The organism is Mycolicibacter sinensis, assembly GCF_001667375.1.
GTDB classification, from domain to species: Bacteria; Actinomycetota; Actinomycetes; order Mycobacteriales; family Mycobacteriaceae; genus Mycobacterium; species Mycobacterium sinense_A.
Genome location: NZ_LZIN01000038.1, coordinates 170,700 through 227,569 on the forward strand (window position 1 = coordinate 170,700; position 56,870 = coordinate 227,569).

The 56,870-nt window shown below is 67.7% G+C and carries 56 protein-coding genes and 1 tRNA gene (2 of these 57 cut by a window edge); 47 read left to right on the forward strand and 10 right to left on the reverse strand.

The annotated features are described in order from the left end of the window. The 23 genes from A5771_RS08460 to A5771_RS08570 all read left to right on the forward strand — a co-directional run. Positions 1–319 carry the 3' end of an alpha/beta hydrolase family protein gene (locus A5771_RS08460; RefSeq protein WP_064854751.1) on the forward strand. 866 nt of this gene lie to the left of the window's left edge, so 319 of the gene's 1,185 nt are visible here — the last part of the coding sequence; the start codon falls outside the window, past its left edge; it ends in the stop codon at positions 317–319. Next, on the forward strand, positions 316–1,524 hold the full coding sequence (locus A5771_RS08465; protein ID WP_064854752.1) for a CaiB/BaiF CoA transferase family protein: 1,209 nt from the start codon (positions 316–318) through the stop codon (positions 1,522–1,524). The genes A5771_RS08460 and A5771_RS08465 overlap by 4 nt, the downstream gene beginning before the upstream one ends. After that, positions 1,521–2,420, forward strand: a complete 900-nt coding sequence (locus tag A5771_RS08470) for a hydroxymethylglutaryl-CoA lyase (protein ID WP_064854753.1) — start codon at positions 1,521–1,523, stop codon at positions 2,418–2,420. Before A5771_RS08465 ends, A5771_RS08470 begins: the two co-directional genes overlap by 4 nt. 8 nt (positions 2,421–2,428) lie before the next feature. Then, on the forward strand, positions 2,429–3,043 hold the full coding sequence (locus A5771_RS08475; protein WP_064854754.1) for a TetR/AcrR family transcriptional regulator: 615 nt from the start codon (positions 2,429–2,431) through the stop codon (positions 3,041–3,043). Positions 3,044–3,063: 20 nt separating this feature from the next. Continuing rightward, complete coding sequence (locus tag A5771_RS08480) at positions 3,064–4,305, forward strand: acyl-CoA dehydrogenase family protein (RefSeq protein WP_064854755.1); 1,242 nt, start codon at positions 3,064–3,066, stop codon at positions 4,303–4,305. A 97-nt stretch (positions 4,306–4,402) separates the two neighbouring features. Then, on the forward strand, positions 4,403–5,374 hold the full coding sequence (locus A5771_RS08485) for a phosphotransferase family protein (RefSeq protein ID WP_428844393.1): 972 nt from the start codon (positions 4,403–4,405) through the stop codon (positions 5,372–5,374). Beyond that, positions 5,335–5,715, forward strand: a complete 381-nt coding sequence (locus tag A5771_RS08490; RefSeq protein WP_064854756.1) for a DUF6285 domain-containing protein — start codon at positions 5,335–5,337, stop codon at positions 5,713–5,715. The genes A5771_RS08485 and A5771_RS08490 overlap by 40 nt, the downstream gene beginning before the upstream one ends. A 99-nt stretch (positions 5,716–5,814) precedes the next feature. Continuing rightward, positions 5,815–6,228 (forward strand): response regulator transcription factor, encoded by a 414-nt coding sequence (locus A5771_RS08495; RefSeq protein ID WP_064854757.1) that lies wholly within the window; start codon positions 5,815–5,817, stop codon positions 6,226–6,228. Between the two features lie 163 nt (positions 6,229–6,391). Further along, positions 6,392–6,769, forward strand: a complete 378-nt coding sequence (locus tag A5771_RS08500) for an NADH-quinone oxidoreductase subunit A (RefSeq protein ID WP_064854758.1) — start codon at positions 6,392–6,394, stop codon at positions 6,767–6,769. Positions 6,770–6,792: 23 nt separating this feature from the next. Next, on the forward strand, positions 6,793–7,347 hold the full coding sequence (locus tag A5771_RS08505) for a NuoB/complex I 20 kDa subunit family protein (protein WP_013829789.1): 555 nt from the start codon (positions 6,793–6,795) through the stop codon (positions 7,345–7,347). Then, on the forward strand, positions 7,344–8,045 hold the full coding sequence (locus A5771_RS08510; protein WP_064854759.1) for an NADH-quinone oxidoreductase subunit C: 702 nt from the start codon (positions 7,344–7,346) through the stop codon (positions 8,043–8,045). The genes A5771_RS08505 and A5771_RS08510 overlap by 4 nt, the downstream gene beginning before the upstream one ends. Next, positions 8,045–9,349 (forward strand): NADH dehydrogenase (quinone) subunit D, encoded by a 1,305-nt coding sequence (gene nuoD, locus A5771_RS08515; RefSeq protein WP_064854760.1) that lies wholly within the window; start codon positions 8,045–8,047, stop codon positions 9,347–9,349. Before A5771_RS08510 ends, nuoD begins: the two co-directional genes overlap by 1 nt. 44 nt (positions 9,350–9,393) lie before the next feature. Then, positions 9,394–10,167: an NADH-quinone oxidoreductase subunit NuoE gene (gene nuoE / locus A5771_RS08520; RefSeq protein ID WP_064854824.1), complete on the forward strand. Its 774-nt coding sequence runs from the start codon at positions 9,394–9,396 to the stop codon at positions 10,165–10,167. After that, the gene (gene nuoF, locus A5771_RS08525; RefSeq protein WP_064854761.1) at positions 10,164–11,510 is read left to right on the forward strand and encodes an NADH-quinone oxidoreductase subunit NuoF; all 1,347 of its coding nucleotides are present in this window, start codon (positions 10,164–10,166) and stop codon (positions 11,508–11,510) included. The genes nuoE and nuoF overlap by 4 nt, the downstream gene beginning before the upstream one ends. Continuing rightward, on the forward strand, positions 11,507–13,921 hold the full coding sequence (locus A5771_RS08530) for an NADH-quinone oxidoreductase subunit G (protein WP_064854762.1): 2,415 nt from the start codon (positions 11,507–11,509) through the stop codon (positions 13,919–13,921). Before nuoF ends, A5771_RS08530 begins: the two co-directional genes overlap by 4 nt. Beyond that, positions 13,918–15,144: an NADH-quinone oxidoreductase subunit NuoH gene (gene nuoH, locus A5771_RS08535; protein ID WP_064854763.1), complete on the forward strand. Its 1,227-nt coding sequence runs from the start codon at positions 13,918–13,920 to the stop codon at positions 15,142–15,144. Before A5771_RS08530 ends, nuoH begins: the two co-directional genes overlap by 4 nt. Further along, positions 15,137–15,706: an NADH-quinone oxidoreductase subunit NuoI gene (gene nuoI, locus A5771_RS08540; protein WP_064854764.1), complete on the forward strand. Its 570-nt coding sequence runs from the start codon at positions 15,137–15,139 to the stop codon at positions 15,704–15,706. Before nuoH ends, nuoI begins: the two co-directional genes overlap by 8 nt. Continuing rightward, complete coding sequence (locus A5771_RS08545) at positions 15,706–16,509, forward strand: NADH-quinone oxidoreductase subunit J (RefSeq protein WP_064854765.1); 804 nt, start codon at positions 15,706–15,708, stop codon at positions 16,507–16,509. Before nuoI ends, A5771_RS08545 begins: the two co-directional genes overlap by 1 nt. Continuing rightward, positions 16,506–16,805 carry an NADH-quinone oxidoreductase subunit NuoK gene (gene nuoK, locus A5771_RS08550; RefSeq protein WP_019738313.1) on the forward strand — a complete coding sequence of 100 codons (300 nt, stop codon included), beginning with the start codon at positions 16,506–16,508 and terminating at the stop codon, positions 16,803–16,805. Before A5771_RS08545 ends, nuoK begins: the two co-directional genes overlap by 4 nt. A gap of 14 nt (positions 16,806–16,819) precedes the next feature. Beyond that, positions 16,820–18,757, forward strand: a complete 1,938-nt coding sequence (gene nuoL, locus A5771_RS08555; protein WP_064854825.1) for an NADH-quinone oxidoreductase subunit L — start codon at positions 16,820–16,822, stop codon at positions 18,755–18,757. Between the two features lie 2 nt (positions 18,758–18,759). Beyond that, the gene (locus A5771_RS08560; RefSeq protein ID WP_064854766.1) at positions 18,760–20,316 is read left to right on the forward strand and encodes an NADH-quinone oxidoreductase subunit M; all 1,557 of its coding nucleotides are present in this window, start codon (positions 18,760–18,762) and stop codon (positions 20,314–20,316) included. Between the two features lies 1 nt (position 20,317). Then, positions 20,318–21,901, forward strand: a complete 1,584-nt coding sequence (gene nuoN / locus A5771_RS08565) for an NADH-quinone oxidoreductase subunit NuoN (RefSeq protein WP_064854767.1) — start codon at positions 20,318–20,320, stop codon at positions 21,899–21,901. Between the two features lie 27 nt (positions 21,902–21,928). Continuing rightward, a complete protein-coding gene (locus A5771_RS08570) occupies positions 21,929–22,417 on the forward strand; it encodes a flavin reductase family protein (protein ID WP_064854768.1) in 489 nt (162 codons plus the stop codon). Positions 22,418–22,425: 8 nt separating this feature from the next. Here A5771_RS08570 and A5771_RS08575 read toward each other — a convergent pair whose 3' ends face one another. The 3 genes from A5771_RS08575 to A5771_RS08585 are packed head-to-tail and all read right to left on the reverse strand — an operon-like array spanning position 22,426 to position 24,705. Further along, complete coding sequence (locus tag A5771_RS08575) at positions 22,426–23,418, reverse strand: Gfo/Idh/MocA family protein (RefSeq protein WP_064854769.1); 993 nt, start codon at positions 23,416–23,418, stop codon at positions 22,426–22,428. Next, positions 23,415–24,101, reverse strand: a complete 687-nt coding sequence (locus A5771_RS08580) for a PIG-L deacetylase family protein (RefSeq protein WP_064854770.1) — start codon at positions 24,099–24,101, stop codon at positions 23,415–23,417. Before A5771_RS08580 ends, A5771_RS08575 begins: the two co-directional genes overlap by 4 nt. Before the next feature lie 4 nt (positions 24,102–24,105). After that, complete coding sequence (locus A5771_RS08585) at positions 24,106–24,705, reverse strand: TetR/AcrR family transcriptional regulator (RefSeq protein ID WP_064854771.1); 600 nt, start codon at positions 24,703–24,705, stop codon at positions 24,106–24,108. A 45-nt stretch (positions 24,706–24,750) separates the two neighbouring features. Here A5771_RS08585 and A5771_RS08590 point away from each other — a divergent pair, with 45 nt between their 5' ends. Together A5771_RS08590 and A5771_RS08595 are read left to right on the forward strand one after the other, a co-directional pair. Continuing rightward, complete coding sequence (locus tag A5771_RS08590) at positions 24,751–25,890, forward strand: phosphotransferase family protein (protein WP_064854772.1); 1,140 nt, start codon at positions 24,751–24,753, stop codon at positions 25,888–25,890. Then, positions 25,890–27,005 carry a hypothetical protein gene (locus A5771_RS08595; RefSeq protein WP_064854773.1) on the forward strand — a complete coding sequence of 372 codons (1,116 nt, stop codon included), beginning with the start codon at positions 25,890–25,892 and terminating at the stop codon, positions 27,003–27,005. The genes A5771_RS08590 and A5771_RS08595 overlap by 1 nt, the downstream gene beginning before the upstream one ends. On the opposite strand, the gene A5771_RS08600 is transcribed toward A5771_RS08595, so the two are convergent. Continuing rightward, positions 27,002–28,000, reverse strand: coding sequence for a TIGR03617 family F420-dependent LLM class oxidoreductase (locus tag A5771_RS08600; RefSeq protein ID WP_064854774.1), 999 nt, complete (start codon positions 27,998–28,000; stop codon positions 27,002–27,004). The genes A5771_RS08595 and A5771_RS08600 overlap by 4 nt on opposite strands. A 5-nt stretch (positions 28,001–28,005) precedes the next feature. After that, positions 28,006–28,992, reverse strand: a complete 987-nt coding sequence (locus A5771_RS08605) for an alpha/beta fold hydrolase (RefSeq protein WP_064854775.1) — start codon at positions 28,990–28,992, stop codon at positions 28,006–28,008. Positions 28,993–29,095: 103 nt separating this feature from the next. Between A5771_RS08605 and A5771_RS08610 the strand changes: the two genes are divergently transcribed. Further along, a complete protein-coding gene (locus tag A5771_RS08610; protein WP_064854776.1) occupies positions 29,096–30,073 on the forward strand; it encodes an NADPH:quinone oxidoreductase family protein in 978 nt (325 codons plus the stop codon). 82 nt (positions 30,074–30,155) lie between these two features. Here the strand turns inward: A5771_RS08610 and A5771_RS08615 are convergent, their stop codons facing one another. Continuing rightward, the gene (locus tag A5771_RS08615; protein ID WP_064854777.1) at positions 30,156–30,539 is read right to left on the reverse strand and encodes a MerR family transcriptional regulator; all 384 of its coding nucleotides are present in this window, start codon (positions 30,537–30,539) and stop codon (positions 30,156–30,158) included. Positions 30,540–30,617: 78 nt separating this feature from the next. Here A5771_RS08615 and A5771_RS08620 point away from each other — a divergent pair, with 78 nt between their 5' ends. The 4 genes from A5771_RS08620 to A5771_RS08635 all read left to right on the forward strand — a co-directional run bounded on the left by A5771_RS08620 (position 30,618) and on the right by A5771_RS08635 (position 35,496). Next, positions 30,618–31,535, forward strand: coding sequence for an alpha/beta hydrolase (locus A5771_RS08620; protein WP_064854778.1), 918 nt, complete (start codon positions 30,618–30,620; stop codon positions 31,533–31,535). A 118-nt stretch (positions 31,536–31,653) separates the two neighbouring features. Then, the gene (locus A5771_RS08625; RefSeq protein ID WP_064854779.1) at positions 31,654–33,480 is read left to right on the forward strand and encodes a flavin-containing monooxygenase; all 1,827 of its coding nucleotides are present in this window, start codon (positions 31,654–31,656) and stop codon (positions 33,478–33,480) included. Beyond that, positions 33,477–34,064 carry a TetR/AcrR family transcriptional regulator gene (locus tag A5771_RS08630; protein WP_064854780.1) on the forward strand — a complete coding sequence of 196 codons (588 nt, stop codon included), beginning with the start codon at positions 33,477–33,479 and terminating at the stop codon, positions 34,062–34,064. The genes A5771_RS08625 and A5771_RS08630 overlap by 4 nt, the downstream gene beginning before the upstream one ends. A gap of 25 nt (positions 34,065–34,089) precedes the next feature. Then, positions 34,090–35,496, forward strand: coding sequence for a TIGR00366 family protein (locus A5771_RS08635; protein ID WP_064854781.1), 1,407 nt, complete (start codon positions 34,090–34,092; stop codon positions 35,494–35,496). 22 nt (positions 35,497–35,518) lie between these two features. On the opposite strand, the gene A5771_RS08640 is transcribed toward A5771_RS08635, so the two are convergent. Together A5771_RS08640 and A5771_RS08645 are read right to left on the reverse strand one after the other, a co-directional pair. Beyond that, complete coding sequence (locus A5771_RS08640; RefSeq protein WP_064854826.1) at positions 35,519–36,796, reverse strand: APC family permease; 1,278 nt, start codon at positions 36,794–36,796, stop codon at positions 35,519–35,521. A gap of 134 nt (positions 36,797–36,930) precedes the next feature. Beyond that, positions 36,931–37,004 (reverse strand) — tRNA-Met (locus tag A5771_RS08645). A 401-nt stretch (positions 37,005–37,405) separates the two neighbouring features. Between A5771_RS08645 and A5771_RS08650 the strand changes: the two genes are divergently transcribed. The 16 genes from A5771_RS08650 to A5771_RS08725 are packed head-to-tail and all read left to right on the forward strand — an operon-like array spanning position 37,406 to position 51,569. Further along, the gene (locus A5771_RS08650; protein ID WP_428844394.1) at positions 37,406–37,639 is read left to right on the forward strand and encodes a hypothetical protein; all 234 of its coding nucleotides are present in this window, start codon (positions 37,406–37,408) and stop codon (positions 37,637–37,639) included. A 4-nt stretch (positions 37,640–37,643) separates the two neighbouring features. Further along, positions 37,644–38,531, forward strand: a complete 888-nt coding sequence (locus A5771_RS08655; RefSeq protein WP_082947131.1) for an MlaE family ABC transporter permease — start codon at positions 37,644–37,646, stop codon at positions 38,529–38,531. After that, positions 38,531–39,394, forward strand: coding sequence for an ABC transporter permease (locus A5771_RS08660; protein WP_064854782.1), 864 nt, complete (start codon positions 38,531–38,533; stop codon positions 39,392–39,394). Before A5771_RS08655 ends, A5771_RS08660 begins: the two co-directional genes overlap by 1 nt. A 3-nt stretch (positions 39,395–39,397) precedes the next feature. Then, positions 39,398–40,846 (forward strand): MlaD family protein, encoded by a 1,449-nt coding sequence (locus A5771_RS08665; RefSeq protein WP_064854783.1) that lies wholly within the window; start codon positions 39,398–39,400, stop codon positions 40,844–40,846. Next, positions 40,843–41,892: an MlaD family protein gene (locus tag A5771_RS08670; RefSeq protein WP_064854784.1), complete on the forward strand. Its 1,050-nt coding sequence runs from the start codon at positions 40,843–40,845 to the stop codon at positions 41,890–41,892. Before A5771_RS08665 ends, A5771_RS08670 begins: the two co-directional genes overlap by 4 nt. Next, on the forward strand, positions 41,889–42,923 hold the full coding sequence (locus tag A5771_RS08675) for an MlaD family protein (protein ID WP_064854829.1): 1,035 nt from the start codon (positions 41,889–41,891) through the stop codon (positions 42,921–42,923). The genes A5771_RS08670 and A5771_RS08675 overlap by 4 nt, the downstream gene beginning before the upstream one ends. Then, positions 42,920–44,056, forward strand: a complete 1,137-nt coding sequence (locus A5771_RS08680) for an MlaD family protein (RefSeq protein ID WP_064854785.1) — start codon at positions 42,920–42,922, stop codon at positions 44,054–44,056. Before A5771_RS08675 ends, A5771_RS08680 begins: the two co-directional genes overlap by 4 nt. Then, positions 44,053–45,168, forward strand: a complete 1,116-nt coding sequence (locus tag A5771_RS08685) for an MlaD family protein (RefSeq protein WP_064854786.1) — start codon at positions 44,053–44,055, stop codon at positions 45,166–45,168. Before A5771_RS08680 ends, A5771_RS08685 begins: the two co-directional genes overlap by 4 nt. Next, positions 45,165–46,436 carry an MlaD family protein gene (locus tag A5771_RS08690; protein ID WP_064854787.1) on the forward strand — a complete coding sequence of 424 codons (1,272 nt, stop codon included), beginning with the start codon at positions 45,165–45,167 and terminating at the stop codon, positions 46,434–46,436. Before A5771_RS08685 ends, A5771_RS08690 begins: the two co-directional genes overlap by 4 nt. A 17-nt stretch (positions 46,437–46,453) precedes the next feature. Then, positions 46,454–47,047, forward strand: a complete 594-nt coding sequence (locus A5771_RS08695; protein ID WP_064854788.1) for a hypothetical protein — start codon at positions 46,454–46,456, stop codon at positions 47,045–47,047. A 20-nt stretch (positions 47,048–47,067) separates the two neighbouring features. Next, a complete protein-coding gene (locus tag A5771_RS08700; RefSeq protein WP_064854830.1) occupies positions 47,068–47,583 on the forward strand; it encodes a hypothetical protein in 516 nt (171 codons plus the stop codon). Beyond that, positions 47,580–48,380, forward strand: coding sequence for a mannan-binding protein (locus A5771_RS08705; protein WP_064854789.1), 801 nt, complete (start codon positions 47,580–47,582; stop codon positions 48,378–48,380). The genes A5771_RS08700 and A5771_RS08705 overlap by 4 nt, the downstream gene beginning before the upstream one ends. A gap of 52 nt (positions 48,381–48,432) precedes the next feature. Then, the gene (locus A5771_RS08710) at positions 48,433–48,612 is read left to right on the forward strand and encodes a hypothetical protein (protein ID WP_064854790.1); all 180 of its coding nucleotides are present in this window, start codon (positions 48,433–48,435) and stop codon (positions 48,610–48,612) included. Positions 48,613–48,637: 25 nt separating this feature from the next. After that, positions 48,638–49,543, forward strand: a complete 906-nt coding sequence (locus tag A5771_RS08715) for an oxygenase MpaB family protein (protein ID WP_064854791.1) — start codon at positions 48,638–48,640, stop codon at positions 49,541–49,543. 2 nt (positions 49,544–49,545) lie between these two features. Then, the gene (locus A5771_RS08720) at positions 49,546–50,322 is read left to right on the forward strand and encodes an oxygenase MpaB family protein (RefSeq protein WP_234782997.1); all 777 of its coding nucleotides are present in this window, start codon (positions 49,546–49,548) and stop codon (positions 50,320–50,322) included. Continuing rightward, positions 50,322–51,569 carry a TetR/AcrR family transcriptional regulator gene (locus A5771_RS08725; RefSeq protein ID WP_082947134.1) on the forward strand — a complete coding sequence of 416 codons (1,248 nt, stop codon included), beginning with the start codon at positions 50,322–50,324 and terminating at the stop codon, positions 51,567–51,569. The genes A5771_RS08720 and A5771_RS08725 overlap by 1 nt, the downstream gene beginning before the upstream one ends. A 7-nt stretch (positions 51,570–51,576) precedes the next feature. Here A5771_RS08725 and A5771_RS08730 read toward each other — a convergent pair whose 3' ends face one another. Together A5771_RS08730 and A5771_RS08735 are read right to left on the reverse strand one after the other, a co-directional pair. Further along, positions 51,577–54,540, reverse strand: coding sequence for a UPF0182 family protein (locus A5771_RS08730; RefSeq protein ID WP_064854792.1), 2,964 nt, complete (start codon positions 54,538–54,540; stop codon positions 51,577–51,579). 55 nt (positions 54,541–54,595) lie between these two features. After that, on the reverse strand, positions 54,596–55,615 hold the full coding sequence (locus tag A5771_RS08735; protein ID WP_064854793.1) for a YlbL family protein: 1,020 nt from the start codon (positions 55,613–55,615) through the stop codon (positions 54,596–54,598). A 46-nt stretch (positions 55,616–55,661) separates the two neighbouring features. Here A5771_RS08735 and A5771_RS08740 point away from each other — a divergent pair, with 46 nt between their 5' ends. Continuing rightward, a protein-coding gene (locus A5771_RS08740; RefSeq protein ID WP_064854794.1) for a zinc-dependent metalloprotease crosses the window boundary here: on the forward strand, positions 55,662–56,870 show its 5' portion. Its footprint extends 147 nt past the window's final position; only the first 1,209 of its 1,356 coding nucleotides appear in the window; the start codon lies at positions 55,662–55,664; the stop codon falls past the right edge of the window.

Here is a 56,870-nt window from a genome sequence, read left to right on the forward strand (position 1 = left end):
CGGTCTGGCGCGGTTCTGCACGCTGCGCAGCTGGCTGTCGCAGTGGAGCTACGACGACGCCAACGGCGACGGAGTCGACTGCGGCAACGACATCGCGGTTCCCGCCCTGGTGATCGGCAACATGGCCGATGACGCCTGCACGCCCAGCCACACCCGTCGGCTCTTCGAGGCGATCGGACACCCCGACAAGGAGATGCACGAAATCGCCGGCGCCAACCACTATTACGCCGGCCCGGATCAGCGCGGTGCGCTGCGCCAGGCCGTCGACATCGTCACCGATTGGCTGGAACGGCATGAGTTCGTAGGCTCGTCGGTATGACTCCAACGACCGGTGCGCTGGACGGCATCCGCGTCATCGAGCTCGGCACGCTGATCTCCGGGCCGTTCGGCGGGCGCCTGCTCGGTGACCTGGGCGCCGAGGTCATCAAGATCGAGCTGCCCGGCAAGCCCGATCCGCTGCGCACCTGGGGGCAGGCCGAGGTCGACGGCCACCACTTCTTCTGGACCGTGCATGCCCGCAACAAGAAGGCCGTCACGCTGGACCTGCGCGCCGACCGCGGGCGCGAGCTGTTCCTGCAGCTGATCGAGAACGCCGACATCGTCGTGGAGAATTTCCGCCCAGGCACGCTGGAGCGCTGGGGACTGGGTTACGACGTGCTGCGCGAGCACAACCGCGGCATCATCCTGGTGCGGGTCTCCGGCTACGGCCAGACCGGCCCGGACGCCCACAAGGCCGGCTACGCCTCGGTCGCCGAGGCGGCCAGCGGGCTGCGGCACATGAACGGCTTCCCGGGCGGCCCACCACCACGGCTGGCGCTCTCGCTGGGCGACAGTTTGGCCGGCATGTTCGCCGCGCAGGGCGCGCTCGCCGCGCTGTACCGGCGCACCGTCACCGGCCAGGGCCAGGTCGTCGACGTCGCACTGACCGAAGCCTGTTTAGCCATCCAGGAATCCACCATCCCCGACTATGACGTCGGCGGTGTGGTGCGCGGGCCTTCCGGAACCCGCCTGGAAGGCATCGCGCCGTCGAACATCTACCAGGCGAGCGACGGCAGCTGGGTGGTGATCGCCGCCAACCAGGACAGCGTGTTCGCCCGGCTGTGCCAGGCCATGGACCAGCCCGGGCTGGCGACGGACCCGCGGTTCGCCGGCCATGTGGCGCGCGGGCGCAACCAGGACGAACTGGACGCGATCATCGGCGAATGGGCCGCGCAGCGTAAGCCCGAGGACATCATCGCCACGCTGAGTGACGCCGGGGTGATCTCCGGACCGATCAACACGGTCGCCGAGGTGGTCAACGACCCACAGCTGCGGGCCCGCGGCATGCTCGCCGAGCACTGGGACGAAGGGGCCGAACGCACGGTGCTGGGCCCCGGGATCATCCCGGTGCTCTCCGAGAGCCCGGGAACAATCCGCAACGCCGGCTCGGCCCGGCCCGGCCAACACAACGCCGAGGTCTACACCGGACTGCTCGGCAAGACAACGGCAGAACTGGCCGACCTGCGCGCCGAGGGGGTGCTGTGATTCCCAGCGAAGTCTCGATCCGCGAGGTGGCATTGCGCGACGGGCTGCAGATCGAGCAGCCGATCCCGTTGCGCGCCAAACTCGAATTGCTGGACGCGATCGCCGCCACCGGAGTACGCGAAGTCGAGGTGACCTCGTTCGTCTCCCCCACCAAAGTTCCCGCACTGGCCGATGCCGCCGAACTCGCCGCCGAGCTGTGGCGCTACCCCGGCCTGGAGTTCTCCGCGCTGGTCGCCAGCCCCGGTGGCGCCGCCCGGGCGGTGGCCGCGGGCCTGACCTCCCTCGAATACGTGGTGTGCGCCTCGGATTCGTTCAGCTCGGCCAACGTCGGCCGGCCGACCGCGGAAGCGGTTGCGGCGATCCCCGACATCGCCGGCATCGCACACGATGCCGGTGGCTCCGTCGAGGTCATCATCGCCACCGCGTGGGACTGCCCGTTCGACGGCCCGACACCACCCGGGCGCGTCACCGAGATCGCCGAATCGGCCAGCGGTTTCGGAGTGGACCGGCTGGCGATCGCCGACACCATCGGCACCACCACTCCCCGGCGGGTCACCGATCTGATCGCGGCCGTGCGCCCCATCATCGGCGACATGGCCCTGGGGGCACACTTCCATAACACCCGCGGCGCCGGGCTGGCCTGCGCCTACGCCGCCGTCAGCTCTGGTGTGACCCGCCTGGACGCCTCCGCCGGCGGCCTGGGCGGTTGTCCGTTCGCTCCCGGTGCCACCGGCAACATCGCCACCGAGGATCTCGTTTATCTGCTGGGCGACTGCGGTATCGACACCGGCATCGACCTGCAGGCCGCCATCGCCGCGGCCGGCGTGGCCAGTTCGGTCGTCGGACACGGGTTGCCCAGCGCGCTGCTGGCCGCCGGTGACCGGAAACGGGACTGAACGCCACGATGTCCAGCCCGCGTGAGCTCAGCTCGAAAGGCCGCCAGACGCGCCAGGCTATCGAGCAAGCCGCCCGAGATCTGTTCGCCGAGCGCGGCTTCCACGGCACCACGCTGGCCGACATCACCTCGGCAGCCGGCAAGTCCCCGGCAGTGCTGTACCGCTATTTCCAGGACAAAGAGGATCTGCTGGCAGCGCTGGCGGAGTCGTTTCTGTCCGACGTGGTCGAGCCATCTGGGCTGAAGATGCGGCTGCCGGACTCACCGCAGGACAGCGAGTTCTTCACCTCGGTGGTGAGCGCCTACTGGAGCATGTTCAAGCAGAACATCGGCGTGATGATCGCCGTGGCACAGCTTGCAGCCACCAAGCAGCGATTCGCCGCGCTGCAGAACGAGTTCCGCCGGTTCGGCATGGAGATCGTCGCGGCCTCGGTTCGGCGCGCCCAGCAACAGGGCCACGGCGTCGGTCTGAACCCCGACCACATCGCGGCGGCGATCGCGCTGCTGTTCGAGAACTTCACCGTCGTCTTCGTCGGTCCGTCCGGGCCGGGGTGGCGAATCAGCGACAGCGACGCCATCGCAACGCTGTCGACGATCTGGCGGAAGACCCTGTACGGCTGCTGACCACCGACAAAGGACGTGCCATGGATTTCACACTGCCCGATCATCTTCCGGCGCTACTGGCCGAGATGGATGACTTCATCGAGCGCGAGATCGCCCCGCTGCAGGCCGAGAACATGCAGTACTTCGACCACCGCCGGGAGTTCGCCCGCACCGACGTGGCCAACGGCGGTATCCCGAACCGGGACTGGGAGGAACTGCTGGCCGAGATGCGCCGGCGGGCCGACGCCGCGGGCTGGCTGCGCTACGGCTTGCCGTCGTCGCTGGGCGGCCGGGACGGAACCAACGTCGACATGGCGGTGATCCGGGAACATCTGGCCCACAAGGGACTCGGCCTGCACAACGACCTGCAGGACGAGTCGTCGATCGTCGGGAACTTTCCCCAGGTGATCATGATGGAGCGGTTCGGCACCGACGAGCAGCGCCGGGAATGGTCGCAAGCCCTCATCACCGGTGAACGGTCGATGGCGTTCGGGCTGACCGAACCGGCCCACGGGTCGGATGCCACCTGGATGGAAACCCGTGCCGAGCCCGCCAACGACGGCTGGGTGATCAACGGCGCCAAGCGATTCAACACCGGAGTGCACCGGGCCACCCACGACCTGGTCTTCGCCCGCACATCCGGTGACTCCGGCTCGGCGCGCGGCATCACCGCGTTCCTGGTGCCCACCGACACACCGGGCTTCCGTGTGCCGTTCTACTGGTGGACGTTCAACATGCCCACCGACCACGGCGAGGTCGAGCTCGCCGACGTTAAGGTACCGGCCGAGGCGGTGCTCGGCGAGGTGGATCGCGGGCTGGAAGTAGCCCAGACGTTCCTGCACGAGAACCGGATCCGCCAGGCCGCGTCCAGCCTGGGTGCTGCCCAGTACTGCATCGACCGGGCCGCCGAGTACGCCACTCAACGGGTGGTGTTCGGCAAGCCTCTATCGGTCAACCAGGCCGTGCAATGGCCGTTGGCAGAGCTGGCCACCGAAGCCCAGATGGTGCGGCTGCTGGTGTACTACGCGGCCTGGCATCTGGACCGCGACCACCACCTGGAGGTCTCCGACAAGGTGTCGATGGCCAACTATCGCGCCAACCGACTGGTGTGCGACGCCGCCGACCAGGCCATCCAGACCTTCGGCGGGATTGGCTACACCCGCCACGAACCGTTCGAGCACATTTACCGGCATCACCGCCGCTACCGGATCACCGAGGGCTCCGAGGAGATTCAGATCCGCCGCGTCGCGCAGCGACTGTTCGGATTCGACCGCCGGCGATGAGTTTTCTTCCCCGTCGAGTGTGCGGTTTGGTACAAAACACCCGGCGTGTCGCGTACCAAACCGCACGCTCGCCGCATGAGGCGAACAGGAGGCACTGGTGAACTCCGACCAGCTGGCCGACCGGCTTTCGCAGGTGCTGGCGCCGGTGTTGGGTCCGGTCACCGTCGAGGCGCTGCGCGCCCTGACCGGCGGGGCCAGTAGAACCACCTGGGCATTCGACGCGATCGGGGACTCCGGGCGACGAGCGTTGATCCTGCGCACCGGCCCGCCCGATGAGAGCAACGCCAGCATGGAGTTGGAAGCACACGCCCAACGCGCCGCACGTCAAGCCGGTGCCCCGGTGCCGACCGTCCTGTTGGCAGACAATTCCACTGCGGCACTGGGTAATCCGTTTCTGATCTGCGATGCGGTCGCCGGCGAGACAGTGGTTCGGCGCATCGACCGCCAGCTCGAAGACACCGGACGCGAAGCCCTGCTGCAGCAGTGCGCGCAGGCGCTGGCCGCCATCCACCGCGCCGACCCCGCGGGGATCGCGCTGAGCGCCGAGGACCAGCTCGTTGCCTGCCGCAGCCAGCTCGACGCGATGCACGACACCACCGCCCCCTTCGAGTGGGCGTTTCGCTGGCTGGAGTCCCACCGGCCGCCGGCCGCGCAGCCGCAGCTGGTGCACGGCGACTTCCGGATGGGCAACCTGATCGTCGATGGCGCCGAGCTGGCGGCGGTGCTGGACTGGGAGCTGGTGCACCTCGGCGACGGCTGCGAGGACCTGGCCTGGTTCTGTTTGCGGGCCTGGCGGTTCGGTGCGCCGATCGACCGCGGCGCCGGCGGACTGGGGGCGATCGAGGCGTTCCTGACCGCCTATGAGCAGGCCGCCGGCATCCAGGTCGACCGCCGGCGGTTCGACTGGTGGCTGACGATGGGCACGCTGCGGTGGGGAATCATCTGCCGCTACCAGGCCGAACGCCATCTGAGCGGTCAGGCCCGCTCGGTGGAGCTGGCCACGATCGGGCGGCGGGTCTCCGAAACCGAATGGGACCTGCTGCGGCTGCTCGACGGAGTGAAGCCGTGACCGGCCGCCGGCCCACTGCCGCCGAGCTCGTCGCCGCGGTCGCCGAATTCCTCGACACGGCGTTTGTGGACCGCGAGGGCGGGCCCGGCACCGACGGCCAGGTCCGGTTCCACGCCCGGGTGGCCGCCAACGCGCTGCGGATCGTCGAACGGGAGTTAGGCGATACCTCCAGCAGCGCCGCGACCCAAGCGCTGGCCGACTTGGCTTTCGCCGACGAGGCCGCGCTGGCCGCCGCGATCCGCGCCGGTGAGTTCGACGAGCGACCCGATGCGCTCACCGCCTGTTTGTACGCGCTGGTACGGCACCGGCTGGCGATCGACCACCCCGGCTATGACGTGTAACGAACCGCCCGTCGCTTAGAGTCACTGCGCGACAGTCACTTCGACGGCGCTCGGCCAAACCCGCTCTATCGCTGCAACGCGGGCAGTAGCATCTGCAGCGTGTCTGACTCCACACCTTCCTCCGAAGCACTGCGGATTCTGGTCTACAGTGACGACGCCGCGACCCGCGCCAGGGTCATGACCGCATTGGGTAAGCAATTGCACCCGGATCTGCCGAAGTTGAGTTATGTCGAAGTCGCGACGGAACCGGTGGTGATCCGGCAGATGGATGCCGGGGGAATCGACCTCGCCATCCTGGACGGGGAGGCCACCCCGGCCGGCGGAATGGGCATCTGCAAACAGCTCAAAGACGAGATCGCGCCCTGCCCGCCGATCGTGGTTCTGACCGGCCGCGCCGACGACGTCTGGCTGGCGAGATGGTCGCACGCCGACGCCGCGCTGGCACACCCGGTCGACCCCATGGCACTGAGCCGCGCGGTGCTGGGTCTGCTGCGCACGCCGACCGGGAGTTAGGGCGACCTCAGAAGCGAATTGCGCTGTGGCCGTTGACCGCTGCAGTAGGTGACGCCGGTCACAGTTGCCGCCAATTTCGGATTCTTTGAGATCGCCCCGTTGCTGCGGGCTAGGCTGTGCCTGAACTCACATCGACGCCCGGAAGGGAACTACGTCACCGCGTATGAACCTGTACATGCCGATCTTGGTGCTCGCCGCGCTGGCCGCCGGTTTCGCCGTATTTTCCGTGGTCATAGCGCCGCTGGTCGGCCCCAAGCGCTACAACCGGGCGAAGCTGGAAGCCTACGAGTGCGGGATCGAGCCCACCGACCAGCCGGTGAGCGGGCCGCACGCCCCGCCCGGTCAGCGCTTCCCGGTGAAGTACTACCTGACCGCGATGCTGTTCATCGTCTTCGACATCGAAATCGTTTTTCTCTACCCCTGGGCGGTCGCCTTCGACAAGCTCGGGGTGTTCGCCCTCATCGAAATGGTGCTGTTCGCCGCCGTCGTCTTCGTCGCATACGCCTACGTCTGGCGGCGCGGCGGCCTGAATTGGGATTGAGTGGGGAGTAGGCGGGCTTACATATGGGACTAGAAGAGCAGCTGCCGAGCGGTCTCCTGTTGTCTACCGTGGAGGACCTGGCCGGCTATTTCCGCAAAGGCTCGCTGTGGCCGGCAACCTTCGGGCTGGCCTGTTGCGCGATCGAGATGATGTCGTCGATGGCGCCGGATTACGACATCTCCCGGTTCGGCATGGAAGTGTTCCGGGCCTCGCCTCGCCAGGCCGACCTGATGATCGTGGCCGGCCGGGTCAGCCAGAAGATGGCGCCGGTGCTTCGGCAGATCTACGACCAGATGGTGGAACCCAAGTGGGTGCTGTCGATGGGCGTGTGTGCCTCCTCGGGCGGGATGTTCAACAACTACGCCATCGTGCAGGGGGTGGACCATGTCGTCCCGGTCGACATCTATCTGCCCGGCTGCCCGCCCCGGCCGGAGATGCTGATGTACGCGATCCTCAAGCTGCACGAGAAGATTCGCGACATGCCGTTGGGTGCCAACCGGGAGCAGGTGATCACCGCGACCGAGGAGGCGGCCCTGTCGGCCCCGTCCACGTGGCAGATGAGGGGGTTGCTGCGGTGAGCCAGGGCACTGTCGACGGTGACGACCGGGGCGACAGCGAAGATGTGATCAGGGTCCGCCGCGGCCTGTTCGGGGCGAGGGGCACCGGCGACACGTCCGGCTATGGGCGGCTGGTGGCCGAGGCCGCGCTACCCGGGGAAACTCCACGGCCCTACGGCGGGTACTTCGACGAACTCGTGGACACTCTCGCCGCGGCGCTGGAGCGCGAAGGCGTCGAATTCGCCGACGCTGTAGAGAAAGTAGTGGTCTACCGCGACGAGCTGACCCTGTACGTCCACCGGGCACGGCTGCCGGCGGTCGCTCAGCTGCTGCGCGACGAACCGGCCCTGCGCTTCGAGCTGAGCCTCGGGGTCTCCGGCGTGCACTACCCCGCCGACAGCGACCGCGAGCTGCACGCGGTCTACCCGTTGCGATCCATCACCCACAGCCGCCGCGTCCGGCTGGAAGTCACCGCCCCGGACGCCGACCCGCACATTCCCTCGCTGTACGGGATCTACCCCACCACCGACTGGCACGAACGCGAAACCTACGACTTCTTCGGGATCATCTTCGACGGCCACCCGTCCCTGACCCGGATCCAGATGCCCGACGACTGGCACGGCCACCCACAGCGCAAGGACTACCCGTTGGGCGGTATCCCGGTCGAGTACAAGGGCGCGCAGATACCGCCGCCGGACCAGCGGAGGGCCTACACGTAATGAGCACCGAGACGCCCCGCACCGTCCTGAACGTCGGCGGGCAGGAATGGGAGCAGGTGGTCGAAGCGGCCAAGGCCGCCGACCCCGGCGAACGCATCGTCGTCAACATGGGGCCCCAGCACCCCTCGACGCACGGCGTGCTACGGCTGATCCTCGAACTCGACGGCGAGACGGTGACCGAAGCCCGTTGCGGCATCGGCTATCTGCACACCGGTATCGAGAAGAACCTGGAAGCCCGTTATTGGACACAGGGCGTCACCTTCGTCACGCGGATGGACTACCTGTCGCCGTTCTTCAACGAAGTCGCCTACTGCCTCGGCGTGGAGAAGCTGCTCGGCGTCACCGACGAAATTCCGCAGCGGGTCAACGTGATCCGGGTGCTGATGATGGAGCTGAACCGGATCTCGTCGCACCTGGTCGCGCTGGCCACTGGCGGTATGGAACTCGGCGCGCTGTCGGTGATGCTGTTCGGGTTCCGGGAACGTGAGCTGGTGCTCGACATCTTTGAGACCATCACCGGCCTGCGGATGAACCACCAATACATCCGGCCCGGCGGGGTCTCGGTGGACCTGCCCGACGAGGTGATTCCGCAGATCCGCGACTTCCTCGAGCTGATGCCCAAGCGGCTCAAGGACATCGAGGACCTGCTCACCGACAACTACATCTGGAAGGCCCGCACCAAGGGCGTGGGCTACCTGGACCTGACCGGGTGCATGGCGCTGGGCATCACCGGCCCCGTGCTGCGGTCCACCGGCCTGCCTTATGACGTCCGCCGGGAAGAGCCGTATTGCGGCTATCAGGACTACGAGTTCGAGGTGATCACCGATGACGGCTGTGATGCCTACGGCCGGTACCTGATCCGCATCGCGGAGATCAAGGAGTCACTGAAAATCGTCGAGCAATGTCTAGACAAGTTGCGGCCCGGACCGGTCATGATCGAAGACCGCAAGATCGCCTGGCCGGGCGACCTGACGGTGGGCCCGGACGGGCAAGGCAACTCCGAGGAGCACATCGGCTGGATCATGGGCCACTCGATGGAGGGGCTGATCCACCACTTCAAGCGGGTCACCGAGGACCTGTGGGTGCCGCCTGGTCAGGTGTTCGTCTCCGTCGAGTCGCCCCGCGGCGAGCTCGGGGTGCACATGGTCAGCGACGGCGGCACCCGGCCCTACCGGGTGCACTACCGGGATCCGTCGTTCACCAACCTGCAAGCCGTCGCCGCTATGAGTGAGGGCGGGCTGATCGCCGACGTGATCGCTGCGGTCGCCAGCCTCGACCCGGTGATGGGCGGGGTGGACCGGTGAGCCAGACGAACGGTCAGACCGAGAAGACCGGGCGGGGCCGCTTGATGCCGGCCACCGCCGGCACCGACGGCAAGCGGGTGTTTCTGCAGCTGGGCCGCCCACCGGAGGAGCCCAACCAGTTCAACCACCCGGAAGCGCCGCGCGCCTACTCCCAGGAAGTCCGGTCCCGGCTCGAGGCCGACGCCAAGGAGATCATCGCCCGCTACCCGCAGCCGCGTTCGGCGATCCTGCCGCTGCTGCATCTGGTGCAGGCCGAAGACTCCTACATCACCCCGGCCGGCATGTCGTTCGTCGCCGACGTGCTCGGGCTGACCCACGCCGATGTCGCCGGGGTCGCCTCGTTCTACTCGATGTACCGGCGCAAACCGACCGGCGACTACCTGGTGGGCGTGTGCACCAACACGCTGTGTGCGGTGATGGGCGGCGACGCCATCTACGACGCCCTCAAGGAGCATCTGGACGTCAATGACGAGCAGACCACCGCCGACGGCAAGGTCACCCTGGAGCGCATCGAGTGCAACGCCGCTTGTGACTGCGCGCCGGTGGTGATGGTCAACTGGGAGTTCTTCGACCAGCAGACGCCGGAGACGGCGCGCGACCTCACCGATGCGCTGCGTTCCGGCACCGAGGTGCGTCCCAGCCGCGGGCTGCCGCTGACCAGCTTCCGCGAAACCTCCCGGGTACTCGCGGGGTTCGCCGATGGGCGTCCGGACGACGGTCAGGGCGGACCGGCCGGGCCGACGCTGGCGGGGCTGCGCTTCGCCCAGGAGCACGGCATGGCCGCGCCGGAATCCGACGCCGACGGGGGGCAACAGTGACGTCTCCCCCGCCGACCGCGGCGACCGCGCTGACCCCGGTCCTGAGCAGCTACTGGGACGATCCGGAGTCCTGGACGCTGGAAACCTACCGCCGGCACGGCGGCTATGTCGGTATGCGCAAGGCGCTGGCCATGGAACCCGATGACGTCATCGAGCTGGTCAAGGAATCCGGGCTGCGCGGCCGGGGCGGCGCCGGGTTCTCCACTGGGACCAAGTGGTCGTTCGTGCCGCAAGGCGATCAAGGCGCCGCAGCCAAACCTCATTACCTGCTGGTCAACGCCGATGAGTCCGAACCCGGCACCTGCAAGGACATGCCGCTGATGCTGGCGACGCCGCACGTGCTCATCGAGGGCATGATCATCTGTTGCCACGCGATCCGCGCCCGCCACGCTTTCATCTACGTGCGCGGTGAGGTGCTGCCGATCGTGCGTCGGCTGCAGAACGCGGTGGCCGAAGCCTACGCAGCAGGGCTGTTGGGCACCGACATCGACGGCACGGGATTCGACCTGGACATCACGGTGCACGCCGGGGCCGGCGCCTACATCTGCGGCGAGGAGACCGCGCTGATCGAGTCGCTGGAGGGCTACCGGGGCCAGCCGCGGCTACGGCCGCCGTTCCCCGCGGTCGCGGGCCTGTACGCCTCACCGACGGTGGTCAACAACGTCGAATCGATCGCCAGTGTGCCGTCGATCCTGCGTAACGGGGCGGAGTGGTTCCGCTCGATGGGCACCGAGAAGTCCCGCGGCTACACGCTGTATTCGCTGTCCGGGCACGTGAACCGGCCCGGCCAATACGAGGCGCCGCTCGGCATCACGCTGCGTGAGCTGCTCGAGTACGCCGGCGGGATCCGCGACGGCCATCGGCTGAAGTTCTGGACGCCGGGCGGATCCTCAACACCGCTGCTGACCGAAGAACACCTCGACATCCCGCTGGATTACGAGGGTATGGCGTCGGCCGGATCGATGTTGGGCACCAAGGCCCTGCAGATCTTCGACGAGACCACCTGCGTGGTGCGCGCGGCCATGCGCTGGTCGGAGTTCTACAAGCATGAGTCCTGCGGCAAGTGCACCCCGTGTCGTGAGGGCACCTACTGGCTGGTCCCGATCTACGAACGCCTCGAGACGGGCCGCGGCACCCCCGAAGACCTCGACACCTTGCTCGACATCGCCGACGTGCTGTTCGGAAAGTCTTTCTGCGCCTTGGGCGATGGTGCGGCGATGCCGGTGAAGTCGTCGATCGAGTACTTCCGTGACGAGTACATCGCCCACCTTGACGGGGGCTGCCCGTTCGACCCGAAAGCGAGCATGTTCGTGCCCAACGGATCTCACGGCGGTGTGGCGTGACTCAACCCCCTCAGGCCGACGGCCAGGAGTCGGTGACGTTCACCATCGACGACCGGCAGATCACGGTTCCCAAGGGCACCTTGATCATTCGGGCCGCCGAGCAACTGGGTATCGAGATCCCGCGGTTCTGCGATCATCCGCTGCTGGATCCGGTCGCCTGGTGCCGGCAATGCATGGTCGAGGTGGAGGGCCAGCGCAAACCGCAACCGTCCTGCGCGGTCGCCGCCGCCGACGGCATGGTGGTACGCACCCAGCACACCTCCGCCGAAGCCGACCGGGCCCAGCACCTGGTGATGGAACTGCTGCTGATCAACCACCCGCTGGACTGCCCGACCTGCGACAAGGGCGGCGAGTGCCCGCTGCAGAACCAGGCGATGACCCACGGCCGCACCGAGACCCGCTTCGAAGAGGCCAAGCGCACCTTTCCCAAGCCGATCAACATCTCCTCCCAGGTCCTGCTCGACCGGGACCGCTGCATCCTGTGCGCACGCTGCACCCGGTTCTCCGACGAGATCGCCGGGGACAAGTTCATCGAGATGATGGACCGCGGCGCCCTGCAGCAGGTCGCGATCTACACCGAGACGCCGTTCGACTCCTACTTCTCCGGCAACACCGTGCAGATCTGCCCGGTAGGCGCGCTCACCGGCGCCTCCTACCGGTTCCGGGCCCGACCGTTCGACCTGGTGTCCACACCCAGTGTCTGCGAGCACTGCGCGGCCGGCTGCGCCCAGCGCACCGACCACCGCCGCGGCAAGGTGATGCGCCGGATGGCCGGCGACGACCCGAACGTCAACGAAGAGTGGAACTGCGACAAGGGGCGCTGGGCCTTCACCTACGCCGTGCAGCCCGACCGGGTCGGCACCCCGCTGGTGCGCGATGACGCCGGGAACCTGGTCCCCACCTCGTGGCCGCACGCGCTGGCGGTGGCGGCGCGCGGATTGGCCGCCGCACGCGGGCGCACCGGCGTGCTGGTCGGCGGCCGGACGACCGCCGAAGATGCCTACGGTTACGCCAAATTCGCCCGGGTGGCGTTGCACGGAGATGACATCGACTTCCGGGCGCGCACCCAGTCCGCCGAGGAAGCCGCGTTCCTGGCCGCCCGGGTGGCCGGGCGCGGCAGCTCAGGGCCGTTCGGGGTCACCTACGCCGACCTGGAAGCCGCTGCCACCGTGTTGCTGGTCGGCCTGGAACCCGAGGAAGAGTCGCCGATCATCTTCCTGCGGCTGCGCAAAGCCGCCCGCAAGAAGAACACCCGGGTGTTCTCCGTCGCGCCGTTCGCCGATCGCGCACTGACCAAGATGTTCGGCACCTTGCTGCCCGCGGTGCCGGGCGGCGAGGCGGCGGTGCTGGACGACCTGCATGACGACCAGGACCTCGGGCAGTTGCTGCGCCAGCCCGGTGCGGTGGTGCTGGTCGGCGAGCGGTTGGCGGGCTCACCCGGCGCATTGTCCGCGGCGGTCCGACTGGCCGAGGCGACCGGGGCACGACTGGCCTGGGTGCCGCGTCGTGCCGGAGAGCGCGGCGCCCTGGAGGCCGGTGCCCTGCCCGGGCTGTTGCCCGGCGGGCGTCCGCTGGGCGAGGCGGCGGCGCGGGCCGAGGTCGCACAGGCCTGGGGCCTCCAGAGCCCCGACGATCTGCCGTCGCAGCCCGGGCGCGACACCGACGCCATCCTGGCGGCCGCCGCCGACGGGACACTGGGCGCGCTGGTGGTCGGCGGGGTCGAACCGGCTGACCTGGCCGACCCCGCTGCGGCGCTGGCCGCCCTGGACGCGGTCGAATTCCTGGTCAGCATCGAGTTGCGGCACAGCGAGGTCACCGAGCGCGCCGACGTGGTGTTGCCGAGCGCGGCGGCGGTGGAGAAGTCCGGCACCTACCTGAACTGGGAGGGCCGCCCCCGCCGGTTCGGTGTGGCGCTGGGTGAGCGCGGCACCCTGTCGGATCTGCGGGTGCTCGATGCGCTCGCCGAGGAGATGGGCGTAGCGCTGAAGCTTTCCACCGTGGAGGCAGCGCGCGACGAGCTGGCCCGGCTGGGTGGCTGGGACGGCCAGCGGGCAGCCGCGCCCGATATGCCGCCGGGTACTCCGGGGCAGCCCGAGGCGGGCGAGGCCGTGCTGGCCAGCTGGCGGATGCTGCTGGACAACGGACTGATGCAGGCCGGTGAACCGAACCTGGCCGCCACCGCCCGCAAGCCGGTGGCCCGGCTGGCGGCGACGACGGCTACCGAGATCGGTGCCGCGCCGGGCGATCCGGTCACGGTCAGCACCGAGCAGGGCGACATCACCTTGCCGTTGGTCATCACCGAGATGCCGGACCGGGTGGTGTGGTTGCCGATGAATTCTTCTGACTCAGCGGTGCACCGCAATCTCGGGGTCGGCCCGGGTGCGGTGGTACGGATTGGACGCAGACCATGAGCGATCCCTGGTGGCTGATGCTAGTCAAGGTGCTGGGCATCTTCGGATTCCTGGTGCTGACGGTGCTGTTGGCGATCGTCATCGAGCGAAAGGTGCTGGGGCGCATGCAGATGCGGCCCGGACCCAACCGGGTGGGGCCGAAGGGCTGGCTGCAGAGCCTCGCCGACGGCATCAAGCTGGCCCTGAAGGAGGACATCACCCCCGCCGGCGTCGACCGGGCGATCTACGTGATGGCGCCGGTCATCTCGACGGTGCCGGCGATCACCGCGTTCGCGGTGATGCCGCTCGGGCCGGAAGTCAGCATCTTCGGCCATCGCACCGCGTTGCAGCTGGCCGACCTGCCGATCGCGGTGCTGTTCATCCTGGCGATGTCGTCGATCGGGGTGTACGGCATCATCCTGGCCGGCTGGTCGTCGGGGTCGGTCTACCCGCTGCTGGGCGGTATCCGCTCCACCGCCCAGGTGATCTCCTACGAGGTCGCGATGGGGCTGTCGTTCGCGGCGGTGTTCCTCTACGCCGGCACGATGTCCACCTCGGGCATCGTGGCCGCCCAGGACCGGATGTGGTTCACCTTCCTGTTGATGCCGTCGTTCCTGGTCTATGTGACCGCGATGGTCGGCGAGACCAACCGCGCACCGTTCGACCTGCCCGAGGCCGAGGGCGAGCTGGTCGGCGGCTTCCACACCGAGTACTCGTCGCTGAAGTTCGCGCTGTTCTTCCTGGCCGAATACATCAACATCGCAACGGTTTCGGCGCTCGCCGTCACCTTGTTCTTCGGCGGCTGGCACGCACCGTTCCCGATCAACCTGTGGGCCGGCGCCAACTCCGGATGGTGGCCGCTGCTGTGGTTCACCGCCAAGGTATGGGGTTTCATCTTCATCTTCATCTGGCTGCGGGCCACCCTGCCCCGGCTGCGCTACGACCAGTTCATGGCGCTGGGCTGGAAGATCCTGATCCCGCTGGCGCTGGCCTGGGTGCTGGTCGCCGGGGTGCTGCGCAGCCTGCGCAATGACGGCTACCAGCACTGGCAAGTGGTGCTGATAGCCATCAGCACGCTCACCACAGTGGCGGTGCTGATGGCACTGCATCGCCGGTTCAGGGCGGTCAACACCCGGCGGGCCGCACCCGCGCCACCGCCCGTCACCGCTTCGGGGGGATCGTTCCCGACACCCCCGCTGCCGCAGCGCGATTCACCGCGGGTCAAGGAGGATGTCAATGGCTAGGATCAGAGACGCTCTGGCCGGATTTGGCGTCACCTGGAAGACGATGTTCAAACGGCCGATCAACGACGGCTACCCGGAGCACAAGAAGCCGACGGCGCGGCGCTACCACGGGCGCCACCAACTCAACCGGCACCCGGACGGCCTGGAGAAGTGCATCGGCTGCGAGCTGTGCGCCTGGGCCTGTCCGGCCGACGCCATCTATGTCGAGGCCGCCGACAACACCGACGACGAACGCTTCTCCCCTGGCGAACGCTACGGCCGTGTCTACCAGATCAACTACCTGCGCTGTATCGGGTGCGGCCTGTGCATCGAGGCCTGCCCCACCCGCGCGCTGACCATGACCAACGACTACGAGATGGCCGCCGACAATCGCGCCGACCTGATCCTGGAACGCCACCAGTTGCTGGCACCGCTGGAGCCCGGGATGACCGCGCCGCCGCACCCGATGCCGCCCGGCGCCACCGACAAGGACTACTACCTGGGCCGGGTCGGCCCCGACGGACTCGATGAGGACCCGGACCTGTTCGTCATGCTCGACCGCAAGAAACAGGGCAAGGCCTGATGGACGCCACACTTCTTGCCGCCGACCTCGTCGTCCGCACCTCCACCGGAGAGGCGGTGACATTCTGGATCCTGGGCGCCGTGGCGCTGGTCGGTGCGGTCGGAGTCGTCACCGCCGCCAAGGCGGTGTATTCGGCGTTGTTCCTGGCGATGACGATGCTCGCGCTGGCCGTGTTCTATTTCGTTCAGGACGCGATGTTCCTCGGTGTGGTGCAGATCGTGGTCTACACCGGCGCGGTGATGATGCTGTTCCTGTTCGTGATGATGCTGATCGGCGTCGACTCCGCCGAGTCTCTGGTGGAGACCCTGCGTGGCCAGCGGATCGCCTCGACGCTCGCCGGTATCGGCTTCGGGGTGCTGCTGATCGCCGGAATCGGCGGCGCCACCGTACACCTGCGCCGGATCGGCGCTCCCGCCGCGGCGACCGGCAGCTCGGCCGAAGTGGGCCAGAGCAACGTCGAGGGACTCGCGGCGCTGATCTTCACCCGCTACCTCTGGGCGTTCGAACTCACCAGTGCATTGCTGATCACCGCGGTGGTCGCGGCCATGGTGCTGACGCATCGCGAGCGCCTGCGACCCCGGATGACGCAGCGGGAGCTGTCCATCCGGCGCTTCCGGGCCGGCCACCGACCCACGCCGCTGCCGACGCCGGGCGTCTACGCCCGCCACAACGCCGTCGACATCGCCGCACGGCTGCCCGACGGCTCCTACTCGGAACTGTCGGTGTCGGACACCTTGCAGCACCGCTGGGTCGGCGCCACCGGCAACGCGGTGCATGCACCCGGGGAGGAGTCAGACCAGTGAATCCGGAGAACTATCTCTACCTGTCGGCGATGCTGTTCACCCTCGGCGCCACCGGAGTGATGTTGCGGCGCAACGCGTTGGTGATGTTCATGTGCGTCGAGCTGATGCTCAATGCCGCCAACCTGGCGTTCGTCACCTTCGCCCGGCTGCACACCCAGCTCGACGGCCAGATGGTGGCGTTCTTCACGATGGTCGTCGCCGCCTGCGAGGTGGTGATCGGCCTGGCCATCATCATGACGATCTTCCGGGCCCGGCGATCGGTGTCGGTCGACGACGCGAACCTACTGCGCGGCTAGGAGTGGGAAGCTCAATGACGAATCTGAGCCAGCTGAGCTGGCTGCTGGTAGCCCTGCCGGCGGCCGGCGCGCTGATCCTGTTGCTCGGCGGGCGGCGGACCGACCGGTGGGGGCACCTGCTGGGCTCTGCCACCGTCCTCGGGTCGTTCGGGATCGGACTGGCGCTGCTGGCCGACATGCTGGGCCGGCCGGGCGAGGACCGGGCGATCCACACCCACCTGTTCAGCTGGGTTCCGGTCGGCGCCCTGCAGGTCGACTTCGGGGTGCTGATCGACCCGCTGTCGATCTGCTTCGTGCTGCTGATCAGTGGCGTGGGCGCGTTGATCCACATCTACTCGATCGGCTACATGGCTGCAGACCCCGATCGCCGACGGTTCTTCGCCTACCTGAACCTGTTCGTCGCGTCGATGCTGCTGCTGGTCGTGGCCGACAACTACCTGGGCCTCTACGTAGGCTGGGAAGGCGTCGGCCTGGCGTCCTACCTGCTGATCGGGTTCTGGTACGCCCGGCCGGTTGCCGCGGCCGCCGGCAAGAAGGCGTTCGTGTCCAACCGGGTCGGCGACTTCGGGTTGTCGCTGGCGATGTTCGCCATGTTCGCCGGCTTCGGCACACTGTCCTTCGACGGATTGTTCAGCGCGGTCGGCGACGCCGGACCCAGCGGACTCACCACCGCGATCGGCTTGCTGCTGCTGCTGGGGGCGTGCGCCAAGTCCGCCCAGGTCCCGCTGCAGGCCTGGTTGTTCGACGCGATGGAGGGTCCCACCCCGGTGTCGGCGCTCATCCATGCCGCCACCATGGTGACCGCCGGGGTGTACCTGATCGTGCGCTCCGGCCCGGTGTACGACCTGTCGGCCGACGCCCGGCTGGCGGTGGTGGTGGTGGGTGCGGTCACGCTGCTCTTCGGTGCGATCATCGGCTGCGCCAAAGACGACATCAAGCGGGCGCTGGCCGCCTCCACCGTCAGCCAGATCGGTTACATGGTGCTGGCCGCGGGGCTCGGCCCGGCCGGCTATGCCGTCGCGATCCTGCACCTGCTCACCCACGGCTTCTTCAAAGCCGGGCTGTTCCTGGGTTCGGGTTCAGTGATGCACGGGATGAACGACGAGCAGGACATGCGCCGCTACGGCGCGTTGCGCGCCTTCATGCCGGTGACGTTCGTGACGTTCGGTATCTGCTACCTGGCGATCATCGGGGTGCCGCCGTTCGCCGGCTTCTACTCCAAGGACGCCATCATCGAGGCCGCACTGGCCACCGGCGGAACCCGAGGCTGGATCCTGGGCGCGGTGACGATCCTGGGTGCGGGCATCACCGCCTTCTACATGACCCGGGTGATGCTGATGACGTTCGGCGGCGAACGCCGCTGGGCCGCCGAAGAGAGCGAGGTGAGCGCGGAGCGGGCACTGCAGCACCCGCACGAATCTCCGCGGGTGATGACCTGGCCGATGATCGTGCTGGCGGCCGGCGCAGTGGTCTCCGGCGCCGCGCTGGCCATCGGCGGGCGCCTGGAGCACTGGCTGGAACCGGTGGTGAGCCCGGTGGCCGGTGCGGCCCACGAGACGGCGCACGCCATTCCGGCCTGGCTCACCGGTGCCATCACCCTGGGCATCGTGCTGCTCGGCGCCGGGGTCGCCTACCGCCTGTACGGCCGCAAACCGATACCGGTCACGGCACCTACCGATGTGTCGCCGCTGACGGTGGCGGCCCGCCAGTATCTCTACGGCGATGCCTTCAACGAGGAGGTGTTCATGCGTCCGGGTAACCGACTGGCGCAAGGCCTGGTCGAAGTCGACGACCGGGCGGTGGACGGTTCGGTCAACGCCCTGGCCGGGCTGGTGGCGATCGGGTCGTATCTGATGCGCCGCGTGCAGACCGGCTTCGTGCGCTCCTATGCACTGACGATGCTGGCCGGCACGGTGCTGGTCGTGGTGGTAGTGCTGGCGGTGCAACTGTGAACATGAACCTGCCCTGGCTGAGCCTGCTGTGGCTGCTGCCGTTGGTCGGCGCCGGCCTGGTCATCGTGTTGCCGGCCGGGGCCGCGCGGCTGGCGAAGTGGACCGGCCTGTTGGTGAGCCTGGTGACGCTGGCGGTGGCGATCGTGGTCACCGTCGGCTTCGACACCACGCCCGTCGCCGCGCCCTACCAGTTCGTCGAATCCCATTCCTGGATACCGGCGTTCGGGGCTAGCTACACCCTCGGCGTGGACGGAATCGCGGTGGTGCTGGCGCTGCTGACCGCCGGCCTGGTGCCGCTGCTGATGCTGGCCGGCTGGAATGACGGCGGTGAACGCACCCGCGGCCCGCACGCCTTCGCCGCGCTGACGCTGACCGTCGAGGCGATGGTGCTGATCTCGCTGGTCTCGCTGGATGTGCTGCTGTTCTACGTGTTCTTCGAGGCGATGCTGATCCCGATGTACTTCATGATCGGCGGCTTCGGCAACGGCGCCAAACGCTCGCAAGCGGCCTTGAAATTCCTGCTGTACAACCTGTTCGGCGGCCTGATCATGCTGGCCGCGGTGATCGGCGTGTACGTGGTGAGCGCCCGGGAGGGCTCCTCGGGGGGCACCTTCGACTTCCGCGAACTGGTCTCGCTGTTCTCCTCGGCGACCACCACCGTGGACCCGGGTGTGCTCAAGCTGCTGTTCGCCGGTTTCATGTTCGCGTTCGCGGTCAAGGCTCCGCTGTGGCCGCTGCACCGGTGGCTGCCCGACGCGGCGGTGGAATCCACCCCCGCCACCGCGGTGCTGATGATGGCGGTCATGGACAAGGTGGGCACCTTCGGCATGCTGCGCTACTGCCTGCAGCTGTTCCCGGACGCCTCAACGTATTTCCGCCCGGCCATCATCGTGCTGGCGGTGATCGGGGTGGTCTACGGCGCGATGGTGGCGATCGGCCAGCGCGACATCATGCGGCTGATCGCCTACACGTCTATCTCGCACTTCGGCTTCATCATCCTGGGGATCTTCGTGATGACCAGCCAGGGCCAGAGCGGGTCGACGCTGTACATGCTCAACCACGGGCTGTCCACTGCGGCACTGTTCCTGATCGCCGGGTTCTTGATCTCCCGGCGCGGCGGCACCCGGTCGATCGCCGACTACGGCGGCGTACAGAAGGTGGCCCCCGTCATGGCCGGCACCTTCATGGTCGCGGCGATGGCCACCCTGTCGCTGCCCGGACTCGCCCCGTTTATCAGCGAATTCCTGGTATTGCTGGGCACTTTCAACCGGTACTGGCTGGCGGCGACGATCGGCACCACCGCACTGGTGCTGTCATCGATCTACATGCTGTGGCTCTACCAGCGGGTGATGACCGGCCCGGTCACCGCCGGCAACGAACGCATCCGCGATCTGGTGCCGCGCGAACTCGTCGTCGTCGCACCGCTGCTCGCGCTGCTGCTGTTCCTGGGCTTCTACCCGAAACCGGTGCTGGACATCATCAACCCGGGCGTCGAGCACACCTTGACCACGATCGGCCAGACCGACCCGGCACCGCTGACCGCTGAGGGGGCGCACTGACATGTCGGGCATGCCAACACCCCACATCGAATACGACCTTCTGCTGCCACTGCTGATCGTCTTCGGCACCGCGGTCACCGGCGTGCTCTTCGAGGCGTTCGTGGCACGGCGGGCGCGCTACCTGGTGCAGGTCCTGCTGGCCGCCGGCGGACTGACCGCCGCGTTCGCCGCCATCGTCGCCGTGGGCCGGGATTTGCCGGCCGCCGGCCACACCGCGGTGCTGGGCGCGGTGGCGGTCGACCGGCCGGTGCTGGTGCTGCAGGGCACGATACTGCTGGTCGGGATCATGGCCGTCGTCTTCATCGCCGAACGCAACGTCGGCGCCACCGAGGGACCGGGCGCCGCCACCGCCACGCCCCGGGGGCTGGATTCGTTCACCCCGCAGGCGTCCGCGGTCCCGGGCAGCGCCGCCGAACTCGACGCCGCCCGCAGCGGGTTCACCCAGACCGAGGTGTTCCCGCTGACCGTGCTGGCGGTCGGCGGCATGCTGGTGTTCCCCGCGGCCAACGACCTGGTCACCATGTTCGTGGCCCTGGAAGTGCTCTCGCTGCCGCTGTATCTGCTGTGCGGGCTGGCCCGCTATCGTCGCCTGCTATCGCAGGAAGCGGCGCTGAAATACTTTCTGCTGGGCGCGTTCTCCTCGGCGCTGTTCCTGTTCGGCGCGGCCCTGATCTATGGCGCGACGGCATCGCTGGCACTGCCTGAAATCGGCGAGCAGTTGTTCGCCCACAGCCGCGATCCGCTGGCGCTGATCGGCGCCGGGCTGTTGTTGGTGGGGCTGTTCTTCAAGGTCGGCGCCGTACCGTTTCACTCCTGGGTGCCCGACGTCTATGTCGGCGCGCCCACACCGATCACCGGATTCATGGCGGCCGCCACCAAGGTCGCCGCATTCGGGGCGATGCTGCGGATCGTCTATGTGGCACTGCCGGCCCTGCACGACCAGTGGCGTCCGCTGCTGTGGCTGATCTCGGTGCTGACCATGGTGGTCGCGACCATCGCGGCGATCACCCAGACCGAGATCAAGCGGATGCTCGCCTACTCCTCGATCGCCCACGTGGGCTTCGTGCTGACCGGCGTGCTGGCCGCGATCCCGGCCGGTGTCTCCTCGACGCTGTTCTATCTGGTGGCCTACAGTTTCTCCACGGTGGGCGCCTTCGCGGTTGTGAACCTGATCCGCGGCTCGGGCGGCGAGGAAGAGCTGGACATGTCCCGGTGGGCCGGTCTGGGGCAGCGCTATCCCGTTGTGGGACTTCTGTTCTCAATGTTCCTGCTGGCCTTCGCGGGTATTCCGTTGACCAGCGGCTTCGTCAGCAAGTTCGCGGTCTTCAAGGCCGCCGCGGAGGGCGACGCCGTCCCGCTGGTGGTGATCGGCGTGGTCACCAGCGGCGTCGCCGCCTACTTCTACGTCCGGGTGATCGTGCTGATGTTTTTCACCGACTCCCCCGCCGATCCGCCGCAACTGGTGCTGCCCAGCGTCTGGAGCAAGGCGGCGATCGCGCTGTGCGCCGCGGTCACCATCGGGCTCGGCGTGTTCCCGCAGCCGTTGCTCGACCTGGTGCACGCCGCGACGATATTCGCCCGGTAGCCGCTCGATGATGGTCATCATGGACTGATGGACGACCAATCATTCGAGCGCCTGGCCGCGATGCTGGACTACAGCATGTTCGTGGTGACGACCGAGGCCACCGGGCATCGCTCGGGCTGCCTGGTCGGGTTCGCCACCCAGACCAGCTTGCAGCCGCCGCGGTTTCTGGTCGGGATATCCAAGCGCAATCACACCTTCGGGGTGGCGGCGCGCTCGCGGCACCTGGCCGTTCATGTGCTGGAACGCCGCAGCCTTGAGCTCGCCCGGCTGTTCGGCGGCCAGACCGGCGACGACACCGACAAGTTCCAGCACTGCAGCTGGCACACCGGCCCCGCGGGTATGCCGATCCTCGATGACGCCGCGGCCTGGTTCGTCGGCAAGACGCTGAGCCGTATCGAGCTCGGCGACCATCTGGGCTACCTGTTGGAGCCCGTCGCCGGGCATGCCTCCCGCCCGGCCGGGCGGCTGCTGGCGTTCTCCGACGTCGGCGACATCGAGCCCGGCCACGACGCCTGACTTGGAGCTCAGCTCGGCCGGCGCACCGGCAGGCCGGCAGCCTGGTAGATCGCGTCGATGACGGTCATGTTCTCGATCGCGTCCGCCGGCGTGGTGCGCACCGGTGCGCCGCGCAGCACCGCGTCGGCGAACGCGTCGAGCTGAAAGGCGTAGGAGGCCCGGTGGGTGAAGCGTTCGACGCGCTTGCCGTGCTGGGAGTGCACCCGCAGCCGGTGCAGGTACTGGGGCATCAGCGGGTTGAACGCCCGTAGCTCCCCCCGATCGCCGATTACCCGAGCACTGACCTGCAGCAGGTTCGTCGACCACAGTGAGCAGCGGATCGACCCGGTGTGTCCGGCCGGGAACCGCAACTGTGCCGTCATGGCGCGATCAATCTGCGGATCGCGCAGCTTCGCCTGTGCCGAAACGACTTCCGGGGTTGCCCTGCCGAAGGTGCGGGCCATGTGCACCGCATAACAGCCGGCGTCCATCAACGCGCCGCCGGCAAGCGAGAAGTCGTAGCGGATATCGGAGAACCGCGGCAGCGGGAAGCTCAGCGCGGCGTCCACCCGCCGCAGCGTGCCCAACTCCCCCGAGGCGATGATCTCCTCGATGCGCAACGTCATCGGGTGATACCGGTAGTGGAACGCCTCCATCACCACCCGGCCGGTTGCGGCGGCCACCTCGGCGATCTCGCGGGCTTCGACGGCGTTGGCGGTGAACGGCTTCTCGCACAGCACATGTTTGCCGGCAGTCAGCGCCGCGCGGGTCCAGCGCCCGTGCAGGTTGTTGGGCAGCGGGTTGTAGACCGCGTCGATGTCCGGATCGGCGATCAGGTCGTCGTAGCCATCGTGCACCCGGCCGATGCCGTGCTTGCGCGCAAAGGCGCGGGCACGTCCGCCATCGCGGGCCGCAACCGCGCCGACCACCACCTCGGGGTTATCGGCTGCGGGTTTGAGCAGCGATATCGGGGTGATCCGCGCCGCACCGAGCACCCCGATCCGCAGTCTGGAGGGGGTCATCGGTCCGTGGTCCTTTCCAGGATGAAACCGGCCACCCGCCGGCCGGCCAGCTCCGCGCTGGTCATGTCGATCACCGCCCGCGCCTGCTCGCGCACCGGAGTCTTCGGATCCAGCACCGATAGGTAGACCTCGTGCGCGGCCAGCGAATCCACCGCGGTGTCGAGGTAGCCGTCCACGATCTCGACGTGGGTGGGCGCCGGCCCGTTCTGGAACAGCCAGCGCGGCGGGTTGTCCAGCGCGTCCCAGACGTCGGTGACCGCGGCGGCGAACTCGATGTGGTCGGTTTGGTTGGGGGCACCCGGCGCGAAGTGCGCGCCGCCGTAGATCGCCACGACCACGTCGGGACGGACGTCGGCAAGCACCGAGGCAATCTTGGCGCGTAACGCCGGCGTGTTGCGGATGTTGCTGTCGGGGAAGTCCCAGAAGTCGACGTCCGGCACGCCCACGATGGCCGCCGCTCGCCGTTGCTCGGCCTCCCGGATCGGCCCGGCCTGCTGCGGATCCATCCCGGCGATGCCGGCCTCGCCGCGGCTGGCCAGCGCGTAGCGGACGGTCTTGCCGGCGGCGGTCCACTTGACGACCGCAGCAGCGGTGCCGTACTCGGGATCGTCGGGATGCGGCACCAGCACCAGAAGCGATGCCCAGTCGGCCGGGAAGGGCTGCGGTTCGGTCGAGGCGGACATCGGGTTATGCCATCACACCGTGGGCGATGATGTCGGCGATCCGTTCCACCCAATCCCCGCCGAGATCATCGTCGGGGCGCAACAGCATGCCCAACAGGGTTGCGCCGCCGATCAATTCGACCAACCGGCCGGGATCGACATCACGCGCGTCACCGCGGCGCACCGAATCGGCCACCCATCCGCGCATCACCTCGAACAAGCCCGCGAATCGCTCGAGGATGCGGGCGGTCAGCTCGGCATTGCCGGCCATGTCGGCGATCAGGCCGGGCAAGGCGGCCCGCACCACCGGGCTGGTGAACGCATCGCGCGCACCGGCCATCATCGCCCGCAGGTCGCCGGCCACATCCCCCGGCGGCGCGGTCACCGCCGTCGGCGGCACCGAGAAGGCGGCCTCGTGCACCAGTTCGGCCTTGCTGGGCCAGCGGCGGTACAGCGCGGTCTTGGTCGTGCCGGCCCGCTCGGCGACGGCCGCCAGGCTCAAATTCGAATACCCGACCTCGACAACCAGTTCCGCGGCGGCCTTCAATATGGCAGCGTCGATACGGGGATCACGGGGCCGCCCGGCCCCGGGTCCCTTGTCAACCGATGAAGGTTCTGCTTTCATAACGCTACCTGTCGTATCGTAATTAGTGTGACGGAGGATGCAACCATGGTCGACCAACCGACTGTGGAACGAGATGTTGGCCGGATCCAGCGTTCCAGCCGTGATGTCACCACCTTGCCCACGGTAATGTCTCGCTGGCTTGCGACGCAGCTGCCCAGCGGGGCCACGCCGGAGATCACCGTGGAAAGCGGCGTCGACACCAACGGCATGTCGTCGGAGACGATCATGCTCACCGGCCGCTGGATCGCCGACGGCACCCCGGTCGAGCAGCGCTGGGTGATGCGGGTGGCCCCGGCCGGCGAAGACATCCCGGTGTTCAAGACCTACCGGTTGGACCATCAGTTCGAGGTGATGCGACGCGTCGGGGAACTCACCGACGTCCCGGTGCCCAAGGTCCGCTGGATCGAACCCACCGGAGAGGTCCTGGGCCGGCCGTTCTTCTTGATGGACCGCATCGACGGCCAGGTGCCCCCCGACGTCATGCCCTATACCTTCGGTGGCAACTGGTTCGCCGACGCCGCCGCCGAACAGCAACGGACCCTGCAGGACGCCACCATCGAGGTACTGGCCAAGCTGCACCAGATCCCGGATGCCGCAACGACGTTCGACTTTCTCGACGAGCGACGCAGCGGCGAGTCCACGCTGCAGCGGCACTTCGCCCACATCCGCGACTGGTATGAGTTCGCGGTACCCGACATCGGCCGCTCGCCCCTGCTGGACCGCACTATCGCCTGGCTGGAGGCGAACTGGCCGGCCGACGCGGCCGCCGGCGAGACGGTGCTGTGCTGGGGCGACTCCCGGATCGGCAACGTACTCTACCGCGACTTCCGCCCGGTCGCCGTGCTGGACTGGGAGATGGTGGCGCTTGGGCCGCGCGAACTGGACGTGTCCTGGGTGATCTTCGCGCACCTGGTGTTCGAGGAACTCGCCGGGCTGGCCGGATTGCCCGGCCTGCCGCAGGTGCTGCGCGAAGAGGACGTCCGGGCCGGCTACCAGCGACTCACCGGCGTCGAACTGGGCGACCTGCACTGGTTCTACGTCTACGCGGGCCTGATGTGGGCGATTGTGTTCATGCGCACCGGGGCCCGCCGAGTGCACTTCGGGGAGATGGAGAAGCCCGACAATCCCGAAGCCCTCTTCTACCACGCAGGATTGCTGAAAAAGCTGATCGGAGAACAGAACTGATGCTGGGACCTCTCGACGAATACCCGGTTCACCAACTGCCGCAACCGATCGCCTGGCCGGGCTCCTCGGACCGCAACTTCTACGACCGGTGCTACCTGAACGCCCACGACCGCTCCGGGGACATCTTCTTGATCACCGGGTGCGGCTACTACCCCAACCTCGGCGTGAAGGACGCCTTCGTGCTGGTCCGCCGCGGTGACACCCAGACCGCGGTGCACCTCTCCGACGCCATCGACTCCGACCGGCTCAACCAGCACGTCGGCAGCTATCGGGTGGAGGTTACCGACCCATTGCGTTCGCTGCGGGTGGTCATGGACGAGACCGAGGGCATCGCGCTGGACCTGCGCTGGGAGGGCCTGTTCGACGTGGTGCAGGAGCAGCGGCACATCCTGCGCACCGGTACCCGGGTGACGCTGGACGCGCAGCGCTTCGCCCAACTGGGCTCCTGGAGTGGGCAGATCGTCATCGACGGCGAACAGATCGCCGTCGACCCGTCGGTCTGGATCGGATCGCGCGACCGGTCCTGGGGTATTCGCCCGGTCGGCGAACGCGAACCGGCCGGCCGGCCCGCCGACCCGCCGTTCGACGGCATGTGGTGGCTGTACGTGCCGATCGCGTTCGACGACTTCGCGGTGGTGATGATCATCCAGGAGGAGCCCGACGGATTCCGTTCGCTCAACGACTGCACCCGGATCTGGCGCGACGGCAGGGTCGAACAGCTCGGCTGGCCGCGGGTCTCCACCCGCTACCGCTCCGGTACCCGCATCGCCACCGGGGCCACCATCGAAGCGACCCGGCCCGACGGCACCCCGGTGGTCTTCGAGGTGGAATCCAAACTGCCGGTGCCGATTCACGTCGGCGGCGGCTACGGCGGCGACAGCGACTGGCTGCACGGGGAATGGAAGGGCGAGAAGTTCACCGAGCGGCTGACCTACGACATGACCGATCCCGGCGTCCTCGGGCGCACCAGCTTCGGGATGATCGACCACGTGGGGCGGGCGGTGTGCCGCGACGGCGACGCCGCCCCGGTGGAGGGCTGGGGCCTCTACGAGCATGGTGTACTGGGCCGGCACGACCCGACCGGGTTCCCCGACTGGGTCACCATGGCGCCTTAAGCGAGGTTGGTGACGATCTCGCCGATCAGCGCCGGGGCGACCGGCGCGGCCTGGTAGACGCATACGGTGTCGGAGATGCCCTCGACCCGCTCACGGATGTGCGCGGCCACCTGCGCCGGCGTGCCGCAGGCGGCGATGGTGTGCAACACCTCGTCGTCGATCAACGCACCCATCTGCGACCAGCGGCCCTGTTTGGACAACGCGTTCAGTTCGGGCTGCAGCTCCTGCCAGCCGTGTTCGGCCAGCACCGGCGCATAGGCGGGAGTCGACGCGTAGAAGCCGAGCAGCATCCGGGTGGCGGCTTCGGCGGCCTCCCGCTCGGCGTCGGTGGCCCCGGTGGCCACGATGACTTCGGGCACCACGGCGAACTCCTCTTCGCGCCGGCCGGCGCGTTGCAGCCCGGCGCGCACGGCGGTCATCGTGACCTGGTGCAGGAATCGCTTGGTGGAGAACGGCATCACCAACAGACCATCGGCGTGCTCGGCAGCCGCCCGGGTCAGCCGGGGCCCTAATGCGCCGAGGAAGATCGGCGGGGCGCCGTGCGGGTTCGGCCCGGGACTGAACGTCGGGGTCATCAGGGTGTGGCGGTAGTAGTCGCCACGAAAATCCAAGCGGGCGCCGGTGTCCCAGGAGTCGAAGATCGCCCGTAACGCTGCGATCAGCTCGACCATGCGCTGCACCGGGTGGTCGAAGTCGGCGCCGAACCGCTTTTCGATCTGGGCGCGCACCTGGGTGCCCAACCCCAGGACGAACCGCCCACCGCTGAGCAGCTGATGGTCATTGGCCTGATGCGCCAGATGGATCGGGTTGCGCGGGAAGGCGATCGCGACGTTGGTCATCAAATCCAGCCCGCCCACGCCGGCCGCCAGCGTCAGCGGCGCGAACACGTCATGGGGGCCCTCGAACGTGAACACCCCGTGTACACCGGCGTCGCGCAGTTCGCCCGCCTGCTCGACGACGCCGGTCAGTCCGCTCAGCGCGGTGAGGACCTTCAACGCCGTCAGGAGCTGATTTCGCGATCGGCCACGAGGCCGTCAACGGATCCGGTGGCCAGCTCCACGAGGTCACGCAGCTCGCGGTTCACCGCGTCGGGGTGCTCGAGGATCGAGCAGTGTCCCCCGCTCATCTCGACGAACCGGACGAGATTGGGTGCGGCCGAGGCGATCCGATGCGATGCGACGATCGGCAGCAGCCGGTCGCGGGTGCTGCCGATGACCAGGGTCGGGACCGTCAGGCCCTCCAGACTGATGTGCGAGGGGCCGAGCGAGTCGACGAGCGCCCGCACCCAGTGACCGCGGCTGGCCGCGGGGGTCTTGGCGAAAAGCTCGCAGATCAGCGGTGCGACAGAGGCATCGGCCTCACCACCGACGGCGAGCATGTGCACGAACTGCCGTACCGCCAGGTTCGCCGGTCCCACGATCGGCACGCTGCCGAAGGTCAGCAGCACCCGGCGCGCCGCCTGTACCCGGGTCCGGTGCAGGGGTGGCGGCACCCGGAACAGGTCGACGTGCGCAAGCAGGTCACCGGTGGTGGTGTTGATCAGTGCGACCGCGTCGGCGCGCTGGGCGACCCGGTGCCGGTACCGGTCCGACCAGGCGCTGATGGCGATTCCACCCATCGAGTGCCCGGCGATCACCGCGCGCTCGCCCGGCTCCAGGGCGGCTTCCAGCACCGAGTCGAGATCGGAGGCCAGATGCGTCAGGCTGTACCCGCCGCGCTTGGGCACCTCGCTGCGCCCGTGGCCGCGGTGGTCGTAGGCGATCACCCGATACTCGCGGGTCAGGTCGGCGATCTGATGGCCCCAGACCCGGAGGGAGCAGGTGATGCCGTGCGCCAGCACGATCGGGTAACCATCGGGTGGGCCGAAGACCTCGGCGTGCAGGCGGGTTCCGTCGGCTGCCCGGACCGCCATGGTGCGGCCGGACGGCAACGCCGCCGGAAACCTGTCGACACCACTACGCCGCCGATCAGACCTTTGAGAACTCATTGCCACTCCATCGGAGATGCGGCAACGCTGCCGCACCGCGAGTCTAGCGTCGTGGTCTAGGTTTTCGGTAGGCCACTGCTCTCCACCTGACGAAGGGGGCGCCATGCGCGCGGTACAGATATCTCAGCTCGATGGACCGGGCGCCGCCCGGCTGGTCGACCTCGACGAGCCGACCGGCCACGACGGGGCCGTCGTCATCGACGTCCACGCCGCCGGGGTGGCGTTTCCCGATGTGCTGCAGTCCCGCGGTCTCTACCAGCACAAACCCGAACTGCCGTTCATACCGGGCGGGGAGGCCGCCGGGGTGGTGCGCAGCGCCCCGCCCGGCGCCCATGTCCGCGCCGGTGACCGGGTGGCGGCCCTGACCATGCTCAACGGCGCGATGGCGCAGGTGATCGCGCTGCCCGCCGCCCAGGTGTTCAAGCTGCCCGATACGGTGTCGTTCGAGGCCGGGGCCGGGCTGCTGTTCAATGACCTCACCGTGCTGTTCGCACTGACCACGCGCGGCCAGTTGACAGAGGGCGCCACGGTGCTGGTGCACGGCGCCGCCGGCGGCATCGGCACCTCGACGCTGCGGCTGGCCGGTCCGCTGGGGGCATCGCGGGTGATCGCCGTGGTCTCCACCCCCGCCAAGGCCGAGGTGGCCCGGGCCGCCGGTGCCACCGACACGGTGCCGGCCGACGGGTTCCGCGAGGCGGTCGCCGAGCTGACCGGCGGCAAGGGAGTGGATCTGGTGCTCGACCCGGTCGGCGGTGACCGGTTCACCGACTCGCTGCGTTCGCTGGCCCCCGGCGGCAAACTGCTGGTAGTGGGGTTCACCGGCGGTGAGATTCCGACGGTGAAGGTGAATCGGCTGCTGCTCAACAACATCGACGTGGTCGGGGTCGGCTGGGGCGCGTGGGTGATGTCGCATCCGGGCGAGCTGGAGCGGCAGTGGTCCACGCTGGAGCAGCTGTTGGCCTCCGGGACGGTGTCCGCGCCGCAACCGGAGGTGTTCGCCCTGGAGCAGGCCGCCGATGCGCTGGCCGCACTGGAGAACCGCACCGCGGCCGGCAAAGTCGTGCTGCGGATGCGCGACTAGGCCGCTGGGTCGTCGTGCGTGCCCGGTGCGAAGTAGTCGAACGCGGGTGGGTCGACGCCGATGACATTGGTGCGGCATGGGGCTACGTGTCGGCATCGGCAATGCGCGCCTTGAACTCCGGGCACTCGACCAGCGGGGCGTGGGTGCAGGTCACGGCATGGATGAGGCTGTCGCGCATCCGGGTGAGCCGGGCGATCTCCTCGTCGAGTTGGTGGGCCTTCTCGGCCATTCGCGCCCGCAATTCGGTGTCGCTGGGCGTGGCCCGTAGGAACCGCTCGATCTGGGCAAGGGTGAACCCGGCCGCCTTGGCGCAGCTGATCAGCGCGAGCCGGTCGAGCACCGCGGGTTCGTAGGTGCGGCGCAGGCCGTTGCGTTCGCCCGAGCTGATCAGCCCCCGCCGCTCATAGAACCTCAGCGCCGATGACGCCAAGCCGGACCGGGTGGCCACTTCGGCGATGTCCAGCATGGCCTTCTCCTTGACTTGAAGTGCGGTTCAAGTCAGAGACTAGCGAGGAACCGCCCGCAAGGAAAGGAATCCGACGTCATGCCACTCCACCCACAGGCCCAAGACCACCTCGACCGCTTGGCCGGCACCAACTTCGCCGACCTGCACACCTTCGCTCCCCAACAGGTCCGACACGCCATGGGCCTGCTGACCCAGAGCCTGGGCACCGGCGAGTCCGTCGCCAGCGTTCGGGATCGCATCATCGCGACGCAAGCCGGCGATCTGCCGGTCCGGATCTATCACCCGCAGCCCGACGAGTCACGCCCGGTCATCGTCTTCTTCCACGGCGGCGGCTTCGTGCTCGGCGACCTCGACACCCACGACGGACTGGCCCGGGCACTGGCAAACCGCACCGGCCGGGTCGTCGTCTCCGTCGACTATCCGCTGGCCCCCGAACACAAATACCCGGCAGCGATCAACGCCGGCTTCGCGGCCACGACCTGGGTGGCCGACCACGCCGTCGACTTCGGCGGCGACGGCACGAACATCGCCGTCGCCGGTGACAGTGCGGGGGGAAACCTGGCTGCCGTAGTCGCCCTGATGGCCCGCGACACCGGCGGGCCCGCTATCGCCCATCAGGTTCTGATCTACCCCGACGTGGATTTTCGGCGATCGAACGTCTCGATCCGGGAGTTCGCCGGCAAGTACGGCAACATCAGCCGGGCGACCCAGCAGTGGTTCATGGACCACTACCTCGCCGGCGAGCACCAGAAGCTCGAGGAATACGTCTCGCCGCTGCTGGCCCCCAGCCTGCACCAGCTGCCGCCGGCGTTCATCGTCACCGCCGAATTCGACGCACTGCGCGATGAGGGCGAACAGTACGGTGCGCGACTGCGCCAGGCGGGAGTTCGCGTCAGCGTCAATCGCTACGACGGCATGATCCACGAATTCATCCGCTGGCCGTTCGACGAGGCCGACCGGGCGCTCGACGACATCGCGGCCGCGCTGGCGTCGTAGCGCAGACCGGGAGCTGCGTCGACCGCTGCCGTAGACGTTGTGTCTGGCAAAATATCGCCTAGTCTGTTCACTGGACGCTATGTCCAGCGAGATCGGATGATGCGAGGAGCACGACGCGATGCCAGCTACGGCGGCTTCCCTGGACCCTCAACCGGCGGGCTACGACCCCGAGTGGATACGGGCCAAGTACGCGCTCGAACGCGACAAGCGGCTGCGACCCGACGCGGTGAGCCAGTTCATCGAGGTCACCGCGGATTTCTCGCACTATGCCGACGACCCGTGGACCGAGCGCACCGAACGCGACCCGGTGCACGACCACGTCCAGGTGGCGATCATCGGCGCCGGTCTGGGTAGCCTGCTCGCTGCCGCCCGGCTGCAGGAATCCGGCATCGACGACATCCGGATGATCGACACCGCCGGCGACTTCGGCGGCACCTGGTACTGGAACCGCTACCCCGGTGTGCAGTGCGACGTGGAGTCCTACATCTATCTGCCGCTGCTCGAAGAGCTGAACTACGTTCCCACCGAGCGCTACGCGCACGGCCCGGAGATCCGCGAGCACCTGCAGAACGTCGCCAAGCACTATCGCCTGTACGACAACGCATTGCTGGGCACCACTGTCACCGGCTTGCGCTGGGACGAGTCGGCCAACCGCTGGCAGATCAGCACCGATCGCGGCGACGCGTTCACCGCGACGGTGGTCGCCGTTTCGCCGGGGTCGCTCACCCGGCCGAAACTGCCGGGCATCCCGGGCATCAACGAGTTCCGCGGGCACACCTTCCACACCAGCCGCTGGGACTTCGGCTACACCGGCGGCGACGAATTCGGTGGGTTGACCGCGCTGGCCGACAAGCGGGTCGGCGTCATCGGCACCGGTTCGACTGGGCTGCAGTGCATTCCGCACCTCGGTGAGTGGGCCCAGCAGCTCTACGTATTCCAGCGGACCCCGAGCACCGTCTCGGTGCGCGGCAATCGCCCCACCGACCCGCAGTGGGCGGCAAGTCTGAAGCCCGGCTGGCAACGCGAGCGGATGGAGAACTTCACCCGCGTCACCTGTGGTGTGGAGATGGACCTCGATCTCACCGACGACGGCTGGACGCAGAAGGCCCTGCAACTGAGCGAATCCGCGGTGATCCGGGAGACCCGGCGCCTCGGCCGCGAGATGACGCCCACCGAGATCGCGGACTTCTTGTTCCGCGCCGACTATGAGGCGATGGAACAGCTGCGCGCACGAATCGATGAAACCGTTCGCGATCCCAAGACCGCCGAATCGCTCAAGCCGTGGTACCGGCTGAACTGCAAGCGTCCCGGCTACCACGACCAGTACCTCGACACATTCAACCGGACCAATGTCACGTTGGTCGACACCGACGGAAGCGGCGTCGAGCGGTTCACCGAGACCGCCGTCGTCGTCGACGGCGTTGAATACGAAGTCGACGCACTGGTTTTCGCAACCGGCTTCGAGGTGGGCACCGAGTTCACCCGCCGGCTCGGCTTCGAGATCATCGGCCGCGACGGCGTGCGCCTGAGTGACAAGTGGGCCAAGGGCATGCGGACGCTGCACGGCCTGCAGACCCACGGCTTCCCCAACTGCTTCTTCCTCGGCTACACCCAATCCGGGGTCTCCCCCAACTACACCCACACCGCCGAGGAACGGGCCCGCCATTTCGCCTACCTGGTCAGCACGTTCGTGCAGCGCGGCGCGAGCACCATCGAGGCCACCAAGGCCGCCGAGGAGCACTGGCTGGCCGCGATGGAGGCGGCGTCGGAGAAGCCCCGGGCCTTCTACGCCGAGTGCACGCCGAGTTACCTGAGTTCCGAGGGGGATCGGGAGAATCCGCACGGCATGCTGTCGACCAACTTCGGCGGCAAGCCCGTCGAGTTCTTCGAGATGCTCAGCGCCTGGCGCTCCACCGGCCAGCTGGAGGGTGTGATCCTCAAATGACCTCCGCCGCGCCGAAACTCACGATGCGCGACCGGCACCGCATCATGACCCGCGACCACATCATGGCCGCCGCCCTGGAGGCCTTCGCCGAACGTGGCTACGTCGCGGTGACCGTCGATGACATCGTGCGCCGAGCCGGGATCGGGCGGGCGACGTTCTACCTGCATTTCGACTCGAAGGCGGCGGTGCTGCGCGAGCTGCGCAACACCCGGATGACCGTGTGGGACCAGCAGGATGCCCCGCGCGGCGGCCGCTCGGGACGGCCGTCGATCCGAGCCTTCTTTGAGAAGGTGGTCGACTTCTACACCTCCGCACCGCAGCTCTACACCGCCCTGCACCAGGCGCGCGCGGCCGACCCCGAATTCGCCGCGGCGCACCGAGCCACCATGGAGGCCAACGTCACCGAGTGGATCGAGGCCGACGCCATGCCCGGTGCCACCGAGGCGCAGCTGCGGCTGGCCATCGCGATGATGTACACCATGGTCGACTCCTTCATGCATCTGTGGCTGGTCGACGGTTGGCCGTTAGAGCGCGAGGCCGCCATCGAGGCGATGACCGACGCCCTGCACGCCACCATGCGCTGAGACGTTCCAGGGAAGGGGCCACCCCATGACGACGAACTCGGCGCAGCAGACCAAACGTCGCGGCGTCATGCAGTCGCTCACCGGGCTGAGCGTCCGCTACGTCGAACGCCTGATGCCCGATCCGTATCTGTTCGCGGTGATCCTCACCCTCATCGTCGCCGGGCTGGTCGCCGTGCTGGTGCGCGGAGCGTCGGCTGACGGCATGGTGAGCGCCTGGTACAGCGGGGTGTGGGGGTCGGAGAACATCTTCACCTTCGCCTTCCAGATGGTGCTGATCCTGGTGACCGGCTACACGCTGGCCGAGGCGCCGGTGCTCAAGCGGGCGATCGGCCGAGTCGCGGCCATGCCGCGCAACCAGGCCCAGGCGGCGCTGCTGTGCTTTGCCGTCAGTGCGGTGCTGTCCCTGCTGAACTGGGGCCTGGGCCTGGTGGCCGGTGCGCTGGTCGCCCGACAGGTCGCACGGCGTTTCCCCGACTCGCATTTCGGCTACCTGATCGCCGCGGCATTCATGGGCTTCATCGTCTGGACACAGGGACTTTCCTCGTCGATCGCGCTGGCGAACACCGATGCCGGCAGCCCGATCAACGTGATCCACCGGATCACCGGATTCATCGTGCCGTTGCGCCACACCATTTTCCAGCCCTACAGCTGGCTGTCCGTGATCATCGTGCTGGCGGTGCTCGCGCTCGCGGTGTGGCGGATGGAGCCGTCCGAGCGCCTGGCACCGGACCCCGCGGTCTTCGAGGACGACGATCAGCCGCTCGAGCCGCAGGACGCCAAGACGTTCGCCGAATGGCTGGAGAACCTGTGGATCCTCAACGTGCTGGTGTTCGCCGCGGGCATCGCGTATTTCGTGATGAGTGGTTTCGCGCTGAACATCTCCTCGATGATCATGCTGTTCACCGTCACCAGTGCGCTGCTGCACCGCACGCCGATCCGGTTCATCCGGGCGTTCACCGGCGCTGCGAAGGTATCCGGGCCGCTGCTGTTGCAATATCCGCTCTACGGCGGCCTGGTCGGACTTCTCGCCTACCGGGGCGCCGAGGACGCCGAGCCGCTGCAGACGCTGCTGGCCCAGATGCTGGTGAACGGCGCGACGCAGTACACGCTGCCGTTCCTGACGTTCCTCGGCTCGGTGATCATCAGCCTGTTCGTGCCCTCCGGCGGTGGGCACTGGGCGGTGCAGGGGCCGGTCGCGGTCGACTCGGCGCTGGCGATCGGCCAGCACTCGCCGGCCTATCTCGGGTTGATCTCCATGGCCGTAGCCGTCGGTGAGGGCGTGGCGAACATGATCCAGCCGTTCTGGCTGCTGCCCCTGCTGGCGATCGCCAAGCTCAATGTCCGTCAGGTGATGGGTTTTACGGTCGTCGCGTTCGTGGTCGGGCTGGCGGTGATGGGCGCGATGACGTTGGTTGCGCCGTGGATGGTGTGAGTAGGGTTTCGGGCTTCGCCCGCTACCGGTTCCTGCCGCTGACCGCGCCGAACCGCCGCGCACCGTAGGCGGCGATTCCGACGGCGAACACTGCGAGTCCAGCCAGGATCGACGAGAGCGGCAAGGCGAATGCCACGATCACGCACCCGGCCAGCCCGATGATCGGGACCAGCCGTGGTGGACGGTGTTCCCCGGCCGACAGGGTCCAGGCAGCGGCGTTCGCTACCGCGTAATAGACCAGTACGGCGAACGACGAGAAACCGATCGCGCCCCGGATATCGGTCGTGGCCGCCACGATGGCCACCACGACCCCTACGACCAGCTCAGCGCGGTGGGGCACCCCGAATCGCGGATGCACCGCTGCCAGCACCGGCGGTAGATATCGGTCGCGGGCCATTGCCAGCGTCGTGCGTGACACCCCCAAGATCAGCGCCAGCAGCGACCCCGTTGCCGCGACCACCGCGCCGACTCGAACCGCCGGAGCCAACCAGGGTGCGCCGGCATCGGTCACGATCTGCGCCAACGGTGCCGACGATTCCGCAAGACGTTGCGAGCCAAGCACCTCCAATGCCGAGATTGCGACGAGCGTATAAACCACCAGCGTGATGCCCAGAGCCGTCGGGATCGCCCGGGGAATGGTGCGGGCGGGGTCACGTACCTCTTCACCCAACGTGGCGATGCGCGCGTAGCCGGCGAACGCGAAGAAAAGGAGTCCCGCCGCCTGAAGCACTCCCCCCACCGGCGCCGAGGGCACGGTGGCCACCACGAGCGGGCCTCCTCGGGCGCCGAGCGCGGTGACGATCACCGCGGCCAGCACCGCCAGCACGACAGCCACGATCACCCGGGTCAGCCATGCCGACTTCTGCACACCCACCACGTTCACTGCGGTCAACGCCACCACCGCGGCCACCGCGACGGCGTGCGGATGCGCCGGCCACGCATAGAACCCGACCGTCAACGCCATCGCCGCACACGACGCGGTCTTGCCGACTACGAAGCCCCAGCCGGCCAGGTAACCCCAGAAGGGGCCCAGGCGCTCCCGCCCATACACATACGTGCCGCCCGAGGTCGGATACACCGCCGCCAAACGTGCCGAGGAGGTGGCATTGCAGTATGCGATCACCGCCGCGATCGCCAGCCCCACCACCAGGGCCTCGCCGGCTGCCCGGGCCGCCGGAGCCAAGGCAACGAAGATTCCGGCCCCGACCATCGACCCCAGTCCGATCAGCACTGCGTCGAACACACCCAACTGGCGCCGCAAGGTCGCCGGCGTGGCCGGTTCAGCACCGGGCGTTGGCATCTCCGGCTCGTCCGGCATTGATGATCCCCACTACGCGGACACATCGACAATCGATCAGTGAATGTTCCCAGACGTGCGTCGTATCGGAAATGACAACGGCCCCCGGAGTGTTCTCCGGGGGCCGTTCTCACTAGTAGCGGGGACAGGATTCGAACCTGCGACCTCTGGGTTATGAGCCCAGCGAGCTACCGAGCTGCTCCACCCCGCGTCGGTATCTACGAGGCTACCGAACGCGGGCCAAGGCGCCAAATCGCCTCAACCGGGCGCCCAAAATGGGCGTAATCACAATTAACTAACCAAAGCGGGCGCCCAGAACCGTGCGCCCGGCCCGCCGCAGCTCCACGGCCGCCGCCGAGGTGGCCCGTCGGCACCGCATACCGCGGCCAGCAGGCACCGTATTGCTGATAACTTCGCCTTATCGTCCCAGCCATACCACGCGCTCTGCAGGCCTTTTCAGCTCCTGCCGCGCGCAAACGACCGCGGATCGAAATTAACTTTTCCCTTGCGGGGCTACGCCTGCTGTGCCATGCTGCATCCGCAGCGCCAGCTGCGCCCTGCGTCACATTCCCTCGGTGCGGCGCAGGGCCACAGCACTGGGAGAAACGACGGATGCCCGGAATCGTCAATAACATCGGCCGGCTGCTCAGCTATCGGATGAGCGTCGGTGAACTCATCGGCCTGGGCCTGATCCTCGGCACGCCCTACCTGATCATCGGCTTGCTCTGGTCCTTGACGCACACCGCTCACCTGCACGAGATGCAGGGCGTGGACCTGGTGGTGTCCTTCCTCGGGTCGATCGTGTCGTGGCCGGTGCTGCTGGTCGCAGACGTCTGCATGCAGTGACTCGATGACCGCATCGGATGCCCCGGGTCGCCTGATCCGGCTCGCAGAGCAGCAATTGGTCGGCCGGCCCGGCCTGCGGGCCGTGGTCGGCTGGCTTCTGCACTATCTGAAAAGCCACCCGATCCAGTCGTTGGGCACCGGCGGAAGCCAGGTGGTGCTGGGCGTTCGGGCGATCCAGTACCTGTTCGTCGACTTGTTCCGCGGGCGCTTTGACGTCGGTGAATTCATCGACCAGACAGCTTTCGTGGCCGGCGCCGCCTTCCTGCCGACCGTTTTCGTCACCATCCCGGTGGGGGTGACACTCTCGATCCAGTTCAGTGTGCTGGCCGGACAGGTCGGTGCTTCATCGCTTGCCGGCGCGGCCACCGGACTCGTCATCATCCGGCAAGCCGCACCATTGGTCGCCGCGATGCTGTTGGCGGTGGCCGTCGGCTCCGCGGTCTGCGCCGATCTCGGATCGCGGACCATGCGCGAAGAGATCCAGGCCATGGAGGTCATGGGGGTCTCGCCGGTGCGGCGCCTGGTGGTGCCCCGGCTGGCCGCGCTGATGACCGTCGGCGTATTGCTCACCGGCATAACGTTTTTCGTCGGCTACGTCGCCGGCTACATCTTCAACGTGTTCCTGCAAAACGGGACCGCCGGCTCGTTCATCGCCACCTTTTCGTCGTTCTCCGATGTCGGCGACATGTGGCTGGCATTCGCCAAATCCATCGTCTTCGGGATGATCGTCGCGATCGTGAGCTGCCAGAAGGGCCTCGACAGCCACGGCGGGCCGGCCGGAGTCGCCAACTCGGTGAACGCCGCGGTGGTCGAGTCCATCCTGCTGCTGATGTTCGTCAACGTACTGATGAGCCAGCTCTATGTGATCCTGTTCCCGAGGCAGGCTCTGTAATGACAGCCATTCCCAGTGCTTTTGGGCTCCCCGGTCTGCGTGCGGTCGTCGCCTTCCTCGGCGGCGCCTTCCTGGCGGTGGCCCGCGCCGGGCACCTGGTGCACTTCTTCGGACGCACGCTCGCATCCATCCCGATCATGCTCCGGCACTACCGGCGCGAGATGCTGCGGTTGCTGTCGGACATCGCCTGGGGCAACGGCTCGATCGTGGTGGGCGGGGGCACCATCGCCGTTGCGCTGGCACTGGGGGCGATCGCCGGCGCACTGGTCGCCGTCGAGGGCTACAACGTGCTGGACCTACTAGGCCTGGGGCCGGCCACCGGGCTGATCTCCTCATTCGCCACCACCCGTGAACTCGCCCCGATCATGGTGGGGATGGCGTTCATCGCCCAGGCCGGGTGCCGCTTCACCGCCCAACTCGGTGCGATGCGCATCAACGAGGAGATCGACTCGCTGGAAGCGATGGCGATCAACCCCATCCCGTTCCTGGTCACCACCCGGGCGGTCGCTTCGGTCATCGCGGTCGTTCCGCTGTTCCTGGTGGCGCTGGGCATCGCCTACCTGTCCTGCCAGTTCTCGGTCATCTTGATCTCCGGCCAATCCAATGGCTCCTACCTGCACTATTTCTCGCTGTTCGTCAACGGCCGCGACGTGCTGTACGCGACGGTCAAGGCCACCGTGTTCGTGTTCGTGTCGTCGACCATCCAGAGCTATTACGGGTTCATCGCCTCGGGCGGCCCGGCCGGCGTCGGCGTCGCCGCCGGACGCGCGATGCGCACCAGTGTCACCGCGGTGGTCGTGGTGAACATGTTCATGACCATGGCGCTGTGGGGCGTCGAGTCCGGCGCCAGGTTCGGGGGGTAAGCGATGCCGAACTCATTCGACACCGATCCGCGCGGGCCCTCCAACCTCCGCGTGTTCGTACTGGGCATCGTGTTCGTCGTCGTCGCCGTCGCCACCGCGACCCTGATGGTCGCCAAATCCCAGGGCCGGCTGGACAACCTGGTCCGGATCGACGTGCGACTGTCCAACATCGGCGACGGCCTGCCACCCCGCTCCGACGTGAAGTACCACGAACTGCTCGTCGGTTCGGTCGCCGACATCACCCCGTCCACGCACGGGCTGCCCAACGAAGTCCACGTCGTGCTCAAACCCGAACACGCGGCCCAGATCCCCAACACCGTCACCGCCCGCGTGGTGCCGGCCAACCTGTTCGCGGTCTCCGCGATCCAGTTGGTGGACAACGGCGCCGCTCCCGACCATCTGCGCTCGGGCTCGGTGGTCTTCGAAGACGAGTCGCTGCCCACCGTGCTGTTCCAGAACGTACTGAACAAGCTCCGACAGTTGATCAGCCCCCTGGGCCGCAAACCCGACGACACCACCGTCGGGGTGATCGCCGCCCTGGGCACCGCCACCCACGGGCGTGGCCAGGAGCTGACCGACACCGGCCACAACCTCAACGAAATTCTGGCGCAACTGAACTCCGTCGTCGCCGCCGACGACACCGACCCCACCACCCTGTCGGCGCTGACCGCGGCGGCCGAAGGCCTGCAGCGGGTGTCCCCTGAACTGTTCGACGCGCTGGACCGATCGATTCAGCCGATGGCCACCATCGCCGAAAAGGGACCGCAGCTGTCCAGCCTGCTGGCCGGCGGAACCGACACCGCGACCACGCTGGCAAGCGCCCTGGAGAACCAGAGCGAGCGGATGATCACCATTACCACTCAGCTGACGCCCCCGCTCGGGGTGATCGCGGATCACGCCGACGAATTCCACGGCCTCTCAACAAAGTTGCAGACCCTGGCCAACCGGGTCTACGACGTCATCTGGGATCCAGACGAAAAACTCATCAAGGTCAAGGCGGCGATCGCGCTGACGCCCAGCCGCACCTATGTCCGCGCCGACTGCCCCCGCTACGGCGAGCTGGCCGGACCGAGCTGCGCCACCGCACCCGAGGTGCCCACCGCCCCGGACCTGTTTCCCGCGCTGGAGTCTCAGGGCGTCTCCCCCACCCCGGGCATGACCGAGAACCGCCCGAACCTCACCCCGCCGCGGCACTCGATGCCCGGCGACCCCCAGGGCCCGCCGATCCCCGGGCCCTCGAGACCGCCGCCGCTGCCGACCGAAGCCCCCGCCGCCGAACCTGCGGGCGCGATCATCGGCGGCAACGTCGGACTGGTCGGCAGCCCGCTGGAAAAGCAGCAGATCAGCCGGATCACCGGCAGTGCCGACACCCCCACGCTGCTGCTGCTGGCGCCGTTGCTGCGCGGCAGCACGGTGCACCTGTCCCCGGCTGCGAAAGAAGGTGGCCGATGAGAAGTCGCCGCAAATCGGTGATCGGCATGGCCGTCTTCACCACCTTCGCCTTGACCGTCACCTGGATGGTCTACAACACCTTGCGCCGCGACATCGCCGGACCCACCTACAGCTACTCGGCGATCTTCAGCGACGCCTCGGGGATGGTGCCCGGCGACGACGTGCGCGTCGCCGGGGTGCGGGTCGGGCGGGTCGACCGGGTGAAACTGGCCGACACCGCCGCCAAAGTGGAGTTCCGTGTGCAACGCAGCCAACAGCTCTACCAGAACACGATCGCCTCGGTGACGTATCAGAGCATCATCGGGCAGCGCTATCTCGGGCTGGCCCAAGGGCCCGGCGACACCCACGACATCCTGCCCAATCATGGCCAGATACCGATCGAACGCACCAACCCGTCGCTGGACGTCTCCTACATGCTCAACGGGTTCGAGCCGCTGTTCGCCGAGCTGGACCCCGAACAGGTCGATAACATCAGTAACGCGACAGTTCTTGCCCTGCAAGGCAATAAGACATCGATGCTGATGTTGATCACCCAGGCCTCCCAGATGGCCGAGACCTTCGCCGGTCCCGACGAAGTGCTCAGCGCGCTCATCACCAACCTCGATCAGCTGATGACCGACTTGGCCGGCCAGAGCACCAACATGGAGAACATGATTCGCCAGTCGCGCGACACCATGGTCACGTTGGCGAACCACCGCCAACCGCTGGTCGACTCGGTGGGCTCGATCAACGCCACCATGGCACGGCTGTCGACCATCGTCGACAACATCGCGCCGGATCTCGAAGAGTTCATCGGGCGCCAGCCCGGGCTGCTCAACTACGGCGTCAACGACGGCCGCGAGCGGTTCGCCTACATGGCGGCGAACCTGCCGTACGTCTTGCAGGGGCTGGCCCGGATCACCCAGAGCGGCACCTACAGCGACGTCTACGCCTGCGAACTGGACTTCGGCTTGTGGCGCGGCCTGTTCCACTGGTTCCGGGCGTTCGTCGGCGCCGCCACCGCCAGCGCAGGCCTCGCCCACCAGCACTCGGCGGCGTGCCGATGAGCCTGATCCCCGCCGCCTTCAAACGCCCGCTCGAGTCCTTCAGCCGGCCCTGGCTGGGGGTGATCTCGATCGTCATCATCGCCGCGGTGCTGATGGCCACCGTGGTCTACTCCGGCCTGGGCGTCGGAAAGACCCGCTACCAAGGCGAATTCGCCCAGGCCGCCCAGATCCGCTCCGGAGCCGTGGTGACCATCGCCGGCGTCAAGGTCGGCAGCGTTGAACGCGTCAAGCTCGCCGGCGATCACGTGGTGGTCGGATTCAACGTCGAGCGCGGTATCCCGCTGGGCGTCGACACCCGCGCCGCGATCAAGTTGACCACCATCTTGGGATCGCGCTACCTCGAACTGTCACCGGCGGGCAGCGGGCAACTCGAGAACCGCACGATCGCCCTGGCGCGCACCGAGGTTCCCTACGATCTGCAGCGGACCCTCGCCGGGGCCACCCGCACCCTGGGGCCGGTGGACGCCAACCGGTTCGTCGACTCGCTGAACCTGCTCAACGCCAACCTGGGCGGGGTCGCCGACGAACTGCCCCAGGCGCTGAACAACCTGCAGGCGATGGCCGACATCATCGCCGACCGCCGCGAGCGACTGGGCACGCTGCTGACCAACACCGAAACGCTCACCACCATGCTGCGGGGTCAGCGGGCCAACCTCGGCGCGCTGGTCATGCAGGGCCGCGACGTGCTGCGTGAGATCGCCACCCGCCGCGCTGCCGTGCAACGACTGTTCGCCAGCGCCACGCTGCTGGTCGAGCGCACCCACGGGATCCTGGGCGACGAGGCGGCCGTCAACCAGATGATCGCCGACTTCGGTGAATTCATGACGATGACCGCCGACCACGACGCGTTGCTGCGCAGCTTTTTGCAATCCACCCCGGTGGCGCTGCGCAACTTCGCCAATGCCACCGGCAGCGGCAACGCCGCCGATGTCTTCTTGCCGGCCGGCATCTTCGTCGACTCCTGGATGTGCGCGCTCAGCGGACGCGCCCGGCAGTTCAACCTGGTCGAGTACTTCAAGGACTGCGAATGAGCCGCGGCCTCAAGCTCTACCTGGTCGTCGGTGCGGCCGCGCTGGTGCTGGCCGTCACCGGCGCCGCGGTCGCACCGCAGCTGATTCCCGACCTGCCGCGGGTCGCCGTGCACAAGACCCGGGTGACCGCCCAATTCCAAGACGCCGTCGGCCTTTACACCGGCAACGGGGTGTCGGTGCTGGGCATGGACGTCGGCAAGGTCACCAGCATCACTCCCAAGGGCGGCTACGTCGAGGTCAAGCTCGCCATCGACGCGCGCGTCGACATCCCCGCCGACGTCGAGGCCGTCACCGTGTCCTCCTCGGTACTCACCGACCGTCACGTCGAGCTCACCCCGGCCTACACCGGCGGGCCCAAACTGCGCAATGGCGACGTGCTGGGTCTGGACCGCACCCGCACGCCGGTGGAGTTCGAACGGACCCTGGCGATGATGCACAAGCTGGGCAGCGCGCTACGGGGCGACGAGCACAACCAAGGCCCACTGGGCGAATTCGTGGCGCTGGGATCGCAGATCACCCTCGGCAATGGACCCGACATCAAGGCGACACTGGGCCGGCTCTCCGAAGCCCTGCAAGTCGGATCGGACAAGGGCGCGCACAGCAAGAAAACCATCCAGACGATCATCACAGGCGTCGCCGAACTCAGCGAGGCAGCATCCCGAAACGACGCCGCCCTACGCGAATTCGGCTCCTACATCCACCAGCTCAGCGACATCCTGGCCGCAGAGAACCTCGGCGCCGGAAACACCGGAGCCAAGATCAACCGGCTGCTCGCCGAGACCTCGCGGCTGCTGGAAGGCAACCAGGACCGGCTGCGCGACGCCTTCACCGGTGTTCGCACGGTTGCGACCACGTTGACCGACAACGAACGCGACCTCCGCGAGATCCTCGACGTGGCGCCGCTGTTCATCGACAACTTCTACAACGTCATCGATGAGAACTCGGGCAGTCTGCGGGCGCACCTGCTGCTGGGAAAGACGTTGCTCAACAGTCAGTTCGGCAAGGAGGTCTGCAACTTGATGGGCCTGCGGCAGCTCGCGTGCGCGACCGGCACGTTGCAAGATTACGGGCCGGACTTCGGGTTGGGCAGCATGCTCGACCTGATGCAGGACGGGATCGGAGGGCAGCCATGAGACGGCCGACGGGGCTCGCTCGCGGGGCTCGCGCGGCGGTCGCGGCCGCGACGGCGCTGCTGACGGTCGGGTGCGGCCTGGATCTGGAAAGCGTGGCCCTGCCCGCACCCGGTGGTGGTGGGCCCTACTACACCATCACCGCCGTCTTCTCCGACGCCCTGAACCTGCCGGAGAAGGCCAAGGTGCGGTTATATGGGGCGCAGATCGGTGAGGTCGAATCGATTCGGGCGCAGGACTTCAACGCCTACATCACCATGCGGATCAAATCCGCCGTGCCACTGTATGCCGGCAGCACCGCCGAACTGCGCTCGGCCACCCCGCTCGGCGACATCTTCGTCCAGATCTGGCCCGACAAGGACCGGCCCGAGGACGCTCCACTGCTGCACACCGGCTCGGTGTTGCCGCTGGAATCGACCGCCAACGCTCCGACCATCGAGGAACTGATCAGCTCGATGGCGATGCTGGTCAACGGCGGCACGGTGCGCCACCTGGTGTCCATGCTCACCGGCGCGGGCAAGGCGGTCGGCGGGCGAGGCGAGAAGCTCGGCCTGCTGCTGGACCAGACCGCGACCCTGCTGTCCCGGATGAGCGCCCGCTCGCAGCAGCTGGACCTGACCCTGCGCAGATCATCGGAGTTGGCCGCGACCATGTCGGCGCGCCAGAACACCTTCGATGATTCCTTGACCCGCCTGGCGCCGGCCCTCAACGTCATCTCCGACAACACCTCCGACTTGATCGACCTGGTCGATACCGGGGCGCGAATCACCCGTCAACTGTCCCGATTCCCGTCGCTGCAAGGCGCCGATACCCGCAGTGTGAGCGCCGATCTCAACAAGCTGGCGCGGGTGTTCAACGAGATCGCCGTCGACCCCGAACTGTCGCTGATGTCGTTCAACCGGTTCCTGGGCATCTTGATGAAGACCTTGAACGGCCCCGCCGCACACGTCAAAGGAGAGATCGACAAGATCACGCTGGTGCCCTGGCCCGACAAGAACTACCCCGGCGACCCCGAATTCCACTGGACCGACGGCACCGACTGGCATCTGATGATCGGCGACCTGCGCTACGAGTGGAACATGCTGCTGTCCCGGATCTACGGAGCGCAGCGATGAGACCCTTCCTCGACCTCCTCGACCTGTTCGCCCGGCTCGGTGTATGGCTGGTGCAGGCCGGCTATCGGCGCCGTATTCTGTTGTCCGGCATCGGCTTGGCGCTGACCACGGTGGTGGCGGCGGCCTACGTGACGATCTTCGGCGTCGGGATCAACCCGGCGCAGAAGACGATCTCGGTGCGGGTGCTGCTCCCACAATCCGGCGGGCTGCTGGTCAACCAGGACGTCACCCTGCGCGGCATCCCGATCGGCCGGGTCACCGACGTGCACCTGACCCCGGCCGGAGCCGAGGCCGTCGTCGCGGTACGCGCAGATCGGCCCATTCCCCGCGACACCCGGGTGCGGGTGTCCGGGCTGTCGGTGGCCGGTGAGCAATACCTCGACTTCCGTCCCGACCACGACAACGGGCCCTACCTGGCCAACGGATCGCTGGTCGGCCAGGAGCAGACCAGCGTGCCGGTGTCGTTGCCCCAGATCATCGACGACAGTCGCGGCGCGCTGGGCCAGGTCGACGCCGAGAAGCTGACGGCGGTGTTCAGCGAGCTTCGGGTCAGCCCGCAGGGCGGCAAGAAACTGTCGGCGCTGCTGGACGGCACGGTGCTGTTGGCCTCGACGCTCGATGGGGTCCTGCCGGAGACCGTCAGCATGCTCCGCAACACCCGGATCACGTTCACCACCTTCAGCGATGTCGCACCAGGGTTGAGCGGCACCAGCACTGACCTCCAGCAGATCCTCGGCGGCGTCAACAAGATGGACGGCGGTTTCCGCACGCTTGTCGATCTCGGCAGCACCGAACTCGGCCAGGTCGACAGTTTCATCGGCGACAACCGGGAGAACGTCTACGCACTGCTGGGCAACCTGACCACCCTGTCGCAGATTTTCTACCTGCGGGTGCCGGCCCTGCAGGACCTGTGGCGCCCCGATCACGGCTCCCTGGTGGATCGGCTGGCCGGCACCGTGCACGACGGCGGCATCTGGGTGATCGCCGACATCTACCCCCGGCACCGCTGCGACTACAACCTGCCGCGAAAGCCGCCGTCGGCGGTGAATTTCCCCGCCCCGTACCGCTACACCTACTGCCCCGACGACGACCCGTCGCTACTGGTTCGCGGTGCACGCAATGCGCCACGCCCCCCGGGTGACGACACCGCCGGGCCGCCGGCGGGCCACGACCCGCTGGCGACCCTGGAACCGCCGCCGGTCTACCCGCCCTACACCTTGCCCACGCCTGACGGCGGCCCGCAGCTGCCCGCATGGATCCCCAATTGACGAGAAAGCCGAGCCACATGCGAAAAACCGCCGACCCGGACGTCTTCGACCAACTCGACGACCAACTCGAGGCGGATGCGCCCGACGCGGAGACCACCGAAAACCTACCCGTGGCGCCGGCCGTGCCGCCGGCCCGGCGCCGCCGGGCAGCGGCGGCCCTGGTGGCCACTCTGCTGATCGGCGCCCTGGCGTACTCCGGATACGCCGGATGGCGCCTGCACCAAGTCGATGCGCGCGCCGCCGCCGGGCAGGCCGCCCTGGCGGCCGCCAAGGACTACGCCGTCGTGTTGACGACCCTGGACACCGCCGACATCGACGGCAATTACGCCCGCGCCCTCGACGGTGCAACCGGCCAGTTCAAGGACGCCTACACCCTGGGGGCCAAGCAGTTACGTCAGATCCTGATCGACAACAAAGCTTCCGGCAAAGGCATCGTCCTCGACGCGGCCCTCAAATCCGCGGCCCCCAACCGGGTGGAGGTCTTGCTGTTCGTGGACCAGTCCATCACCAACGCGGTCCGCTCCGAACCCCGCCTCGACCGCAACCGCATCCAGATGACCATGGAACGCATCGACGAACGGTGGCTGGCCAGCAGGGTGGATCTGATTTGAGCAGCGAAGAGGGGCAACGGATGACGACGCGACTGCGGCGCATCGTGCGCCCGGCCGCCGTGCTCTGCGCGGTCGGGGTACTAAGCGGCACCGGATATCAGAGTTGGCTGCTCTACCAGCACCACCGGTCGGGTGTTGCCGGCCGGGAAGCGCTGGACGCCGCAGCGTCATACGCGGTGTTGCTCACGACCGCGAATCCGGCCACCGTCGACCGCCAGATCACCGAGCTGCTTGACCGCTCGACCGGCACCTTCCACGACCGCTACGCCAAGCAGAGCGCCGAGCTTCGCGCGATGCTGATCGCCAACCAGGTGACCACCAGCGGCACCGTTGTCGACTCGGCGGTGAAGTCGGCCGGCGCCGCCACCGCGACCGTGTTGCTGTTCGTCGAGCAGACGTTTACCAGCGCGGCACTGAAACCCTCGGACCCGATCGCCGAGGCGCCGCCCGACATCACCGCCATGACGATCACCCTGCGCAAGGAAGCCGGACGCTGGCTGACCAGCGACGTGATGGCAGGACAACAACAACCATGAGTACCCGCAACGCGGTCGGCCTCCTAGCCGCCGTGCTCGCCGCCGTCAGCACGGCCACCGCTCCGACCGCCGTCGGCTCCGCGCCGGGCTTCTGCGATGAGCTGCAGGCGAGCTGGGACGGGCAGCGCTGCACCACCCTGGTCGTGTCGTCGCGAAAGGCGGAGCGCTACATCGCCTTTGAGCTACCCGAGCCATTGCTCGACCAACCCGTGTCCGGCCCGGTCGTGCGCGACTTCTACCAGCGGCTGATGACCGGTTGGCGCGATTCGGGCGCCGAAGCGATACGAGACAGCAGCGCGATCGCCTATTACGACAGCTTTGCCGGCCCCGGCGCCGTGCAGTCGCTGGTCGTCCATGAGTGCCTGGAGCCCTTCGGGATGCAGGCCAACAACGCCTATCGCACCTTCGTCTTCGATCTGGCCGCCGGACGCCGCCTGGCCCTGGGCGACCTGTTCAAGCCCGGTGTCGACCCGATGCGCGTCATCGCCGCTGCGGCCGCGCCGGTGCTGCCGGCGGCGCTGGATGCGGCGGCTCCCCCGCACGCCCCGAACACCTATCCGTTCACCCTGGCCGAATTCCAGCCCGGCCCGGCCGGGACCGGCTACGCCGGCGGTTACCGGGCTTTCGCGCTGTCCCCCGAAGAACTGATCCTCTACCTGCCCGATGCTCCGATGCTTCGGGAGGATCCGCAGCCGCCGGACCGACTCGTGTGGTCTATGGACGGCGGCGCGGTGATCGCCCGGGTGCCGCTGACCGCACTGTCGGCGGCACTGCGGCCGGAATACGGTGGAACATGAGCCAGCCCACATCGATCACCCCGATGAACCACACGATAGGAGGACCTCGAAGATGATGCTTCTGGTGCGGCTCATCGATTTGGTCGTCAGCATGCTGCGAATCCTGGCCTCCCCCGAGGCCCGGCTGCTCCGCGCCGGGGTGCTGATGGTGCTGGCCTGCGGTGCGCTCTTGGGGGCGGCCGGTCTCCTCTGGGCACTCACCCAACTACCGCAGTACTTCGCCAGTCCCTAGCCGTTGTCTCGAAAGGATCGCTGAAATGTCGACCTGCCACGAACAAGACGATGCTCGGCGCCGGCATCTCACCACCGCCGAGACCCGAATCCAGATCGAGCAGTACACCCCGCGCTGGGACAACGAAAACTTCGATCTCACTGAGGCACTGGATTTTTGGTCAGCCTCCGCAGCCGCCGCGAACGTCGCCATGCAGATGTGCCACCCGGGTATCGGCTACGGGGTGGTGGAGAGCCGGGTCGAATCCGGTGCGCTGATGGAACATCCGTGGAAGCGACTGCTCACCACCGCCCAATACATGGCACTCGCGGTGCTGGGCACCGACGAGGAACGCGACGCCTACCGGGAGGCGATCAACGTGGTGCACCGGCAGGTCCGTTCCACCGCGGACAGCCCGGTCAAATACAACGCCTTCGATCGCGATCTGCAACTATGGGTAGCGGCCTGCCTGTTCGTCTTCTACGAAGACACCTATCAATTGCTGCGCGGGAAGATGACCGAAGAGCAAGCGGAGTACTTCTACCAGCATGCCCGGCCGCTCGCCACCGGTCTGCAGGTCACCGCTGAGCAGTGGCCGGCCAGCCGCGCCGAATTCGACACCTACTGGAATGCCACCTGCCAGACACTCGAAATGAGCGATCCGATCCGCGAGTACCTGATGCGACTATTCAACCTCAAGATGATCAACCCGATCCTCCGCGTGGTCTTCGCACCACTGCTGCGGTTCTTGTCGATCGGTTTTCTTCCCCCGATGTTCCGCGAGCTGCTCGACGTCGAATGGTCTGAGACCGAACAGCGCCAGTTCGAGAATCTGTTCCTGTTCGTGTCGTTCGTGAACCGTTTCATCCCCCGGTTCATCCGCACGTTCAACTACAGCGTGGTGATGGCGGTCCTGCGCTATCGCATCCGCCGAGGCAAGGCGCTGCTCTGATCATGTCGCCCGCCACCGTGGACCAGTTGGACGCCGACAGCATGCTGTGGCATGTGCTGGCCGACCGGCGCTTCCTGTTCGTGCTGCCCAGGGCGGTCTGCCTGCTGATGCTGCACCCGGGCATCGCCGCCGGCATCACCGAGCACGCGTTGATGCGCGATCGCATCTGGCTGCACAAGAAGCGCACCGTCACCCAGGCGGTCAACTACGCCTACACCGGTGTCGACTTGAGCCCGCAGATGCGGTTCTCCCACGAGCACGTCAAGGGCCTGGACAGCTTCGGCCAGAAATATCATGCGCTCAGCCCCGATACCTTCCATTTTCAGCATGCCGCTTACGTAGAGTCCCTCTTCGTCATGGTCAACACCTTCATCCGGCCGCTCGACGGGCCCGAACACGAGCAGCTCTATCAGGAATGCTGCGCCTGGTACCGCAGGTACGGCATATCGAGCCGGTCGATGCCGCCGAGCTGGCCGGAGTTCCTCGATTACTTCGAGAACTACTGCGACACAAAACTGTTCGCCGGCCCGCACTTCGAACCGTACCGTGAGCAGATTTTCGCTCCCACCGACTGGTGGATGCGTGCGGTCCCGCACCCGGCCATCCGCGCGCTGCAGCATCCCCGTGCCCGAGAACTGACCGGAATCACCGTCACAGCCGCCGACCGGCGATCGCTACGGCAGTTCGCCCGGCTGGCCCGCCTGTCCACCCTGGCACCACGGCACCACTGGAATGCCCGGGCGCGCGCGGCACTTGGCGTGAGGCGAGATTCCCCGTGATGCAAGATCTTTCTGAGGCGGCACCCCCGGTCCGGCGACGACCCAAGGACCGCAAGGAACAGATCGCCCGCGTCGCCGCCGAAGCCTTCAGTGCGCTCGGTTACCACTCGGTGCGGTTGGACGCCATCGCCGGCGAGGTCGGCATCTCCGCTCCGGCCCTCTACCGGCACTACGCCAGCAAGTACGACCTGTTCCGCGACGCCGTGCTGGCGCTGAGCCAGCAACTGGTCGCCGCTACCGATCTGGCTACCGATCCAGCGGCCGGACCTGACGTCGAGCCGGTGCTCCATCGGCGGGTGCAGGCCATTATCGATGTCGCACTACGCAATCGGGAATCCGGTGGCCTCTACCGCTGGCAGTCGCGCTACCTCCGAGAAGCCGACGAGGCCCGCCTCGTCGATCAGTTGCGGCTGATCAACCGCCGCCTGCAGGAGCCACTGGCCGAGCTGCGTCCCGCCTCGACCGTCTTGCAGCGCCGGATGCTGTCGGCCGGACTGCTCAGCGTCGCCGGCGGCATCGCCGACCATCGCGTGCGTGCACCGGCCGAGGACATCAGGGACATACTGACCGGGGCATCATCGGCGTTGCTGAACGCGGAGTTGCCCACGCCGGACGATTTTTCGCCCGGGGCGCCCGCGTGGCGCATCTTCACCCCGGACGCTGGAACCTACGAAGCACTGTTGCACGCCTCAATGATGCTGTTCCACCAGCACGGCTACGCTGAAACCAGCATGGCCCAGATCGCCAAGGCGGCCGGCGTGCGCGTCGCGGGCATTTACCGGTATTTTCCCGGCAAGGCCGACATCCTCAGCACCGCGCTACGGCGCTCCTCCGACCGGCTGTCGGCGGAATTGTCCCGGGTCAACAGCAACCGGCCGCAACCGCGAGAAGCGTTGACCCAACTGGTCGATGCTTTCGTCGCCACCTCGTTCGCCAACCCGGAGCTGGCCTCGGTCTACTACAGCGAACGGGTCAATCTCACGCCGGACGACCAGAAGGTGCTGCGCAACGTGCAGCGGTCCACCATCGACTCATGGGTCGCGTTGCTCATCGCGGTGCGCCCCGAGCTCACCGCAACCCACGCTCGTTTCCTGGCCCACGCGGCGATGGGCCTGGTCGTCGACGTCGGCCGCCTGGTGCACTACGACCGGCCCGAAACCGACGCGGCGGGATCACCGGCCACCAACCGCGCCTACCCCCAGGCGTGCGTGCGCGCGCTGATGCACGCCGTGCTCTTCGATACCTGACGACCCGCTACTTGGTGCTGTTGAACTTCGCCATCGCATCGTCCAGGCGCTGCAGCGCCGATCCGTAGCCCGCGAAGTCGCCCCGGCGCTGGGTCTCGCGCACCGCGGTGATCGCCGCCTCGATCTCTTGCAGCGCAGCGACCTTCGCCGCCGACAGCCCGGCACTGCCCGCCGGCGGAGGTGGCACCGCCGCGGCGGGCGGAGCGCTCGCCGGCGGCGGCTGCTGCTGGGCCGCGGCGCTGCCGTCGGTGGGCGCGATGTCGGTCGCCGCTGCACTGGCCCCGGGCCCGAACAGGCCGGTGAGCGCGTCGGAAACCGTTGGCCCGTAACCGATCTTGTCGTTGTACATCATCGCCACCCGGATCAACCGCGGGTACGACGACGCGGCGTCGCTGGAACCCGGCGAGGCGTAGACCGGTTCGACGTAGAGCAGCCCGCCCTGGGCCACCGGCAGGGTCAGCAGGTTGCCCCACCGGATGCGGTTCTGGTTGTCGCGCCCGATCACCCCGAGGTCCTGGCTGACCGCGGTGTCGGTAGTGATCGCGTTATTGGCCAGCTTGGGGCCGTTGACCTGACCCGGGATGGTCAGCACGGTGATCTTGCCGTAGGTGTCCGGATCCGAACTGGCGCTGATGTAGGCGGCCAGATAGTCGCGCTTGAACCGGTTCATCGCGCTGGTCAGCTGATAGGACGCCGAACCGTCCTCCTTGACAAGGTTTTTCGCGACGATGTAGTACGGCGGCTGGAAGCTGCTGGCGGTCGGGTTGGGGTCCAGCGGCACGTCCCAGAAGTCCGAGGTGGAGAAGAACGTGATCGGGTCGTTGACGTGGTACTTGGCCAGCAGCATCCGCTGCACCTTGAACAGATCCTCGGGATAGCGCAGGTGCTCGGCAAGCTCAGGTGAGATCTCCGACTTGGGTTTGACCGTCCCGGGGAACACCCGCATCCACGCCTTGAGCACCGGGTCGGCCTCATCCTGGGCGTACAGGCTCACCGTTCCGTCGTAGGCGTCGACGGTGGCCTTCACCGAGTTGCGGATGTAGGACACCCGCCGGTCGGGCAGCAACCGGTTGAACTCCACCTCTTTGGAGTCCATGGTTGCCGACGACAACGAGGTCAGCTGCGAGTACGGGTAGTTGTCCAAGGTGGTGTAGCCGTCGATGATCCACACCAGGCGCTTGTTCACGATTGCCGGATACACCGTGGAATCGGTGGTCAGCCACGGCGCCACCGCCTGCACCCGGCCGGCCGGGTCACGGTTGAACAAGATCTTGCTGTCCGAGCCGATCACGTTGGAGAACAAGAAGTTGCGTTCGGCGAATTTCGCGGCGAACACACTGCGGGCCAGCCAGTTTCCAATGTTGACCCCGCCGGCACCGGTGTAGGTGTAGTTCTTCGTCTCGACGTTCGTCTCGTAGTCGTATTCACGGTCGGGGCCGTTGCGTCCCACGATGGCGTAGTCGGCGACGGTGTCGGCGATCACGGGCCCGTAGTACACCCGCGGCTGGTCGAGGCGGGCCGGCCCCTGGGAGACCACGCTGCCGTTGGCGCCGACCACGTTCGCCAGGAACTCGGGGTAGCCGCCGTTCTGGTTGGGGTCGTTGGCGATTCCGCGCACGGTGTTGGCCGGCGAAGCGATGAACCCGTTGCCGTGGGTGTAGACGGTGTGCCGGTTGATCCAGTCGCGCTGGTTGTCGATCAGCCGATCGGGGTTGAGCTCGCGGGCGGCGACCACGTAGTCGCGCAACTCGCCGTCGCTGTCGCGATAGCGGTCGATGGTGAGCTGGTCGGGGAAGAAGTAGAAGTTCTTGCCCTGCTGGAACTGGGTGAACGCGGGGCTGACGATGGTCGGGTCCAGCAGCCGGATGTTGGAGGTGGTGGCGGCATCGGCGCCCACCTGCGCGGCCGTAGCGCGTGCGTCACCGCTGTAGTCGCGATAGGTGACCACGTCCTCGGTCAGCCCGTAGGCGTGCCTGGTCGCGGCGATCGAACGCGAGATGTACTCGCTCTCCTTCTGCGCCGCGTTGGGTTTGACGCTGAACTGCTCGACGATCAGCGGCCAGCCCGCGCCGACGACCACCGACGACAGCAGCAGCAGCACCAGGCCGATCGCCGGAATCTGCAAATCACGCAGCACGATCGCCGAGAACACCGCCACCGCACAGATCAGCGCGATCGCCAGCAGGATCATCTTGGCCGGCAGCACCGCGTTGATGTCGGTGTAGCCGGCCCCGGTGAACGGCTTGCCGGTGCGGGTGTGGCTGAGCAGCTCATAGCGGTCCAGCCAGTAGGCGGCGGCCTTGAGCAGCACCAGAGTGCCGATCAGGCTGACCACCTGGATACGCGCCGGTCGGCTCAGCGCGCCGGCACGGCCGGACAACCGGATGCCGCCGAAGATGTAGTGGGTGGTCAGGTTGGCCAGGGTGGCCAGGAAGAACGTCACCAGCAGCAGCCCGACCACCAGCCGGTAGAACGGCAGGTCGAAGGCGTAGAAGCCGAGGTCTTTGCCGAACTGCGGGTCGGCGATCCCGAAGTCACCGCCCCGCAGGAACAACTGGATGCGCACCCAATAGCTCTGAGCCACGATGCCGGCCAGCAGACCGATGCCGACCGGTATCCCGAATCCGACCAGCCGCAGCCGTGACAACACCGCGGTGCGATAGCGCGCCACCGGATCGTTGGCGCCGTTGCTGGGCACGAACACCGGCCGGGTCCGAAAGGCCATCGCCAGTGCGGCGAACACGATGCCGCCGACGATCAGGCCCACCACTACGAAGGCGACCACCCGGGTCAGCAGCGTCGTGACGAAAACCGACCGATAGCCCAGCTCCCCGAACCACAACCAGTCGACGTAGCCGTCGATCAGCCGCGGCCCGACCAGCAGCAACAGGATCACGACGAGCGCGCTGCCGATCATGATCCGGCTGCGCGGGGTCAACTTCGGCATTCTCGCGGTGGGCCGCATACCCACGTGCCACGCTCCCTAGCTCGGTGGTCCTGACCGCCCCACTGTAGCCAACCCGGCCTCAGCAAGACGGTGGCTGACCTCCGCCGGTGAGCGTGCGCAACGCATCCACCGCCTGGGCGAGGCTGTCGACCTTGATCAGCTGCAGCCCGTTGTTGTCCGATCGGGCTTCGTAGCAGTTCTCGGCGGGGACGAGAAACACCGTCGCGCCGGCCTCCTTCGCCGCGATCATCTTGTGGGTGATGCCGCCGATCGAGTCGACCTGGCCGTTGGCCTTGATGACCCCGGTGCCCGCGACGAAGTTCTCACCGGCCAGTCCGCCGGTGCTGAGTTTGTCGATGACGGCCAGGGAGAACATCAGCCCGGCCGAAGGGCCGCCGATATTGGCGAGGTTGAACTCGACGGTGAACGGCGCCCACGGCGCGTCGAGCACCGACACGCCCAAAAATCCGTTGGGACGGTCCTTGTTCTCTCCCAGCGTAATTCGGGCAGTGCCGGGGGCGGCGTTCTTACGCCGGTAGTCGATGGCCACCGTCTCGCCGGGCTTGGTGCCGGCCAGCTTCGCGGTGAACCGTTCGACGGTGTACACCGGTTCGCCGTTGACGGCGTCCACGGCGTCACCGGGCTGCAGCTTGCCCGCCGAGGGCCCGGGATCGTGGACGTCGGCAAGGGTGACCGCGCTCGGGTAGCGCAGGTAGCCCAGGGCGGCGTATTCGGCGCTCTGCTCGGACGCCCGGAACTCGGCGTCGTTGTCCTCGTCGACTTCCTCCCGTGACTTTCCCGGCGGATAGACCAGGTCACGGGGCATGAGCTGCTCGCGTCCGGACAGCCACAGGGCCAGCGCCTCGCCGAGGGTCAGCCCGTCGCGCTGGGACACCGTGGTCATGTTGAGGTGACCGGTCGTCGGATGCGTCGTGGTGCCCTGAATGTCGACCACCTGCTTGCCCTCGACCATCCCCAGGGTGTCGAAGGTAGGGCCCGGCCCCAGCGACACGAAGGGCACGGTCACCGCCGCCAGCAGTACGCCGAACACGACCACCGGCAGCAGTGCCGCCAACAGCGTGAGAATCCGCCTGTTCACCCCGGGAATGGTAAACGGCCGGATGCCGGTGGGTACGGTTGTGTCTATGGCTGATCTGCCCTTCGGTTTCTCTTCGGGGGACGACCCCGACCGCGAGCGACCCGGGGGGCGCGAACCTGGTTCGGGTTCCGGGCCGAGCGATCCGTTCGGAATGGGCGCCGGTTTCAACATCTCCGACCTGGGCCAGCTCTTCACCCAGCTCGGCCAGATGTTCAGCAGCGCCGGCACGGTGGGCGGCGGCCGGCCGGCCGGGCCGGTGAATTACGACCTGGCCCGACAGGTCGCGGCCCGCTCGATCGGTTCGGTCGCGCCGGTCACGGGGTCGACCGCCACCGCCATCGGCGACGCGGTGCACCTGGCCGAGACGTGGCTCAACGGGGTGACTTCCTTGCCGGCCGGCACCACCGGCTCAGCCGCGTGGACCCCGGTGGACTGGGTGGAGCACACCATGGCCACCTGGCAGCGACTGTGCGACCCGATGGCCGAGCAGGTGTCGTCGGTGTGGGCCTCGGCGCTGCCGGAGGAGGCCAAGAGCATGGCGGGCCCACTGCTGTCGATGATGTCGCAGATGGGCGGGCTGGCGTTCGGATCGCAGCTGGGCCAGGCGCTGGGCCGGTTGTCCGGAGAGGTACTGACCTCGACCGACATCGGATTACCGCTGGGGCCCAAAGGAATTGCCGCCCTGCTGCCCGCGGCGATCGAGGAACTGGCCGACGGCCTGGAGCAGCCGCGCAGTGAGATCGTCACCTTCTTGGCGGCCCGCGAGGCCGCCCACCACCGGTTGTTCTCCCATGTCCCATGGCTGGCCAACCAGCTGCTCAGCGCGGTGGAGGCCTACGCGCGCGGCATGCAGATCGACATCCGGGGCATCGAGGAGCTGGCCCAAGGCTTCGATCCGTCCGCGATGATGGCCGACCCCTCGGCGATGGAGGAGTTGCTCAATCAGGGGGTGTTCGAACCCAAGTCGACGCCGGAGCAGCTGGCCGCCCTCGAGCGGCTGGAGACCCTGCTGGCACTGATCGAGGGCTGGGTGCGCACGGTGGTGACAGCGGCGCTGGGTGACCGGATCCCGGGCACCGCCGCGCTGTCGGAGACGCTGCGTCGCCGCCGCGCCACCGGCGGTCCGGCCGAGCAGACCTTCGCCACCCTGGTCGGCCTGGAACTGCGCCCGCGCAAGCTCAGCGAAGCCGCGGTGCTGTGGGAGCGGCTGACCGCGGCCGTCGGAGTCGACGCCCGCGACCGGGTGTGGCAGCAC

Bases quoted from the DNA above. Each gene is read 5' to 3' on its own strand.
- nuoD (WP_064854760.1), top strand. From the start codon at position 8,045: ATGAGCACCGAGACGCCCCGCACCGTCCTGAACGTCGGCGGGCAGGAA.
- A5771_RS08610 (WP_064854776.1), top strand. From the start codon at position 29,096: ATGCGCGCGGTACAGATATCTCAGCTCGATGGACCGGGCGCCGCCCGG.
- A5771_RS08590 (WP_064854772.1), top strand. From the start codon at position 24,751: ATGGTCGACCAACCGACTGTGGAACGAGATGTTGGCCGGATCCAGCGT.
- A5771_RS08630 (WP_064854780.1), top strand. From the start codon at position 33,477: ATGACCTCCGCCGCGCCGAAACTCACGATGCGCGACCGGCACCGCATC.
- A5771_RS08705 (WP_064854789.1), top strand. From the start codon at position 47,580: ATGAGTACCCGCAACGCGGTCGGCCTCCTAGCCGCCGTGCTCGCCGCC.
- A5771_RS08715 (WP_064854791.1), top strand. From the start codon at position 48,638: ATGTCGACCTGCCACGAACAAGACGATGCTCGGCGCCGGCATCTCACC.
- A5771_RS08695 (WP_064854788.1), top strand. From the start codon at position 46,454: ATGCGAAAAACCGCCGACCCGGACGTCTTCGACCAACTCGACGACCAA.
- A5771_RS08580 (WP_064854770.1), bottom strand. From the start codon at position 24,101: ATGTCCGCCTCGACCGAACCGCAGCCCTTCCCGGCCGACTGGGCATCG.
- A5771_RS08490 (WP_064854756.1), top strand. From the start codon at position 5,335: ATGGGACCTGCTGCGGCTGCTCGACGGAGTGAAGCCGTGACCGGCCGC.
- A5771_RS08560 (WP_064854766.1), top strand. From the start codon at position 18,760: ATGAACCTGCCCTGGCTGAGCCTGCTGTGGCTGCTGCCGTTGGTCGGC.
- A5771_RS08480 (WP_064854755.1), top strand. From the start codon at position 3,064: ATGGATTTCACACTGCCCGATCATCTTCCGGCGCTACTGGCCGAGATG.
- A5771_RS08620 (WP_064854778.1), top strand. From the start codon at position 30,618: ATGCCACTCCACCCACAGGCCCAAGACCACCTCGACCGCTTGGCCGGC.
- A5771_RS08635 (WP_064854781.1), top strand. From the start codon at position 34,090: ATGACGACGAACTCGGCGCAGCAGACCAAACGTCGCGGCGTCATGCAG.
- A5771_RS08710 (WP_064854790.1), top strand. From the start codon at position 48,433: ATGATGCTTCTGGTGCGGCTCATCGATTTGGTCGTCAGCATGCTGCGA.
- A5771_RS08720 (WP_234782997.1), top strand. From the start codon at position 49,546: ATGTCGCCCGCCACCGTGGACCAGTTGGACGCCGACAGCATGCTGTGG.
- A5771_RS08500 (WP_064854758.1), top strand. From the start codon at position 6,392: ATGAACCTGTACATGCCGATCTTGGTGCTCGCCGCGCTGGCCGCCGGT.
- A5771_RS08700 (WP_064854830.1), top strand. From the start codon at position 47,068: ATGACGACGCGACTGCGGCGCATCGTGCGCCCGGCCGCCGTGCTCTGC.
- A5771_RS08650 (WP_428844394.1), top strand. From the start codon at position 37,406: ATGCCCGGAATCGTCAATAACATCGGCCGGCTGCTCAGCTATCGGATG.
- A5771_RS08625 (WP_064854779.1), top strand. From the start codon at position 31,654: ATGCCAGCTACGGCGGCTTCCCTGGACCCTCAACCGGCGGGCTACGAC.
- nuoE (WP_064854824.1), top strand. From the start codon at position 9,394: ATGCCGGCCACCGCCGGCACCGACGGCAAGCGGGTGTTTCTGCAGCTG.
- A5771_RS08595 (WP_064854773.1), top strand. From the start codon at position 25,890: ATGCTGGGACCTCTCGACGAATACCCGGTTCACCAACTGCCGCAACCG.
- A5771_RS08725 (WP_082947134.1), top strand. From the start codon at position 50,322: ATGCAAGATCTTTCTGAGGCGGCACCCCCGGTCCGGCGACGACCCAAG.
- A5771_RS08690 (WP_064854787.1), top strand. From the start codon at position 45,165: ATGAGACCCTTCCTCGACCTCCTCGACCTGTTCGCCCGGCTCGGTGTA.
- A5771_RS08465 (WP_064854752.1), top strand. From the start codon at position 316: ATGACTCCAACGACCGGTGCGCTGGACGGCATCCGCGTCATCGAGCTC.
- A5771_RS08685 (WP_064854786.1), top strand. From the start codon at position 44,053: ATGAGACGGCCGACGGGGCTCGCTCGCGGGGCTCGCGCGGCGGTCGCG.
- nuoI (WP_064854764.1), top strand. From the start codon at position 15,137: ATGGCTAGGATCAGAGACGCTCTGGCCGGATTTGGCGTCACCTGGAAG.
- A5771_RS08570 (WP_064854768.1), top strand. From the start codon at position 21,929: ATGGACGACCAATCATTCGAGCGCCTGGCCGCGATGCTGGACTACAGC.
- nuoN (WP_064854767.1), top strand. From the start codon at position 20,318: ATGTCGGGCATGCCAACACCCCACATCGAATACGACCTTCTGCTGCCA.
- A5771_RS08545 (WP_064854765.1), top strand. From the start codon at position 15,706: ATGGACGCCACACTTCTTGCCGCCGACCTCGTCGTCCGCACCTCCACC.
- A5771_RS08605 (WP_064854775.1), bottom strand. From the start codon at position 28,992: ATGAGTTCTCAAAGGTCTGATCGGCGGCGTAGTGGTGTCGACAGGTTT.
- nuoL (WP_064854825.1), top strand. From the start codon at position 16,820: ATGACGAATCTGAGCCAGCTGAGCTGGCTGCTGGTAGCCCTGCCGGCG.
- nuoH (WP_064854763.1), top strand. From the start codon at position 13,918: ATGAGCGATCCCTGGTGGCTGATGCTAGTCAAGGTGCTGGGCATCTTC.
- A5771_RS08505 (WP_013829789.1), top strand. From the start codon at position 6,793: ATGGGACTAGAAGAGCAGCTGCCGAGCGGTCTCCTGTTGTCTACCGTG.
- A5771_RS08475 (WP_064854754.1), top strand. From the start codon at position 2,429: ATGTCCAGCCCGCGTGAGCTCAGCTCGAAAGGCCGCCAGACGCGCCAG.
- A5771_RS08640 (WP_064854826.1), bottom strand. From the start codon at position 36,796: ATGCCAACGCCCGGTGCTGAACCGGCCACGCCGGCGACCTTGCGGCGC.
- A5771_RS08575 (WP_064854769.1), bottom strand. From the start codon at position 23,418: ATGACCCCCTCCAGACTGCGGATCGGGGTGCTCGGTGCGGCGCGGATC.
- A5771_RS08675 (WP_064854829.1), top strand. From the start codon at position 41,889: ATGAGCCTGATCCCCGCCGCCTTCAAACGCCCGCTCGAGTCCTTCAGC.
- A5771_RS08585 (WP_064854771.1), bottom strand. From the start codon at position 24,705: ATGAAAGCAGAACCTTCATCGGTTGACAAGGGACCCGGGGCCGGGCGG.
- A5771_RS08665 (WP_064854783.1), top strand. From the start codon at position 39,398: ATGCCGAACTCATTCGACACCGATCCGCGCGGGCCCTCCAACCTCCGC.
- A5771_RS08660 (WP_064854782.1), top strand. From the start codon at position 38,531: ATGACAGCCATTCCCAGTGCTTTTGGGCTCCCCGGTCTGCGTGCGGTC.
- A5771_RS08615 (WP_064854777.1), bottom strand. From the start codon at position 30,539: ATGCTGGACATCGCCGAAGTGGCCACCCGGTCCGGCTTGGCGTCATCG.
- A5771_RS08655 (WP_082947131.1), top strand. From the start codon at position 37,644: ATGACCGCATCGGATGCCCCGGGTCGCCTGATCCGGCTCGCAGAGCAG.
- A5771_RS08680 (WP_064854785.1), top strand. From the start codon at position 42,920: ATGAGCCGCGGCCTCAAGCTCTACCTGGTCGTCGGTGCGGCCGCGCTG.
- A5771_RS08670 (WP_064854784.1), top strand. From the start codon at position 40,843: ATGAGAAGTCGCCGCAAATCGGTGATCGGCATGGCCGTCTTCACCACC.